This window comes from Streptomyces sp. NPDC006879 (assembly GCF_042869595.1).
In the GTDB taxonomy this organism is placed as follows: Bacteria; Actinomycetota; Actinomycetes; order Streptomycetales; family Streptomycetaceae; genus Streptomyces.
Map to the genome: position 1 here is coordinate 113,921 of NZ_JBIAGC010000006.1, position 55,389 is coordinate 169,309.

Here is a 55,389-nt window from a genome sequence, read left to right on the forward strand (position 1 = left end):
AGTATCCGCACCCATGCGCACGACCGTGACCGGGGCCACACTCCCGTGGCATGGAGAACCCACTACCCCCAGCCGAGGAACTTCGGTTGATCGACCGGGAGCTGGCACAACTCGACGCCCGTCGGGTCCAGTTGCTCAACCGGCGGGCCTGGCTGCTGAGCGTCCTGGCTCCGCGCCGACCCCTGACCGGCCCCCCTGCGCGCCACCCCGCAGCCCCGTCCGGTCCCGGCGGCCGACCCGGGCCGAGCGCCCAGAGCGTCCTGCTCGCCCTCGGCGCGGTGCTCCTCGGGGTCGCCGCGCTGGCGTTCACCCTGCTCAGCTGGGGTTCCATGGGGATCGGGGGCCGGGCGTCGGTACTGGCCACGGTCACAGTGGGAGCCCTCACGGCGCCGGCTGTACTGCTGCGCCACGGGCTGCGCTCGACCGCGGAATCGGTGGTGGCCCTCGGGCTCGCGCTGACCATCCTGGACGCCTATGCGCTGCACGAGGTGGCGTTGCCCGACCTCTCCGGCCTGGGGTACGCGGCCGGCTGTGCGGCCGTGCTGTGCGTGCTGTGGGCTGGCTACGGCCTGCGGTTGCCGCAGTTGCGGCTGCCGGCGCCCTGTGCACTCCTCGCCGCTCAGTTGCCGCTCCCGCTCGCTGCTCTGACGACGAACACCCGGTTGCAGTCCGTGGTGTGGGCAGCGCTGCTCACGGCGGCGGCGGACGCCGGGTGGGCGCTGCGCCCCGGAGGTAGGCGAATTCTGCGGGACCTCGCAGGGATCGCCGCCTGGGTGCTGGGGGCGATGGGGTTGGCCGCGGCGCTCGCCCTGATGCTGTCCGCGCGCTCACTCGGCTCGGCGCTGCTGGCTGCCGCACCGTTGGCGGCGGGAGCCTGGCTGGGGCTGTGGGCAGCCCTGCGAGTGGCCGCGCGCGCGGCCGGTGCACGCACGCCCGTGTGGGCCGCGGCCCTGGCGGCGGCAGCCGGGCTGAGCCTGATCAGCGCGACCAGCGGGGTGCTGAGACTGGGGGCGTCGGGCCAGTGGTCCACGCTGATCACCGTGTTGGCGGCGGGAGTGCTCGCCGGCGCAGTGGCCTCGACCGGTTCTCGGATGCCGCCCCAGCTGCGGCAGGGCCTGTGGGTGGCTTCAGGGCTGGTCTGCGCGGGTGCCACCGTCGCTGCGCTGCCGCTGGTCGCGCTGGCGCTGCTCGGACCGCTCGGCGGGCTGGGGAGCATCTGGTCGGGGCCGCCACCTGCGTACGCGGACTTGCTGCCGGGAACGCTCCCGGCAGCGCTGGTCCTGTTGGTGTCGGCGGGGACGCTGGCGGCAGCGCACCGCAGGGCTGTGCATCCCGCAGCAGGTGCAGGTGCCCTGCTGTTGGCCTGGTCGGGCTTGTTCTCGCTGCCGATGGCCGCCGGATGGCCGTACCCCGTCGCCTTGGCGGCGCAGCTGTCCTTGACCGGTGCGACCGCGCTGGCCGCGGTGGCGGCTACGGGGCGCGCGGCGCGGCCGGCACCGGGAGCGGCCACGCAGAGTCCGACCGCCTCGGGGACAGCGCGGCTGGCCACGGTGGCCGCGCTCTGTGCGGGGCTAGGCGCCGCGAGCAGCTCGATGCTCGCGTTGACCAGTCAGGCGGCCACCTTCGCCGCCTTCGGGTTCCTGGGCGCCGCGTGCGTGGCTGTGGCGGTGCGGGGCGCCGGCGGTGGCCACGGGCTCGCGGCGCGGCTGCTGAGCGGGAGCGGGGCCGCCGGTGCGGTCGGGTACACGGCCGGGCTGGTGCTTGCCGCCGCCTGGTCCCTGGGGGTACCCGCCCAGTGGCTCGGCGTGGTGCTGCTGTCGGTGCCCGCCGGCTCCGTGGCGGTGGCCGCCGGGTCGGGTCCGGTCCGGCGCGTGCCCTCGCCGCTGCGGGTGCCGCTGGAAGTCGCCGGGGCGCTCGTCGGCCTGGTGGCCCTGGGACTCGGCCTGGTGCAAGGCGATGCGCCGTTGCTCGCCCTGACGCTGGGACTGGCTGCAGTCATCTGTGCGGCTTCGGCCCTGCGCGTCGACCGCCGTGCGGTCGGCTACGCGGCGGTCGCACTGTTCGTACTGGCCTCATGGGTGCGCTTGGCGGCCTACGGGGTCGAGGTTCCCGAGGCGTACGCCCTGCCGGTCTCGCTTCCGGCGCTGGCTGTGGGCCTGGCGCGTCGGCGCCGGGACCCGGAGTCCTCCTCCTGGTCCGCGTACGGGCCGGGGCTGGCCGCCACCTTGCTGCCCGGGCTCGTCGCGGCCTGGGTGGACCCGCACTGGCTGCGCCCGCTGCTGCTGGGGCTGACCGCCCTCGGGGTGACGCTGGTGGGGGCCCGCTACCGGCTCCAGGCCCCGTTGCTGCTGGGCGGTCTCACACTGGCCGGCGTCGCACTCCATGAGCTGGCGCCCTACGTGGTTCAGGTGGTGGATGCGCTGCCGCGCTGGCTGCCACCTGCGCTGGCCGGCCTGCTCCTGCTGACCGTGGGGGCGACCTACGAGCGCCGCCTGGGCGACGCCCGACGCCTGCGGAACTCCCTCGGCCGGCTGCGCTGAAGCGGGTGTTCTGTCGTTGGGGCGGCCGTACGGATGGGCCTGCCACCCCACCAGTGGACGCCGAAGGCCGCGGACTCCTGCGAGTCCGCGGCCTTCGATCCGGGGTGGGCGATACTGGGTTCGAACCAGTGACCTCTTCGGTGTGAACGAAGCGCTCTCCCACTGAGCTAATCGCCCGGGCGCACCGCAAACATTACCCCATGTCAGCGGGTCCCCAGGACCATCGGGAGGTCAGTTGCGAATGCTCCAGGGCATCTGAAGCCCGTACTTCCAGAGGTAGAAGCCGAGCAGCGCGCCGGTGATCGCCAGACCCACGGTCGTGAGGATGACGTTGCGGCGACGGACCTCGGGGTCGAGTGCCCGCTGGGCCGCGGCGGAGACCTTCCTCTTGGCCCATCGAAGCACCAACTGCGCCCAGACGAACTCGGTCGCCCAAATCGCCATCCCGGCGAAGATCACCACCCAGCCCGGGCCAGGCAGCACGAGCATGCTGACCCCCGCCGCGACCACGGCCAGACCAACGACGAAGACACCGGCCTGCCAGCTCAGGTGGAGGGTCCGGCGGGCTTTGATGAAGTCGGGTGCGCGGGATCCGAGCGGCGCCGGCTCCCGCTCCTCCTGGGGCGGGTCGTCCCTCGAATCACCGCTGGCCAGCGGGGCTCCGGGGGATTGCCCGTCGACCCCGGTGGGTCGACTCCCGCTCACGCCGCCATCACCCTGTGCCGTCATGGCCGCGGCGTCACCCCGGCCGTCACTCCCCGTGTTCATACCGCCCAACTTACCTGAGACGCACAGCACAGCGCAGAACCCAGATCACTCCGCCGTACGAGGTACCTGAAGGCCCACAAAACGGTCAGAGGGGTTTACAACGGCACCGTAGGTGGCATGTCGACTTCGCCGACGTGCGAATCCCCGAGCGCACACTGAGCGAAAGGCCCTGGCGCTTATGAACACCACGGTCAGCTGCGAGCTGCACCTGCGCCTCGTTGTGTCGAGCGAGTCCTCACTGCCTGTACCTGCGGGCCTGCGGTACGACACGGCCGACCCCTACGCCGTGCACGCCACCTTCCACACCGGAGCCGAGGAGACCGTCGAGTGGGTTTTCGCCCGTGATCTCCTCGCCGAAGGGCTCCACCGGCCCACCGGCACCGGAGACGTCCGGGTCTGGCCCTCCCGTAGCCACGGGCAGGGCGTCGTATGCATCGCCCTGAGCTCACCCGAGGGCGAAGCCCTACTAGAAGCCCCCGCGAGGGCCCTGGAGTCGTTCCTGAAGCGAACCGACGCCGCGGTGCCACCCGGCACCGAGCATCGGCACTTCGATCTCGACACCGAGCTCTCCCACATCCTGGCCGAGAGCTGAGCCAGGGGGAGAGCCCTCGACACCGTCCGACTCGGGGAGACGGTGCGAGGCGGACCACGCCTTACGGCTGCCACCGGCGCCGGCCCCGCGGGATCCACCCGCGCGGCCGGCGCCGGTGCGCGTTCGCGCTGAGCCGCTAGAGTCGGCCAGCACAGCGGCGGGCACCGGCCCGCAGCAGCCCAGGGAGTGTTGACCGTGCTGATCCCCCACGACACCCGCGGCGCCCTTGAGGTCGTCGTCGATCTGGTGAACACCGCACCGGAGCTCGACCAGCCCGACGGGCTCGCGGACCTCGGGGCACTACGCACGTTCGTACGAACCCACAACATCAGCGACGTCGGCGAGCTCAGCGCGCGTGACCTGTCGGGCGTGCGGGCCGTGCGGGACCGGTTCGCGCAGATCTTCGCGGCGAAGGACTCCCGGGCAGCCGCCCAACAGATCAACGAGCTGGTGGCGGCGGCGGGCACCACTCCCCAGCTCACCGACCACGACGACTACGACTGGCATGTCCACTACTTCGCACCGGGCGCCTCGGTGGGTGACCACCTCGCCGCCGACTGCGGCATGGCCCTCGCCTTCATCGTCGTCTCCGGAGAGCAGGAGCGACTGCGCCGGTGCGAGGCGCCGGACTGCCGCCGAGCCTTCGTGGACCTGTCCCGCAACCGTTCGCGGCGCTACTGCGACAGTCGGACCTGCGGGAACCGGCTCCATGTCGCCGCCTATCGAGCACGCCGGAAAGAGGCCTCCGAATAGGCCTCGGCTACCCCACTCCAGAAGGCCTGCCAACATTCGCCAGGCAAAAGCGAACTAGCCTATTGCGCCCGCGTGTTGGCCGAGCCGACAAGGTCCGTCCTGCGATCATCACGGCACGATGCTCGACACTTCGCCGGATGATGCTCCCCGCACCACTCCCACCGCCGGACCTGCCGGGGAAACTCGCGGTTGCTTGTTCGCCCTCTCCCAACCACCGCTGATGATCTTCCTGTCAGTGGTCGGCATCCTCTTGATGCTGGGCGCGCTCCACGACCTCTTCCTCCTCTGAACGCGCCCTGCCGCGGCGACTCAGATCCCGTGCTTCTTCAAAATGGCCTCGATGTCGGAGAAGTCCTCGGCCGGTTGCGCCGCCGCGCCGCGCGCCGGCTTCACCGCGGGCGTCTGACCCGCGGGGGCGGAAGCTGCCGGAGCGATCGCCTCCGGCGATCGTCCGCGGCGCCCCGCACTCCGGCGCTCCACGGCTCGACTGGTCATGAACAGCGCCCAGGACAGGCCCAGCACCCCGAACCCTGCCCAGACGGTCGGGTTGAACACGATCCCCGAGAGCCACTCCACGACCCCGGTGAGCACCAGGCCGAGTGGGACCAGTGCGTACGCGGCGATCCGGGTGGCCGCCAGGAAACGTTTGCGGTACGCAGTGAGCGCGGCGATGCCCAGGCCCGCCGCGGACACCGCGGAACAGATGGTCTCGGCAAGCATGCGGGCCTCCTGCACAGAGCGGTCGAGGAACGTTGGGTCCCCCTCCATCCTGCACCGCCGCCCGCCGCCGGGCCATGGTGCTAGCCCCACCTCAGGGAGATCTCCGGGACGCACAGGAGATCCCTCCTCCCCGGGTGCGAGACTGTGCGCATGAGCGAAACCGTCGTCCTCGATCTGTGGTGCGAGCTCCAGTGCACCGACTGCCGTACCGCCCTGTCAGATCTGCGTGTGCTCCGCGCGCGCTACGGGGACCGGCTGGAGGTGCGGCTGCGGCACTTCCCCCTCGACAAACACCGGCACGCCTTCGCCGCCGCACAGGCGGCGGAGGAAGCCGTGGAGCAGGGCCAGGGCTGGGCCTACGTCGAGTACGTCCTGCAGCACGTCGAGCGGCTCGACTCCGAGGGCGAGAAGTTCCTGATCGACGCGGCCCGCACGCTCGGCCTGGACGCGCAGGAGTTCGACACCGCGCTCATCGACGGCCGGCACATCCTGATGGTGGACGCCGACCAGGCCGAGGGCAAGGCGCTCGGAGTCACCGGAACCCCGAGCTACGTGATCGACGGCGAACGCTTGGACGGTGGAAAGAGCCAGGACGGCCTGCGGGCGCGGATCGAGGAGATCGCGGACCGCTTGCTGGTGGGGAGCTGAGCACAGCGAGCCGGGAAGGAGGGAGCGGTCGGCCCTCGGGAGAGTTTCCGGCAACCGTGACGCAGCTCCCGCGGGCGCGAGCCGGTCGGACGGAGGCTGCCGCCGCATTGGCCAAACCGCGAGGGGCGCCTCAGAGGATGTCCTTGATCAGGTTGACGGCGGTGAGCCGGTAGCCGAGGGACTCGTACAGGCGCAGGGCGGGCAGGTTGTCGCAGTACACGTGCAGGCCCAACTCGGTGGACCCGGCGCCCAGGGCGGCTCGTTCGGCCAGCAACATCAACGACCTGCCGTGCCCCTGGCCACGGTGCTGCTCATCCACCGCCACGTCGAACACGTAGGACCCTCGCACGCCCGGGCGCAGTTCGCTCTCGGCCACCCAGACGGTACCCACGGGTAGGCCCTCGTGCTCCAGGACCGTGAAGGAGGCCCCGGGGGTGTCCAGACCTTCGGGTAGTTGGGTGGCGTGGTCGTTGCGGGACTTGCGGGCGGCCTCCTCGGGCGCCATCCCGCGTTCCTGCCAGCCCCGGGCGTACTCGACCTGTGCCCGGGCCAGCCAGACGTCGAACTCCCGGGCAGTCATGGGGCGCGCGCTGACAGCCGGGGCGGCCAGCGCCGGCGGTACGGCCGGTAGCACCTTGGCCATGTTCCGACTCTGCTCGCGGTATCCGAGGGCGACGGCCAACGCCAGCCCGGCGCTCGCATCCGCCGGAACGTGCACCCGGATCCGGGTGCACCGCCAGGAGCGCAGCACCTCCTCGGCCGCCAGCGCGGCGACGGTGGCACGGCCTCGACGTCTATCGGGTTCTTCGACCCACATCGATCGGATGACACCCACGCTGGGACCGAAGGGGGTGTCGGTGGCGAGCTCAAGCCCGCCCACGGGACGGCTGTTGACGCAGATCTGGTACGCGCGGCGGCGGACTGCCCCATCGCTCAGGTGAAGCGGCCCGGTCGGCCGCAGGGTGGTGGTCACCACTGGTGTTCTACCTGGCGCGCGGCCGTCCGTCACCTGAGTTCGCGGTGCCGTTACGGGAACCGACTCAGGGGTCGAGGTCGGCGCCCGCCCGTTCGTCGAAGATCCGCATCGCCTTTGCGGTGACGGGACCGGGAGCTCCCGGCACGTCCCGGCCGTCGATCCGGTGCACGGCCTGGACATCTCGGATGGAGGAAGTCACGAAGACCTCCTCGGCCGCGTCCAGGGCCTCCAACGGAAGATCGGTCTCGTGAGCGCCCGCCCACTCCACGACCAGCGCCCGAGTGATGCCGGCCAGGCAGCCCGAGGCGAGAGGGGGGGTGTGCAGCTGCCCGTCGAGGACGACGAAGACGTTTGAGCCCGTGCCCTCGCAGAGCCGGCCACGGGTGTTACCGAAGAGGGCCTCGGAGGCACCGCCACGGTGGGCGCGGGCGAGCGCGACCACGTTCTCCGCGTACGAGGTGGTCTTCAGTCCCGCCAAGGCGCTGCGCTCGTTGCGTACCCATGGGACGGTGATCACGGCGGTGGTGTCGGGCCGGCGGGTGGCCTCCACCAGAGCGACCACCAACGTGGGGCCGTGTTCGCCGCGTTCGGAGCCCAACGGGGAGATGCCGCCGGTGTAGGTGAGCCGCAGACGCCCCAGAGGCATCGGCTGAGCGGCGAGGACGGCTTGACAGCCTCGACGCACTTCGTCGAGGTCGGGCGCGGGAAGTCCCAGTCCCGCGGCGGACCTGGCCAACCGCTCCAGGTGTCGGGTGAGGGCGAACGGTCTGCCGCCGACCGCCTTGATGGTTTCGAACACGCCGTCTCCGACCGTCAGGCCGTGGTCGAACACCGAGACCTGGGCGTCGTCCGCGTCCTGCAGTCTTCCATCGAGCCAGATCTTCACCGCAGGGTCCCTTCCGTTGCCACGTACGTTCCCGACGCTACCGCCAGCAGCCGCGCCGCCTTGAGTTCGGTCTCCTCCCATTCGCGTTCGGGATCAGAGCCCCAGGTGATGCCGGCCCCGGTGCCGAAACGGACGACCGCTGCGCCGCTCCGCGTTTCGCGTTCGATCCAGAAGGTGCGGATGCCCACCGCGAGCTCCCCGGTGCCGCGGTCGGCGTCGACCCAGCCGATGCCACCGCAGTAGGGGCCGCGGGGGGCCGTCTCAAGGGCCCCGATGATCTTCAGAGCGGAGGACTTGGGGGCTCCGGTGACCGACCCGGGCGGAAAGGTGGCCGCGAGCAGTTCGGGCCAACCCTTGCCCGGCGCGAGCTCGCCACGGACCGTGGACACCAGGTGCACCAGCCCGGGATGTGCCTCGACGGCGCACAACTCGGGGACGGTCACGGTGCCTGCGGCGCAGACGCGACCGAGGTCGTTGCGGACCAGGTCGACGATCATCACGTTCTCCGCATGGTCCTTGGGTAGCAGGTCCTCGGGGGTGCGTCCGGTGCCCTTGATCGGGCCGGAGAGCACGGTGCGGTCGGTGCGGCGCAGGAACAGTTCAGGGGACGCGGTTGCGATCTCCACGCCGTGCACCGGCAGGCGAATCGTTCCGGCATAGGGTGCTGGATTCCCGCGGGCGAGGAGCGCGGTCAGGGCGTCCACATCGGCGGCCCTCGGATCGGGCAGGGTCGCGGACAGCACCCGGCACAGATTGGCCTGGTACACCTCACCGCGCGCGATCTGCTCACGGATGCGGCGTACGCCCTCGGTGTAAGCGAGACGGTCCAGTGAGGAGGTCCACATGTCCGGCGCGGGGGCGCTCCAGGCCCCGAGCTCCGGGGAGGGCACTGGATCGGGCCGCACGTTCCCGAAGCGCGCGCACACCAGCCGCCCCTCGAAGTCAGCGGACACCGCCCAGAAGCCGGAGGAGTCCAGCGCGGACGGATCGCAGGTCACATCGCGTAGATCGGTGGCGAGGAGGCCACCGAAGCGAGCCATGGGGGGGAGGTCAGAGGGGTGGTGCTGCACGGTTGTGAGTCTATGGCGGGTGACCGGAAGGTGCCGATGCGGTGCCGGACCGGTAACCGGCTGCGAACGGACCGCAGCACGCTGCGCAAACGCGTTTTTGAGCTGGACCGGGAATCCGCTAGAGTTCAACACGTCGCCGGGGAACACACAGCCCCGAGGACGAAAGGTGACTGCCGGACCTGGTCCGGAAGGCATCGTGCGGACGTGGCTCAGTTGGTAGAGCATCACCTTGCCAAGGTGAGGGTCGCGAGTTCGAATCTCGTCGTCCGCTCGAAGTCGGGGATCTTCCCGAGAACCCCTGCAACTCCTGGTGGAGTGGCCGAGAGGCGAGGCAACGGCCTGCAAAGCCGTCTACACGGGTTCAAATCCCGTCTCCACCTCCAAGGACGATTAGCTCAGCGGGAGAGCGCTTCCCTGACACGGAAGAGGTCACTGGTTCAATCCCAGTATCGTCCACTGGACAGGCCGGCTCGATCCGGTACGTCCCCCGCGCGATTAGCTCAGCGGGAGAGCGCTTCCCTGACACGGAAGAGGTCACTGGTTCAATCCCAGTATCGCGCACGCAGTAGTCACACTGCGGCCCCTCGGCTGCGGTACCCGCGCGATTAGCTCAGCGGGAGAGCGCTTCCCTGACACGGAAGAGGTCACTGGTTCAATCCCAGTATCGCGCACCACAGGAAAGCCCCGACCGTCTCTCGGTCGGGGCTTTCGCGTGTGCGTCGCCGCTGGGCGGGAGCCCCGCGGGGGCGGAGCTCACCGCAACTTCGGTCAAGAGGAGAAGAGCATCCGGCCGAAGCCGCGGTGCCCACGCTTGTGGCCATGGTGGCCATGGTGCGGCGCGCCCCACGCCGGAGCCGGGACGCCTTGCGCCGGGTACGCCTGCGGCGCGGGCGGCGCAGCCTGCCACTGGGCCTCCAGGCGGGTCAGGGCCTCCAGCTCGCCGTAGTCCAGGAATATGCCGCGGCATCCGCTGCACTGCTCGATCTGGATGCCGTTGCGGTTGTAGGTGTGCATGATCGCGTGGCACTTCGGACACTGCATACTCGGCTCAACTCCTCGCCGTCGTCGGGCATCACCGGGATGCATGCCCAGTGACTCGGGCATCACCCTATGCCGGTGAAGGCTCTTCCCCGCCGGTCCGAAGTGTCGCAACTCGGGTACAGGAATCCACCATCAGCTGCTCCACCTCGTCGAGCAGCCGCTCCTCGGCCACCGACTTGGCGACCGCCAGCGCCGCGGCCTGCACCGTCAGGGCACGAGCGGCGACGTCCAGCCGGGGCCAGGGGTCTCCCGCGGCTCCGGCTGCCGGGCCTCCGGCGGCACGGTAGGCGTCCAGGAACCGGGTCCAGACGTCCGCACCCAATAGCCCCGCGGCGAACCAGGCGGCGGGTCGGGCGAGGTCCCACGCCGGATCGCCGGCACCGAGGTCGTCCACGTCGATCAGCAGCCAGGGGCCGTCGGGGGCCGGGTGGCGCACCAACTGGCCCAGATGCAGGTCACCGTGGCACAGGGCCCGGTGGCGCGACGGCTGCGGCGCGCCGCCCTTGGCCCACGCGGGGAGGGTCGCGGCAGCAGCCCGGATCACCGCCGCGGCGACAGCAGGCATCGAGGCGCCGGGCCCCCGGGTGGGCGGGCAGGCGCGATCGAGGCGGCGTAGGGCACGGTCCACCTTGACGGGCCCGCGCATCGGCGGGAGCGAGGCGGGGAGGACATCAGGCGCGGTGGTGTGCAGTCGCGCCAGCAGCCGCGCGACTTCCTCCCACGGTGCGGCTTCGGGGTCTTCCGGGTCGACCGGACTGCCCTGCGGCCAGAGCGACACGGCCCGCCCACCAGCCCTGGCGCGGGCCGCCTGGTCCGTCGTGAGGAGCAGCGGAGGCAGCAGCACCCCGGTGAGCAGGGGTGAGGACGCCACCCTCAGGCGGACCGCGAGTGCGGGGAGATCGGTGTCGGGAGCATGCGCCTTGGCCACCACTCCCCCGACTGCGACCACGGTGCCGTCGGCGCGGTCAGCGAGCACCGCGGCCGGAGCGGACGCCGCCGCTCTGTGCGGGTGGGGCAGTGCGGACGCCGCGAGGGCGGCCAGTTGGTCGGCGAGTGCGGCGGTCACGGTCCTCGTCCCCTTGCTGCGGTTCCCCGTATCCTCGCACGCTGGCCCGGCAGGCACCGGGCCGACAAGGGTGTGGGGGGTGCGGCTCCCCAGCCGCACCCCCCACACCTTGTGAAGCCGTCCGCCGCACCCCCGTCCCCACGGGGCTGAAAACGGCCGGATGCACCGGCCCGGGCCGCTCTCCCGGGCCGGGACGCGCTCAGCGCCCGAGCATCACACCCACGGACGACGCCTGTGTCACCACCGCTTCCCAGCCGCCGAAGAGGACGACCAGGAGGGTGGCCAGGGGAAGCACCATGGCCGCGGCCACCAAGGGGTGGCGCGTACCGGACTGACGGCCGCCGAACGCGGCGAACGCCTTGCGCCCCTGCGTGCGGATCATCGCCCGCCCTGCCGTGTCCGCCATGGTCGCTCTCCCTGTCGTCTTGGCAGCGGCGGGCTGGTGACCTCGGGGGACGAGTGCTTCACCCGCCGCTTGACTTCAACGGTAGGGGCGCCGAGGGGCCTGGTCCTCATGCCCTCGTACCCATTGGCGGGCCTACAGGAGGATGACGCGGGCGCCCACGGCGTACTCCCCTGGGTGTACACGGCCCCGCGGTCCCCCAGGGGACACCCCTGAGGGCCGTGCGGTCACTCGGTCTCCAGCGGCGCCGGGACCGGCGCTTCCACCAGGGCGAGCACCCGGTTGGCCATGAAGCGCGCCGTGCGCACCACCGCTCCCGTCCGGGTGACTTCGCTCACTTCCACCACTCCCCTGCGCACCGCCGTCTCCACCCTGCGCCCGGCCCGGCTGGCCACCACCTCGTACGTGCGTGTCGTGTCACCCGCGTCCACGACGATCTCGACCCGGTCACCCTTCATCGCCAAACCCCCTTCTCTGAAGGACTCTTGGGAATGCACATGGCCGGAAGACGGCTGTGGGGCCATTTCCTGACCACCCTTCAATTGTCCCACTCCGCACTGACAATCGAATATCCAGACGAGGGCGCGGCCTCTGAGCACACTCCCCAGATCGTCCGTAAGCTGTGGCTCGTCAACAGGACGACCGGGCAGCGGGGTGGACATGGCGATGATGCGGCTCCGGCGCGAGGACCCGCGTGTCGTCGGCACGTTCAGGCTGCACCGCCGCCTCGGGGCCGGCGGCATGGGGGTGGTCTACCTCGGCTCCGACCGGCGGGGTCAGCGAGTGGCCCTGAAGGTCATCCGCCCGGATCTCGCCGAGGACCAGGAGTTCCGCTCGCGTTTCGCGCGCGAGGTCTCGGCCGCGCGTCGCATCAGAGGCGGCTGCACCGCCCGTCTGGTGGCGGCCGACCTGGAAGCCGAACGCCCCTGGTTCGCCACCCAGTACGTACCCGGCCCCTCGCTGCACGACAAGGTGGCCGAGGAGGGCCCGCTGAGCGCCGCGCAGATCGCCGCGGTGGGCGCGGCGCTCTCGGAGGGCCTGGTCGCGGTGCACGAGGCGGGTGTGGTCCACCGGGACCTCAAACCCTCCAACATCCTGCTCTCCCCGAAGGGGCCGCGGATCATCGACTTCGGCATCGCCTGGGCCACCGGAGCCAGCACGCTGACCCACGTGGGTACCGCGGTCGGTTCACCGGGGTTCCTCGCTCCGGAGCAGGTGCGCGGGGCGACCGTCACCCCCTCCACCGACGTCTTCGCGCTGGGGGCCACCCTTGCGTACGCGGCAACGGCCGATTCGCCCTTCGGGCACGGAAGTTCCGAGGTCATGCTCTACCGGGTGGTACACGAGGAGCCGCAGCTGTACGGGGTGCCGGACTCGCTGGCTCCGCTGATCCGAGCGTGCCTGGCCAAGGACCCGGAGGAACGCCCCACCACGCTCCAGTTGTCGATGCGCCTGAAGGAGATCGCGGCACGTGAGGCACAAGGACTGTCCGACTCCCGGCCGCCCGCCCAGCGCGGCGAAGCGGCCCGGCCGACCGGCCGGTTGGCCGACCAGTACGCCCGCCAACACACCGAGTTGCGGCCCGGTGAGGAGTCGGTCGTGGCTCCCACTCAGCGCGCCGGCCGACCCGGGATCCGACCGGGCCGCAATCCCGCCTCGGGATCGGCGCCGCTGCGAGGTACCGCTTCACGGCCGTCATCGCCGCGCCATCCCGCAGGCCGCGACGGCGGACCGGGTACCAACGGAAGGCCGTCGCGACCGACTTCCGCAGGTCGGCGCCCAGGCGGGCCCGACCGCAGGCTGCTGCGCCAGCGCCTGATCGTCTTCGTGGTGGTCACGCTGATCGTGGCCCTGGGCATCGCCGCCGCGCAGAAGCTGTGATCGGACCGCCCCGCGCGCACCTGGTGCCCGATCGCGCGCAGGGCGGGCGTCTTGCTCAGGAGACCGGCCGCCCGGTGGCCACCGCGTAGAAGGCGACGGCCGCGGCAGCACCGACGTTCAACGAGTCCACCCCGTGCGCCATCGGGATGCGCACCCACTCATCGGCAGCCACCAGTGCACGGGTGGAGAGCCCGTCGCCTTCGGCGCCCAACATCAGCGCCACACGCTCCAGGCGGTGCGGCGCAGCGGCGTCGATCGGGGAGGCCTTCGCGTGGGGGGTGAGCGCCAGCAGCTTGAAGCCCGCTTCGCGCACCCCGTCCAAGCCCTTGGGCCAGTCGTCGAGCCGGGCGTAGGGGACGGAGAAGACGGCCCCCATGGAGACCTTGACCGAGCGCCGGTAGAGCGGGTCGGCGCAGTCCGGGGACAGCAGCACCGCGTCCATTCCCAGGGCCGCGGCGCTACGGAAGATCGCTCCGATGTTGGTGTGGTCGTTGACCGACTCCATGATCACTACTCGTCGGGCGGTACCGAGCAGTTCCGCCGCCACCGGCAGGGGCTTGCGTTGCATGGAGGCGAGCGCTCCGCGGTGGACGTGGTACCCCGTCACCCGCTCTGCCAGTTCGGGGCTGACGGCATAGACCGGGGCGGGGACCTCGTCGATGACGTCACGCATGACGTCGACCCACTTCGCGGAGAGCAGCATGGAGCGCATGGCATAGCCCGCGTGTCGGGCCCGTCTGATGACCTTCTCGCCCTCGGCGATGAACAGCCCTTCGGCCGGTTCACGCCGTCGGCGCAGCTCGACGTCGGTCAGGCCCGTGTAGTCGCCCAGGCGGGGGTCTTCGGGGTCTTCGATGGTGATGAGATCAGCCACAGGGTGATACTGCCTTGTCCGGGGTGTGCTGCCAACGGCCCGGGCCAGCCGGGTTACTCAAGGTTACGCGGGGTCAGTGGGTATCCTGCGGGCCCACCGTGACGACTTCTCCGATGATGATGACCGCCGGCGGGCGGACCTCGCGGTCCCGCACGGTCTCAGCCACGGTCGCCAAGGTGGCGTCCACCCGCCGCTGGGCCGCGGTGGTGCCCTCCTGAACGACCGCCACCGGGGTCTGCGCGCCACGGCCGTGCTCGACGAGGGTGGCTGCGATCGCGCCGATCTTGTCCACGCCCATCAGGATCACCAGGGTGCCCCGTAGCTTCGCGAGCGCCGCCCAGTCGATCAACGAACGGGGGTCGTCCGGCGCCACGTGCCCGCTCACCACCGTAAACTCGTGTGCCACGCCACGGTGCGTGACCGGGATGCCGGCAGCACCGGGCACCGAGATCGAACTGGAGATTCCGGGCACGACCGTGTAGGGAATGCCGGCTTCGGCCAGAGCCTGCGCTTCTTCCATACCGCGCCCGAACACGTAGGGATCTCCGCCCTTGAGACGGACCACGGCCTTCCCCGCCCTGGCGTGCTCGATCAGGGCGTTGTTGATGGCCTCCTGCGGCATGAACCGTCCGTAGGGGATCTTCGCGGCGTCGATCACCTCCACATGCGGCGGAAGTTCGTCCAGAAGGTCCCGCGGGCCGAGCCGGTCGGCGATGACCACGTCCGCCTCGGCGAGCAGGCGCCGGCCCCGCACGGTGATGAGGTCCGGATCGCCCGGCCCGCCCCCGACGAGGGCGACGCCCGTGGTGTGACCACGGTGCCGGTGCGCCGAGATGGCGCCCTCGCGCAGGCCTTCGACGATCGCGTCCCGCACAGCGGCCGAGCGCCGCGGGTCCCGCTCCTGCGCCTCGGCGGTCAGCACGGCCACGGTGACCCCGGCGCTGCGACCGGTGGCCGGGGTCCATGCGGTTGCGGCCTCGGCGTCGTCGCTGCGCACGCACCAGACCCGGCGGGCCTCCGCCTCGGCCGACACCAGATCGTTGGCGACCCGGTCACGGGTGGCGACGAGCACGTACCAGGCACCGTCCAGATCACCGTCCTGGTAGCGGCGCCGCTCCCAACGGATCTCTCCGGTGTCCGCCATCGCCTCGACGGACGGTGTCGCGGAGGGGGAGACCAACAGCACCTCGGCGCCGGCAGCTATCAGCGCGGGCAGACGGCGCTGGGCCACCTGTCCGCCCCCGATGACGACGACCCGCCGACCGGACAAGCGCAGTCCGACGGGGTAGGCGGAGTGTTCGGCCATGACGGGTGTCTCCTCGTACGTACGTGGCTGCGCGTGCGGCGGCGTGGGCGGGAATGCGGCGCATGCGCCGGGGCCAACGTTACGGGGCCCGGCTTGCCGGGGCGGCCCCGGGGACGGTGAGCTGGCGCACGACGGGCGAGGCGACGGCCCGCCCGGGCGACCGGGGCGACCGGACGCGTCGAGGTGGCCTGCCCCACCCACGGGGCGTACCGCAGGGGGATGGGGCCCCACGTCGTCGGGGGGCGGGCGGCACACGCGTCGGTGCGCGTGCCCAAGGGCCTCGGTGCCCCCGCTCCGACAAGAGCGGGGGCACGGTCGGAACTACTTCTCGGTGACGCCCGCGGAATCGAACGTCGCCACCTCGTGCATGGCGCGGGCAGCGCTCTGCACCAGCGGGAGGGCGAGCAGCGCGCCCGTCCCCTCGCCGAGCCTCAGGTCGAGGTCGACCAGCGGGCGCAGCCCCAGCTTGGTCAGCGCCGCCACATGTCCGGGCTCCGCACTGCGGTGCCCTGCGATGCAGGCGGCCAGGGCCTCGGGGGCGATGGCACGGGCCACCAGCGCGGCTGCTCCCGCGCTGACCCCGTCCAAGATCACCGGGGTCCGCAGGGAGGCTCCGCCGAGGATGAGGCCCACCAGCGCGGCGTGCTCCAGCCCGCCGACGGCGGCGAGGACACCGATCGGGTCGGCGGGGTCGGGTCGGTGCAGCTCCAGCGCCCTGCGCACCACGTCCACCTTGTGGTCGTGCATCTCGTCGTTGATGCCAGTACCCCGACCCGTGACCTCGGTGGGGTCCGCACCGGTGAACACCGAGATGAGGGCCGCGGAGACAGTGGTGTTCGCAATGCCCATTTCTCCGGTGAGCAGCGCCTTGTTGCCGGCTGCGACTAGATCGCGTGCGGTCTCGATGCCCACCTCGATGGCGGCCACTGCTTCCTCACGGCTCATCGCGGGGCCGGCGGTGAGGTCGGACGTGCCGGGACGAACCTTGCGGGGCAGCAGGCCGGGGGTGGCGGGCAGGTCTCCGGCGACGCCCACGTCGACCACGCAGACCTCGGCGCCGACCTGGTTGGCGAAGGCGTTGCAGACCGCGCCCCCACCCAGGAAGTTGGCGACCATCTGCGAAGTCACCTCCTGCGGCCAGGCAGTGACTCCCTGGGCGTGCACCCCGTGGTCACCGGCGAAGATCGCGACGGCCGCGGGCTCCGGGACGGGCGGCGGACAGACCCGCGAGAGGCCGGACAACTGGGCGGAGATGATCTCCAGCATTCCGAGCGCGCCGGCCGGCTTGGTCATCCGCTTCTGCCGCTCCCAGGCCTCACCAAGCGCCTTGGCGTCCAGGGGCCGGATGTTCGCGACGGTCTCGGAGAGCAGGCTGTGCGGCTCCTCGCCGGGCAACGCGCGCCGGCCGTACGTCTCCTCGTGGACGACCCAGGACAGCGGTCGCCGCTTGGACCAGCCGGCCTGCATCAGCTCTGGTTCCTCGGGGAACTCGTCGACGTAACCGACGCACAGGTAGGCCACGACCTCCAGGTGCTCGGGCAGGCCGAGCGCCCGGACCATCTCTCGCTCGTCGAAGAAGCTGACCCAGCCGACCCCGAGTCCCTCGGCGCGGGCGGCGAGCCACAGGTTCTCGACGGCGAGCGCCGAGGAGTAGGGAGCCATCTGCGGCTGGGTGTGCCGACCCAGGGTGTGCCTGCCACCGCGGGTGGGATCAGCGGTGACGACGATGTTCACCGGGGTGTCGAGGATGGCCTCGATCTTCATTTCCTTGAACTGCTTCGCACGGCCCTTCGGCAAGGACTTGGCGTACGCCTCCCGTTGACGGGTGGCCAGCTCGTGCATGGCACGACGGGTCTCGCCGGAACGGATGACCACGAAGTCCCACGGCTGCGAGTGACCGACGCTCGGCGCGGTGTGAGCCGCTTCGAGGACGCGCAGGAGCACTTCGTGCGGGATCGGGTCGGCGCGGAAGCCGTTGCGGATGTCACGGCGCTCCCGCATGACCCGCAGCACGGCGTCACGCTCCGCCTCGTCGTAGCCGGGGGCGGCGGCGCGGCGCTCGACCTCCTGGGGTGCGAGTGGCTCGGCGGGGGCGCCCTCAGGGGCATCGAGGGCGTCCTCCGTCGTGGCGGTCGCCTCGACGGGGGCTGGCGCCGCCGGCTCTTCGGCGGACGCGACCCGGGGCTGCTCCTGCGGGGCCGGGACCGGTTCCGGCTCGATCGGCGCCGCCTCGACCACGGGAACCTGATCGGCCTTCGGTAGCGCACCGGACACCAGGAGGTCCGCCAGCGGTACCCCGGCCGGCGGGGTGGGCGTCCCCGAGGCGGCCGGATCGGCTGGCTGCGTCGGCGGCTCCTCCACCACCACGGAGGGCTGCTGCGGCTGTCGGGTTTCGGGGGCGGCGACCGTCGGCTGCGCCGGGGCTGGCGCCTCCGCTTCCAGCGCCGTCTCGATGACTTCCGGCTGCTGTCTCTGCTCGGTAGGAGGCGCCACGGGGGTCTGCCCCTCAGGGGCCTCGGCCGGTGCGGACGCGACGGGTTCCGGGGCGGTGGGGACGGCTTCGGAAGGGTCGGGCTCCGCCCCGGAAACCTCGGTGTCGACCGGGGCGGCCTCTTCCAAAGGTTCCGCTACCGCTTCCACGACCCTCGCCGCGGCCGGGGCCTCATCAGCGGCGGCTGCCGGCGGCGCGATCACCACGGGCGGGTCGGCCGGCGAGAAGGGGATCGACTCCCCCGGTGGGGACTCGGGGTCGACCGGTGCCGCAGTCGTTTCCGGGGCCGGCTCGGCCGCGGGCTCCGCAGCGGCTTCGGGCAGCGGGGCGGGGGCCGGCTCTCCCAGCACGGGCGCCGCCTGACCAGCAGAGGGCAAGGACGCCTCGATCGGAACGAACGCACCGACCGGCATCTGCGGCACACCGGGCTGTCCCTGCGCGGCGCCCGCCTGCGGGGCACTGACCGGCTGGGCCTGCGCGACCAGCAGGGACGGCTCCGCTACCGGGGCTTGGGAGACTTGCGGAAGGGCAGTTTGAAGCTGCGGCTCGGAGTCCCAAGGGACGCCCGGCTGCGGGGGGACCTCGCCCGTGTGAGGGCCGCCCTGCGCCGGTACGGTCTCCCGCTGCTGCTCGGTGGCCTCGGGTCCGGACTGCGCGCCCGCGACGCTCATCGGCGCACTCGGCGTCGGCGGTGCGGCCGGCCCCCGGTCAGCGAGGGAACGCACGACGCCACCACCGGCCTCGGGCATCGGGGGCCCCATGTGCAGGGGGCGCCGCAACGGGGTCGCGGGAACCGGCGCCTCGGGGGCGGTGCGCACGGCGCCGAGGTCGAGCGCACCCGCATCGCGCCCGCCGGTCTCGTGGGCCTCGGCTGGGGGCGCCGGCTGCGAGGCGAACTCCTGTGGCGCATGGGCCTCGGCGGCGGGTGGGGGGACGACGGGGACGACCTGCGGATCGCTCCAGGAGCCCTGCCCGCTGGGCATCAGGAGCAGCTCCTCCTCTTCCGCGTCGGTGTCGAGGTAGACGAAGCCGGAGGTCGGCCCGGGGATGCCCGGCTGATCCACCATGCCCGTGCTGTCCGGGAGACCCTCGCCCGGGACCTGGCCGGTGTCAGTCATGCGTACCCCTCGCCCATCGGTTGTGCTTCCTCGATCAGCTCGCCGGGACGTCCGAACGCGGCACACCCGGGCCCGTCATGAAGAACGAGCGGATGCGTCACGCGGCACGAGCACCCGCCGACAACACAGCATTGTCGCGGGCGATCGCGGCGGTGGCAGCCATAAACGCCACAGCCTGCTGTGGACTACGCCACGTCGCGTGTCCCCCGGATTCTGCCGTACCACACCGACACCCGGGCGGTAGACCGAATGCGGACATCGGCAAACCGGCCACGGTGAAGCCCCAGGGCGGTACGGCGATCGGCCAGCCTACCCCGGCGGGCGCCGCCGGCGGATCACTGGGCCCGGCCCTCGCGGGTGCCGGAGACAAGGAAGACGACGGAGCGATCCCGCTCCTGCCAGCTGCGCGGGTCGAGTCCCACGGACTGCAGGAGCGCGCATTCGACGGTGTATCCGCTCTCGCTGAGAGCCCGGCCGATGGCCTCCGCCTCGTCCCGGGTGGACGCATGGCTCACGATGCGCTCGGGCCGACGGTCCGCGCAGGCGGTGACCACTTCCACCCCGCCACCGCCGATCCGCACGACGTCGGGCTCGGGCAGCGACTCCAACACGTGGGGGGCCCTTCCGTGCACCACTTGGAGTTGCACCCCGCTCCGCCGCGCCCAGGCCTTCAGATCCGCGCAGGCCTGGGCGTCATCGTCGACGGCGATCACGGCCGCGCCGAAGGAGGCGGCGTCGATGGCCAGCGCCCCCCGCCCGGTGCCGATGTCCCACACCAGGTCACCGGTGGCGGGGCCGAGCCGGGCCAGCTGGGCGGCTCGCAGCAGCGGCGAGGCACCTTCGGAGGGCTGCTCGGGCGGGCCGTCCGGCCCGGGTGGAGGCATCGGCACGGGTAGGGCCCATCCGCGGCTGCGCGGGCGGGGCCCGCCGGCCAGCCAGGAGTCCTGCTCGGTGGGGAGGACGGACCCGCCGATGACGATCACGACGTTGGGATCGCGCCAGCTGTGGTCGGCTGCCCTGTCCGAGGTGAGGACGGTGACCTGCTCCTGCGCGGTTCCGAGGGCCTCACAGATGACGAAGGTGCGGTGGACGCCTTCGAGGAGGAGGGCGAGTTCGGCCGGTCCGGCGCCGGGCGAGGTGAGCACGGCCACCTTGGGGTAGGCGCGGCAGACGTTGACGGCACGCCGCAGTGTGCGCCGGTGCGCGACGACGATCCGGGCGTCGTCCCAGGGCATACCGGCACGGGCGAAGGCGGCGGCCACCGAGGAAACGGCGGGCACGACTTCGACTTCGAGGCCGCGGTCCGGAGCGCGCAGCGCGCGTACGACGCCGAAGAAGCCGGGGTCCCCGTCGGCAAGGACCACGGCGCTGCCCCGGTGGGCTGCGATCTTGCGGGCGGCGAGTTCCAGGCTGCCCAGACGGATGCGTTCCGCGGTGGCCGGGACTTCGGGGAGTTCCAGGTGGTGGGCCGCGCCGGCCACCAAGGTGGCGGCCGAGAGCGCGGAAGTCGCCGCCGCCGTCAGGGGGGAGCCGTCCCAGCCGATCACCGTAACCCGGTCGGCCATCTCTTCTGTCTCCTGGGGTCGGCTCAGGTTGGGGCTCCGCGGGGCGGGCGGAGGTCGGGTTGCGCGCATCGTGAGCGTACCTGCTCAGGGCAGGCTGGGACCTGTTCGCCGGAGGCGGTCGCAGTCGGAGCGGCTCCCGCTGGTCCTTCGGAGGGTGAGGGTCCCCGCCACGAGCGGCCGAGCGTCTCAGCGGAGGGGCTGTCAAACCCCGTAGCGGGGGTACCCGCCGGCGTCGGCGAACTGCCCGCCGGCGTGTCGGAGGTCCCCGTCGAGGTCTTCCGGCAGGAGGCTCCAGACGATGAGGTCGGTGCGCAGTTGGGCCCAGCCCCCGTCAGCGGTCGGGGTGCGTACTATCCAGGCGTTGCGCAGTACGCCTTCACTGATACAGCCGATCTTCTGGGCCACCTGTTGGGACGCGGTGTTGTCGGCGGCGGTACGCAGTTCCAGCCGTTCGAACTGCTGGTCGTCGAAGAGCCACTGGGCCACGGCGAGCAGGGACTCGCCCGCGTACCCCTCGCCCCGGGCCCAGGGGGCGGTGACATAGCCGACCTCGGTGTTGCGGCAGCGCCAGTCCGTGTTGCGCAGGTGCACGATGCCGACGAGGCGCTGGGTGAGGAACTCGGTCACGGCGAAGACGATCCCGCGCCCCTGCGATCGCTCGGCGGGCGCCTGGTGGGTGACCCAGCGGCGGGCGTCCTCACGGGTGAAGGGGTGCGGTACCGCCGTCCATGTGGTGATCAGCTCGTCGTTCATCATCTCGGTGAGCGCCATGACGTCGGACTCCTCGAAGGGCCGCAGCACCAGCCGGTCGGTGCTGATGGAGATCTCCGGGAAGATGGTGGTCATGCTCTGCTCCATGCCTAGATGGCCGAAGGCCGCGGACGGCCGACGGTAGCGGCCCCAAGGGGCCCAGCATGCAGCATCGACCAGGGGATGTGCATGGCCGGGTCACCCGCAGTCGTACGGCTGAACGACCCCGCGCCACCACGAAGGTGACGCGGGGCCAGTTCCCACGGGGCCCTGGGGTCAGGCCTGCGGGGTGCCGAAGGCGGGGATCACGGACCCCTTGTAGGTGTCCTCGATGTACTTCTGCACCTCGGGGGAGTTGAGCAGCTTGGCGAGCTTCTGGATCCGTGCGTCCTTCTCGTTGCCGCGCTTGACGGCCAGGAAGTTCGCGTACGGGTTCCCCTCACCCTTCTCCAGCGCCAGGGCGTCCTTGCTGGGTTCCAGGTCGGCCTCGATGGCGTAGTTGCCGTTGATGACCGCGGCGTCCACGTCGTTCAGGGCGCGGGGCAGCGTGGCGGCTTCCAGTTCCTTGAACTCAAGCCCCTTGGCGTCGCTGATGTCGGAGAGCTTGGCGTCCGTACCGACTCCCTCCTTGAGGGTGATCAGCCCGTTGTCGGCCAGCAGGTGCAGCGCACGCCCCTCGTTGGTGGTGTCGTTGGGAACCGCGACGGTCTGGCCGGCCTTGAGGTCGGAGAGGGCCTGGTGCTTCTTGGAGTACAGGCCGAGCGGCTCCAGGTGGACGTTGACCACGGGGACGATGTCGGTCTTGTTCTTCTGGTTGAAGTCGTCCAGGTAGGGCTTGTGCTGGAAGAAGTTGCCGTCGATCTGGCCCTGCTGAGTGGCGGTGTTCGGCAGGACGTAGTCGGTGAACTCCTTCACCTCCAGCTTCAGCCCTTCCTTGGCGGCCAGCTCCGTCTTGACGAAGTTCAGGATGTCGGCGTGCGGGGTCGGCGAGGCTCCGATGACCAGCGGCTTGGAGGCGGTGGCCTCGTCGCCCTGACCAGAGGAGGCCGGGTCGGAGGAACTTCCACACGCGGTCAGCCCGAGGGCGAGGGCTGCGGTGGCGGCGGCAACGGCGGTGAGCTTGGTGTTCTGGCGCACGAAGAGTGCCTCTTTCTTGGTGGTGCGGTGAAAGCCCGAGCACGACAAGTGCGGGCTGTACTGGGGGGGGTGGATCGGGGGGCGGTGTACGCCGCTTTCAGGTGGCTCGGCCGCGGCGGGCCAGCAGCCGGACGGCGCCGTCGCCGATCAGCTGCACCACGGTGACCAGGGCGACCAGGACGAGGACCGTGGCGAGCATGAACCCGGTCTCGAAACGCTGGAACCCGTAGGTGATGGCTTTGGAGCCCAGGCCTTCGCCACCGACCGCACCGGCCATGGCCGAGTACCCGACCAGGGTGATCACGGTCGTGGTCACGGCGGCGACCAGAGACGGCAGGGACTGCGGCAGCAGGACCTTCCAGACCAGGGTGGGAACGCCGCCCCCCATCGACTGGACGGCTTCGACCAGCCCGTGGTCCACCTCTCGGACGGCGGTCTCGACCAGCCGGGCGAAGAAGGGGATGGCACCGATGGCCAACGGGACGATCATGGCGGTCGGACCGATGAACGTGCCGACCACTGCCGTGGTCACCGGGATCAGGAAGATCAGCAGGATGATGAACGGCAGTGAGCGGCCGATGTTCACCACCGCGCCGACCGCCTTGTTGACCGGGCGGTTCTGGAGCAGTCCGCCCCGGTCGGTGAGGACCAGCAGGATGCCCAGCGGGAGTCCGCCGAGGACTGTCACCAGGGTGGACCACAGCACCATGTAGAGGGTGTCGTAGGTGCCCTGCGTCAACAGCGGCTGCATTTCGGTCCAGGTCACTTGGCACCTTCCTCGACCAGCTGGGGCTGCGCCCGCGGGGTGCGGCTGCCACCGGCGCCCACGAGGGTGTCGATGGGGGTGTCGACGTACTCGACAACGTCCACCTGTAGGCCCTGCTCGCGCAGGAAGCCGACGGGCACCACGTTGTCCTCGTAGCGGCCGGGCAGTTCCATCCGCATCCGACCGACCTGGCGCCCACCGACGGTGTCGAGCGCGGCGCCAAGGACGCTGATGTCGATGTTGTAGGTGCGCGCCAGCTGGGAGATGACCGGCTGGGTCGCCGTCTCTCCGTGGAAGGTGACGTCGATGACGGTGCGTTCGGGGCCCGTGGCTGCGCCGCTGAGCGGGAAGAGCTCCTGGGCGAGCTCGGAGCCCGGGGTGGCGAGCAGTTCGGTGACGGTGCCGGATTCCACGATCCTTCCCCCCTTCATCAGCGCGGCTGAGTCGCACACGCTCTTGACCACGTCCATCTCGTGCGTGATGAGCAGCACGGTGAGGCCGAGTTGCTGGTTGAGGTCCCGCAGCAGTTGCAGGATCGATCGGGTGGTCTCGGGGTCCAGAGCACTGGTCGCTTCGTCGGAGAGCAGCACCTTGGGGTCGCCGGCCAGGGCGCGTGCGATGCCGACGCGTTGTTTCTGTCCTCCGGACAGCTGCGCCGGGTAGGCCTTGGCCTTGTCCTGGAGGCCGACCAGTGCGAGGAGTTCCAGTGCCTTGCGGGAGCGGTCGCGGCCGGGGACGCCCAGGATCTCCAGGGGGAGCTCGACATTGGCCTGGACCGTGCGTGAGGAGAGCAGGTTGAAGTGCTGGAAGACCATGCCGATGCGGCTGCGCGCTTGTCGGAGCTCGCGACCGGCCCGGCGGCCCCGCCCGGCCAGGGCGGTCAGTTCGGCCCCGTCCACGGTGACCGTGCCGGTGGTGGGGCGTTCGAGCAGGTTCACGCAGCGGATCAGGGAGGACTTGCCGGCGCCGCTCTGGCCGATGACTCCGTAGACCTCGCCCTTGCGTACGTGGAGGTCGACGCCGTCGAGGGCGGTCACCTCACGGCCGCGTGAGTGGTAGACCTTGGTCAGGCCCGATGTGGTGATCACTGGGTTTCCGTCGCTGTCGAGTGCTCGGCAGGGATGAGCCGGCACGGGGCGTGCATCTGGGACGCGTGACGGGCTGAACCGGTGGGGTTCCGGTGGGATCAGCGCGTGCGCGGGGCGGGAGCGATCCGTGGTGAGCGGAGGCTCGGCCGGGTCTCGCTTCGGGGCGCGAGGCTCAGTCGGGGGCCCTCAGAAGGCGCACATTCGACACATACAACGAGCACCGGGCGCGTTCATCGCCTCGGTCGCAAGGGTGCGGCTGCTCGTCGTGGTCATACCGACAGTTAACCAGACAGATTCACCGACTGATCAAAACCGTCCGAATATCGGACAGGACATGACCACAGTATGGACGGAAAGGGTCACCGAGAGATCCCCGAAGTCCCCCCACATGACCGTCGTGACCTGCGTCGCAGCCTGGTCGAGTGAGACCGACCCCGCGGCGCACACCCCGCTCCCGGCTCCCGTACATGTGGTCAAGACCACCAGCGCCGCGCCGCCGGGTGCCAAGCCCGTCTCACAGCACCCGCACGGCGAGGCACCCGAACAGCCAGGAGGACGGTCGAGCCCCACGGGGGCGCGCGCACCGACCCCACCCACCCGTAATACGCTCACCCCCATGTTCGTCACCCTCACCGTCACGCTCGCAGTGGCGGCCCTCCTGCTGGCCGCGTGGTGCGGCTTCGCCGCGTCCCGGAACGAACCCACCAAGGACTGGCACTTCATCGGCATGGCCGTGGTGAGCGTCCTCGCGCTGGCCCAGCTGGCCGTCGGACTGGTGCGCCTCGGCCGCGGTGAGGACCCTGCCGAGGGTGGGGTGATCTTCGTTTCCTACCTGGTGGGCGCTTTCTTGGCGATTCCGGCCGCGGGCTTCCTCTCGCTGACCGAACGCACCCGCTGGGGATCGGCGACGGTGGCCGCCGGCGCCGTCGTACTCGCGGTGCTCCAAGTGCGCCTGTGGGACATCTGGGGAGGCAACGGTGCCTGAGACCACCGCCAACGGGGTCGAACCGACCCCGGGGAACCGCCGCCTGGCGAGCGGCCCGGGACTACTGCTGGTCTGGGTCTACGGCGTGATCACGGTGGGCGCGCTCTCGCGCTCGCTCTACCAGATCCTCACCGAGTTCGACCGCGCGCCACTGGCCTACACCTTGTCCGGCCTGGCGGCGCTCGTGTACACCTTCATCACCTACTCGCTGGTGCGGGGCGGGGAAAGAGCGCGCCGAGCGGCCCTGGTGTGCTGCGTCGCCGAACTCGCCGGTGTACTGACGGTGGGAACGTGGACCCTGGCGGAGCCCTCCGCCTTCCCCGACGCCACCGTGTGGTCGGACTTCGGGATGGGATACCTGTTCATCCCGGTGATCCTCCCGGTGACCGGCATCTGGTGGCTTCGCCGGTCCCGGACCGCATAGCGGGGAAGGCGGTGGTTCAGGCGCTGACCACGTAGTCCGTGTCCCGCCCGGCGGCCTCCTTCTCCAAAACGATCATGCGTACGCCGTCCTCACCGGTGCTGTCCCCGACCGCGGCGTAACCGGCCCGCTTGTAGAGGCGCAGGCCACCCTCACTACGGTGACCGCTGTGCAGCTGGAAACGCGCGGTCTCCCCGCGGGCGACCAACTCCCCCTCCATCGCACGCAACAGCCGCGTGCCGAGCCCGTGGCCCTGCATACGGGGGTGCACGCCGAGCTTCGCGATCCGGCCCACGCCGCCCTCGTCGGTGTGCCCCCGGACCATGCCCACCACTTCGTCGCCGAGTCGGGCCACCAAAACGCAGTCCCTGGAGAGTTCGGCACGGATGGAGTCGAGGGTCTGGACGAGGGGATCGATGTGGTAGTTCCCGTACAGCTCGGCCTCACGCTGGAAGCACAAGTACTGCAGTCTGAAGATCTGCTCGGCATCCTGCGAGTTCGCCGCAGAGATGGTCACACTCATGCCCATATGTGCATGCCTCCAGCTCAACTGGTAGCCCGTCGGTTCTCACGCTCCTTTCCCAAAAGGTCAGGAGACACAACCTCCGCTGCCAGCATTCTGCGCAGACATCCCAGGCAACGGGAACGTGCCGGCCCCAGACTCCCCTGTGAGATACCCAACTCCCCTGCGATTTCGCGGTACGTCAGGTCCTGCGGCGACAGAAGTGCAGAAATCAATTCCGGACAGCGTCCGGGTAGTCGAGCCGCCGCGGCCCGCAGCGTCCGCCGTTCCTCGCCCTCCAGAGCCAGGAGTTCCGGTGAGGAGGGCTGCCCCGCCTCGCGGTAGGGGACTTCCCTTCGGGCCCTGCGGCGCGCCGTGCGGGCTTCGGCGCGTACGGCACGCCGCACCCAGCCAGCCGGTTCGCCGGCGAGCATCACTCCCGGACCGCCCTCCAGCAGCCTCACCCACACGGCCTGTTCCAGGTCCTCGGGATCGGCGCCGGTACCGTGCGCTTCGGCCGCTGCCTCGGCGGAGAGCAGCGGGCCGAGTTCTTCGAGGGGCAGGTCCATGCCGCGCTCGACGCACGCCCTACGGCTTCTGGTTGCCCCTAGAGCCACTCCTCACCCCAACGGGTGACTCCCGTGCGTACCCAGGGTCAGCGGCGACGGAAGTCCTCGAAGGCCAACAGCCCGGTGTCCGGCATATCGGTGAAGATGCCGTCGATCCCCTGCTCGAAGTACGTCCGGAACGCGCCGAACGCGTCCCCGTATGCCGCGGGGTCGCTCCCGCGCCGGAAGTCGGCCGGCAGGAAGGCGTTCTCGTTGCGCATCGTGTAGGGGTGCAGGACCAGTCCACTGCGGTGGGCGTCGCGCACCAAGGTGGTGGGAGTACCCAACGCGCCGTCCGCGTCCCTGGGGATGATCAGGTCAGCGGTCGGGCCGATGCCCTGCGCGAAGCCGGCCATCCAGCGCAGGCCCTTCGGCTTGACCAGGTCGGCCACAGTGCGCGGATCGCCCGCGACCTCGAAGTCCCAGGGGCGGGTGTGCGCCGCCGAGAGGAGCACCACCAGCGGGGAGTCGACCAGCTTCCCGAGGCGCTGGATACTGGAGGGCTCGAAGGACTGGAGGAAGACGGCCGAATCGTGACGGTGGCGACCGTAGCGGCGCAGCAGCTTGGCGAGTCGCTCCTCCAAGCCCAAACCCAACCCCCGGAAGTACGTGGGGTGCTTGGTCTCCACGTGCAGCCAGACCTCCGCACCGCGACGGCGCCCCTCCTGATCCGCCCACCGCAGCACCTCCTCGAAGGTGGGCACGCTCCAGCGCCCGTCATAGAGGGTGTTCTCCTGACGGATGGTCGCAATCCGCTCCTTCGCCCGTAGTGTCTTCAGCTCGGCGAGCGTGAAGTCCTCGGTGAACCAACCCGTGGTCGACACCCCGTCCACCGTCTTGGTGGCCCGGCGCGAAGCGAACTCCGGGTGGTCGGCCACGTCCGTGGTGCCGGTGATGTCGTTCTCGTGACGGCACACCAGGTGCCCGTCCTTGGTCGGGACGAGGTCCTGTTCGATCACGTGTGCACCCATGTCCAGAGCCAGCTGGTACGAGCCCAGGGTGTGCTCGGGGCGGTACCCGCTGGCTCCGCGGTGCGCGATGATCGCCGGGACCGGCAGGCGGCGGTGCGCGGGCCGATGCCCGCGGGAGGCCGTGGTGACGGTGGCTCCGCCGCCCTGGGCGGCGTGCGCCGTGGTGGCCGACAGGCCGAGCGCGGCGCCTCCGGCGCCGAACACGGCTGCTCCCAGCAGGCTGCGTCGGGCCGGGCTGGTACCCGCCGCGGCGCCGTCCTTGGTTCCCCCATGGGTCATGAGTGACTCCCCGATACAGGTCCGTTCACCGCGGTCGCGGCGGCCTGATCGTAGGCTGGCGGTCCTTGCTGGCGGGCGCACGTGGCCGGAACTCAGCGCAAACTGAAGTCAACACTACGTATCTGATGTGTGAACCCGATGTGCAACCGGCAGGCAGCCGAGAGTATCGTCCTCACCTGCACAGACCTCGTGCCGTGCCCACTCCTCACGACGCCGGAGGGCCCCGTTGTCCCGTTTCAAGCTCATCAAGACATCGTTGCGACCGGTACTGCGGCTGATGTTCCGCCCCCGGGTCGAAGGCGCGGAGAACATCCCGGGCACTGGTCCGGTGATCCTCGCGGGCAACCACCTCACCTTCATCGACTCCATGATCTTGCCCCTGGTGTGTGAGCGTCAGGTCGTCTTCATCGGCAAGGACGAGTACGTCACGGGCAAGGGTGTCAAGGGCCGGCTGATGGCCTGGTTCTTCACCGGTGTCGGCATGGTGCCGGTGGATCGCGACGGGGCGAACGGAGGGGTCGCCGCCCTGATGACGGGCCGGCGGATCCTGGAGGAGGGCCGGATGTTCGGCATCTACCCGGAGGGCACCCGCTCCCCCGACGGCCGGCTGTACCGCGGGCGGACCGGCATCGCCCGGCTGACCCTGATGACCGGCGCACCCGTGGTCCCGTTCGCCGTGATCGGCACCGACAAGCTACAGCCGGGCGGCGCGGGTCTCCCGCGTCCGGGCCGGGTCACGGTCCGCTTCGGCCAGCCGATGGAGTTCTCCCGGTACGAGGGCATGGACCGGGACCGCTATGTGCTGCGCGCCGTCACGGACTCGGTGATGACGGAGGTCATGCGACTTTCGGGTCAGGAGTACGTCGACATGTACGCCACCAAGGCCAAGGCCGCCTGAGCACTCCTCCGGCGCGGAGGCTACCGGCGGCGCAGCGCGCGGCTGATCCCCGCCGCGGTGGTGGTGGCCAGCAACCACCCGGCGACGATCAGCAGATAGGACAGCCACTGGTAGCCGCCGCGCGGGGCGAAGGCCGACTCCTGCCCGAAGCCGATGATCGGCAGCATCAGGTCGAGGGTGTAGAAGACGGGGTTGAAGCCGGGCGCCTCGTCCGCTTTCAAGGGCGGCGGCGGATTCAGTGCGAAGGCCACCGCCCCGATCAGGAGCAGGGCCGTGAGCCACACCGCGGCGCGCAACGGCCGGAATCCGTACCCGACGGTCGCATCCTGCAGCACCCCCCACAGCCGGGTGTGAGGGGGCAGCGTGCGGCGGAGGCGGCGCAGCTTGGCGAGTTGTACGGTGCGTGCCCCGTCCTCGTCTCCCACCGTCCGGTAGGAGGCGGCGAGTTGTTCGTAGGCGTAGGGCAGGTAGCCCGACTCCTCTCTCTCCAGCAGGGGCAGCCGCTGGACGGCCGGCATCGAGGGGGCGAGGCTGCGGTAGGTCAGCCCGTCGATGTGCACGCTTTCCGGCCAGACTTCCTGGGGGACGTGCAGCAGGTCCACCTGGGTACGGCGCAGGTTGACGGCTCCTTGGATGGGTGAGGCCTCCCGTAGCCACAGCTCACCGATGACACAACTACTGGCCCGCAGCGCTTGGCCGCCGGGGTACGACAGCCGTGCGTAAGCCAGGTTCAACTGGCCCGGGATCCTGGCTCCGCTGAGGTTGACGCGTCCGTGGGCGCGCAGCCGCATGGCTCGCAGATCGGTTCCCACCGACAGGGTTTCGGCATGCAGGGCGGTGCCCCGTGGGGTGTGCAGTTCCGCGTCGTCGAGGTTGACCTGCCCCGCTACCACCGCCCCGTTGATGCGGACCTGTCCGTGCGCGACCAACCCGGCGGCCCACAGGTCGGTGGCAATCTCGGCGTGGTTGAGCTGGAGCGCGGGCTCGGTGGTGTGGGCAGCCTGCGCGGCCTCCGGATCGACCTCCGGATCCTCGACCGGCGCGGGAACGCCGAGTTCGGCGTCGTTGAGGAAGAATCCGGACAGGCGTGCGCCGGCCAACCGGACGGGACCGGCTATCCGACAACAGCTGAGCCGCAGCACCACGTCGACCCGGATGGTCCCCGCGGTGAGCCCCGGCAGCACCGAGCCCGTGAGCACCAGCGCCCGCAGTTGGGAGCCGTACAGGTCCGGGGGGCGTTCGAAGTGACAGGACCGCATCCGCACGGGGTGCTCGACCGTGGCGTACTTGAGGTCCAGGGTGCCGGTGACGCGGGCCCCTTTGAGTTTGAGGCCCGCGACCTCACCCGGGCGCGCGACGGAGCCCAACAACAGGGAGCGCAGCACCTTGGCGCGGACGGTGCGTTCCGGCCCCCAGGAGGCCCCTTCGCCGGGATCCTCGTCGGAGCTCTCGCGGAAGTCGACCCCCTCGCCGCGCGGGAACGCCTCCCAGATCCGGCGTTCGGCAGGGGTCAGGTCGTTGAACTCCATCGGCGGGATGGTGTCGTATGCACCTTCTCCATGTCAACGACCAACTTCCTTTGTTCATTGCCTACTTGATTAAGAACAGGCGGCCGGTCGGCGGCCCTTCCGGAGGCAGGGTCCGTTTCCGCCGCGGACAGCCGTCCCGTCCGGCTCGATCACAAGAGGCGGTGCCAGGGCCGTGGCGTCAGTGCGAGACGCCGTCCGCGAGCTTCTGACCCCGCAGCAGGAACCAGGCGGCAACCGCGGTGGCGAGCAGCACGGCCGCGCCGACCCCGGAGGCGAGCCGGAGCCCCTCGACGAAGGCGTCCTGGGCCGCTCCCAGGAGTTCGGCGCCCCCCTCGGACGGCAGGGCCCGCGAGGCCTCCACGGCTCCACCGAGCGACTCGTGGGCCGCGCCCGCTATGTCCGCGGGCGTTCCCGCTGGCACCCGGAATCCCGCATAGACCCCGGTGACGATCGAGCCCAGCAGGGCGATGCCGAGAGCGGCACCGAGTTCGTAGGCCGTCTCGGACACCGCCGACGCCGAACCCGCCTGTTCCTTGGGCACGCTGGAGAGGATGACATCGGCCGTGACCGTGAAGGAGAAGCCCGCACCGAGACCGACCGCCAGCAGGGCAGCCCCCATCAACGGGTATCCGGTGTGCTGCCCGAGCATGGTCAGGGTCCCGAGCGCCAGGGCGATGGCCGCCAGGCCCCCGGACACCACGGATCGCACCGAGTAGCGCCGGGCCACGACGCCGGCGATCAGGCCGGTCACCACGGCTCCGACCGCGGCGGGCAGTTCGGCCAGGCCCGCCTCCAGCGGAGAGCGTCCCTGCACCAGCTGGAGGAACTGCGACAGGAAGAAGACCAGCCCCGACAGCCCGAAGACGGTGAGCAGGTCGGCGAGCACGGCGCCGGAGAAGCCGCGGTGCCGGAACAACCGCATGTCGAGGAGCGGTGAGGGCAGGGTCAGTTGGCGCCTGATGAAGGCGTAGAGGGTGCCCGCGCCCAAGGTCGCGGCCACCGCCACCTCCCAGCTGAGACCAGAGGTCGCGACTTCCTTGACCGCATAGACCACGCTGACCACTCCGACCAGGGACAGGGCCACGCTGAGCAGGTCCCAGGGACCCGCCACCGGGTTCTTGGACTCCGGCAGGAGCCTTACTCCCACGAGGACCAGGACGGCCATCACCGGAAGGTTGATCAGGAAGACCGACCCCCACCAGAAGTGCTCCAGCAGGAAGCCGCCGACCACCGGGCCGACCGCGGCGCCGGCCGAGGCGGTGGCTCCCCAGATCCCGATCGCGAGGCTGCGTTCGCGGGGGTCGTGGAAGATGTTGCGGATCAGGGCGAGCGTGGAGGGCATCAAGGTGGCGCCGGCGACACCGAGCAGCGCCCGGGCGAGGATCATCATCTCGGGGCTGGTCGCGTAGGCGTTCAGGACCGAGACCGCGCCGAACGCGGTGGCACCGAGCAGCAGCAGCTTCTTGCGACCGATGCGGTCACCGAGGCTACCCATCGAGACCAGCAAGCCGGCGATGACGAAGGAGTAGACGTCGCCGATCCACAGCAGTTGGGTTCCGGAGGGCTTGAGGTCCTCACTGAGGAACGGGGTGGCAAGACCGAGCACGGTCGCATCGACGGCGACGAGAAGCACGGCGAGCACCAGCACGGAGAGCGCGATCCAGCGGCCGGGGCTCTTGGCCGCCGTCCGCTCGGCTGCTCGCAGTGATGTGGTCCCGGTCATTTCTCGCTCCGTCGTGCGCCACCGAGCAGCAGCTCAGTGATCATGTATTGAAAGTCCTTGGTGGCGACCCGGCCGTCCATGACGGCCCAGGCGCAGGTACCGATCAGGCCGTAGAGGGCTTCGGTCAGCCAGGCGGGACTGAGGTCGATCCGCAGTTCGCCCGCTTCCTGGCCGCGCCTGAAGAGCGCGGCGACCCGCGCGTCGAGACGGGCCCAGCCCTCGTTGACCTCGTCGCCCTCGAACAGCTGGTTCTCGGTGACGAGGAAGGCCAGCAGTTGGGCATTGGGCTCGATCTCGGCGACCAGCCGCCGCAGTGCGTCGACGACCGGACCCGCGTCGAGTCGAGCGCGGTCGATGGCCTGGTCGAACTGGCGGATGCCGAGGTCCTCAAGGGCCCGGACCAGCGCGTCTCGTCCGGCGAAGTGGCGGTGCAAGGTGGCCCGCCCGATTCCCGCGGCCTTGGCCACCTCGTCCATGGTGGCGGTCGATTTGCGGGAGAGCAGGGCGGCAGCGTCGCGCAGCACCTGGTCACGATCCATAGCCATGAGACAACCCTACAGCGAATGAGACTCTCATGTCTCATTTAATAATCTGCCGTCTCATCTGCTCGCCGACGCCCTGCCCCTGTCACCGACCGGCCCAGACGGGGACGCCCCGGACCGCACAAAGACCCGTACCCCCGACCGCGATGGCGATCGGGGGTACGGGCCGGCCTTCGCCGTGATGAGGCCCAGGCACCCCTGGGGTCAGGACCCGTTCGGCCCCTTGGCCGTGGCCCAGGCGCGCTGGATCACCAGATCGGTCTTGACCTCCGCGAGCTGGACCGCCACCGCGGAGGGCGCGGTACCACCTCGGCCGTTGCGTGAGGCGAGCGCGCCGGGCACGTCCAGCACACCGCGCACCTCAGGGGTCAGGTGCTCAGAGATCTTCGCGAACTGTTCGTCCGTGAGCTCATCCAGCTCGATGCCCTGCGCCTCGCACTCCTTGACGCACTCTCCGGCGACCTCGTGTGCGACACGGAACGGGACGCCCTGCCGGACCAGCCATTCGGCGACGTCGGTGGCGAGGGAGAAACCGGCCGGCGCGAGCTCCTCCATCCGCTCCCGGTTCACCGTGAGCGTGGCCATCATCCCGGTGAAGGCGGGCAGCAACGCCTCAAGCTGGTCACAGGAGTCGAAGACGGGCTCCTTGTCCTCCTGGAGGTCCCGGTTGTAGGCCAACGGCAGTGCCTTGAGCGTGGCGAGCAGGCCGGTGAGGTTGCCGATCAGACGTCCGGACTTGCCACGAGCGAGCTCGGCGATGTCCGGGTTCTTCTTCTGCGGCATGATCGAGGAGCCGGTGGAGAAGGCGTCGTGCAGGGTCACGAAGGAGAACTCCTTCGTGTTCCAGATGATGACCTCCTCGGCGATCCGGGAGAGGTTCACCCCGATCATCGCGGTGATGAAGGCGAATTCGGCGACGAAGTCCCTGGAGGCCGTGCCGTCGATGGAGTTGCCGGCCGAGCCACGCTCGAACCCGAGGTCGGCGGCGACCGCCTCCGGGTCCAGGCCGAGGGAGGAACCGGCCAGAGCGCCGGACCCGTAGGGGGAGACCGCGGTACGGGTGTCCCATTGGCGCAGCCGTTCGGCATCCCGCGACAAGGACTGGACGTGGGCCAGCACATGATGGGCGAACAGCACCGGCTGGGCGTGCTGGAGGTGGGTGCGGCCGGGCATGGCAACCGTCGGGTGGGCCTCGGCCAGGGCGACGAGCGCGTCCTGGAGGTCCGCGATCAGCGCGCCGATGATCCGGGCGTGGTCGCGCAGGTACATCCGGAAGAGAGTGGCGACCTGGTCGTTGCGGGAACGCCCGGCCCTGAGCTTGCCGCCGAGGTCGACCCCGAGCCGCTCCAACAGACCCCGTTCCAGCGCGGTGTGGACGTCCTCGTCGGCGATGGTGCCGACGAACGCCCCGGAAGCGACGTCCGCCTCAAGCTGATCGAGGCCGGCGAGCATGCGGTCGAGCTCTTCGGGGGTGAGCAGCTCCGCCTTGCGCAGCACACGGGCGTGGGCGCGGGACCCGGCGATGTCGTAGGGCGCCAGACGCCAGTCGAAGTGGACCGAGGCGGACAGCTTCGCGAGGGCCTCGGCCGGACCGTCGGCGAATCGGCCGCCCCAGAGCCTGAGGTCACCGTTGTTGCTGCTCACAGCTACTGCTCCTCTAAGGGGGGATGTGCGACCGCCTCCCCGCCGCGGAGGAAGCGGGGAGGCGGTCAGGTACGTGCCGGGGCGGGCTTATGCAAGGTCGCGCTTGGCGGCGATCTTCGAGGAGAGGCCGAAGAGCTCGATGAACCCCTGGGCCTTGGACTGGTCGAAGGTGTCTCCGGAGTCGTACGTCGCCAGGTTGAAGTCGTAGAGGGACTCCTCGGACTTCCGGCCGGTGACGACGGCACGCCCGGCGTGCAGGGTCATCCGGATGTCTCCCGTGACGTGCTGGTTGGCCTCGTCGATGAACCCGTCGAGGGCCCGCTTGAGCGGGGAGAACCACAGGCCGTCGTAGACCAGCTCGCCCCAGCGCTGCTCGACCTGCCGCTTGTACCGGGCGAGCTCGCGCTCGACGGTGACGTTCTCCAGCTCCTGGTGGGCGGTGATCAGGGCGATGGCGCCGGGCGCCTCGTACACCTCGCGGGACTTGATGCCCACCAGGCGGTCCTCGACCATGTCGATCCGTCCGATGCCCTGGGCACCGGCGCGCTCGTTGAGCTGCTGGATGGCCTGCAGGACGGTGACGGGGCGGCCGTCGATGGCGACCGGGACACCCTCCTTGAAGGAGATGACCACCTCGTCGGCCTCGCGGGCTAGGGCCGGGTTCGAGGTGTACTCGTAGATGTCCTCGATGGGGGCGTTCCAGATGTCTTCGAGGAAGCCGGTCTCGACAGCCCGCCCGAAGACGTTCTGGTCGATGGAGTACGGGGACTTCTTGGTGGTCGCGATGGGGAGCTGCTTGTCCTCGCAGAAGGCGATGGCCTTGTCGCGGGTCATGGCGTAGTCCCGGACCGGGGCGATGCACTTCAGGTCGGGGCCGAGGGCGGCGATGCCGGCCTCGAAGCGGACCTGGTCGTTGCCCTTGCCGGTGCAGCCGTGGGCTACGACGCCCGCGTTGTGCTTCTTGGCCGCGGCCACCAGGTGCTTGACGATCGTCGGCCGGGAAAGGGCCGAGACGAGTGGGTAGCGGTCCATGTAGAGGGCGTTGGCCTTGATCGCCGGGAGGCAGTACTCGTCGGCGAACTCGTTCCTGGCGTCCGCGACCTCGGCTTCGACGGCACCGCATGCGAGCGCGCGCTTGCGGATGACGTCCAGGTCCTCGCCGCCCTGGCCGACGTCCACGGCAACGGCGATGACCTCGGCGCCCGTCTCCTCGGCGATCCAGCCGATGGCGACGGAGGTGTCCAGGCCGCCCGAGTAGGCGAGTACGACGCGCTCGGTCACGGGTTTCTCCTTAGGGTGCAATCACTGACAGGCATAACTATGCACTACTCCGTATGTTTCGTCAAAGGGGAGCGGAAGCACCTGGTCAGAACGGGCGCACCTTCCCTAGGGTGCGGGATATGTGGACGCTGATCCCCTTGTCACCCACGCGCTACCTCACCCCGGAGGAACGGCTCCTGCTCGGTAAGCCACTCGCCCGGGCGATCGACACCACCGACCCCGAGGCCTGGGTACACCTGGAAGGCCGCATAAGGCTCTCCACCTGGTGGAACGGCCGGGACGAGACCGTGGACTGGGCCAACGCCCCCCGCTGGGACGAAGAGGCCGCAGACGTCGCCTGGTCGCAGCTGCCTCCGTCCGAACCCGAACTCGCCCTAGCCCTGTGCCACGACCGCGGCCGGGTCCGGGAGACCGCACTGACTTTCGCGGCCGACCGGCCGGAGGTGATACCGCTGGTCCTCATCCGGTGCGCGGACGGCCAACCCCGGGTACGCGAACCAGCACGGGCCCTCCTGCGCACCGCCCTCACGCATGGGACACTCCAGGCCACCGACCTGGTGTCCCTCGCCGTGCGCCTGGCCCTGCGCCGCCACGGGAGCTGGGCCCTGGAACAGGTACTCGCCGTGGCGGGACCGCTGCCGGACACCCTGCTCCACCACCTGTGCGGTAGTCCACTGCCGCACGCCCGACTACTCGGCGTACGGCACTCCCTGGAACGCGGGCTGCTCACCCCTCGCCGACTGACCGAGCTCGCGACCACCGGAAAGGATCCGGCGGTGCGCCACCTGTGCACCGAAGCCCTCCTGGCCGCCGTCACCCCCGGCGATCCCGACGGACTCCTGGACCCGCTGCTGGCCGCTTCCTCCGCCGTGGCCCGGTCCTCCGCCGTCACCGCCCTGCACAGAGCCGGCCGGGGCGCGAAGGCTCAGGTCCACCTCAGCGACCCCTCGGCCCGGGTCCGCTCGGCGGCCCGTCTGGTCATGCGCCTGGAAGGCGAGGACCCGCTCCCGCACTACCGGTCGATGTGCGCCGATCCCGCCAGCCCCGGATTGCCGCCGGGGGCCGTCCTCGGCCTCGCCGAGTCCGCGGGCCCGAAGGCCCTGGAACTGCTGCGACCACTGACCGGCCATCCCGAAGGGCGGGTCCGGGCTGCCGCCCTGGCCGCCCTGCGCATGACGGACGCCGCCCCTCCGGACGAGCTGATGGCCGCCATGACCGACCCGCACCCCGCCGTCGTACGGGCCGCCCGCAAAGCGCTCGTCCCCTACGTCCTGTTGGTACCCGAGGCCTGGCTCGCGGGGCTCGTCGCAAGGAGTCAACCCCGACACGTCAGGCGGGCCGGGCTGCGCCTGCTGTGCGCGCACGGCCTCGGACTGCGTAGGCGGGTCCTGGCCGCGCTGGAGGACGACGAGGACCCCGAGGTCGCCTACGAGGCACAGCGCGCCCGATACGAACAACCGCCACCCGGCGGCCCCACCGGATGACCGGGGCGCCGCACGGCTGAGGTCTCGGCCCGGCCTCCGGTCGCAGCGGTGGGCATCACACCGGACCGCCGCGAGAAACTCCGGCGCCAACGCTCCCGCCGGCTTCGCACGCCCTCTGGTAGACCGTCCGTAACGGGGCCCGACCGCGGCCCGAGCTCCTTCGACCGCAGGGGAAGCGCACATGCCCGGCCGGTTCCACACCGCCCTCGTACTCGCCGCCCTCATCGGCGCCCTCGGCGCGGCGCCCCAGAGCACGGCCGACACGGCCTTCCCGTTGCCGCACCTGATGGCCGATACGGGCGGCGGGGATCAACTGATCACCGCGGTCGCCCTCGGACCGTCCCACACCGCGGGAACGCTGACCTGGTGGGAACGCCGCCGCTCCGGGCGTTGGGCGCGGGTGGGCAGCGCACCCGCCCGCTTCGGTACGAACGGCCTGGTCGAGGGCGACTCCCGCACCCAGGGCACCAGCACCACCCCCAGCGGACTGTACGACCTGCCCTACGCCTTCGGCATCGAGCCGGCCCCAGCCGGGACCAGCTACCCGTACCGGCCCGTGGGGGCGGACTCCTGGTGGTGCCAGGACAACTCCTCGGTCCATTACAACCGTTGGGTGGAGCCCCGACCTGCGGACTGCGCACCGCACGAGGCCGAACACCTGATCACCTATCCGCAGCAGTACGCCCGTGCGCTGGTCATCGGCTTCAACTACGCGCAGCCGGTGCAGGGCCGCGGAGCAGGCATCTTCCTGCACGTGGACGGCGAGGGGACCACGGCGGGGTGCGTCTCAGTACCCGCGGAGGCAATGGAGCGCATCCTGCTCTGGGCCGACCAGGAGGAAGACCCGCACATCGCGATCGGCAGCGCCACCGGTCCACTGGCTGTGACACGCTACTGACCGCCCGGTCCTGCCGCCGCACGCGGCAGGACCGGGCGGTCAGCCCTCCTTCTGAGCCAACCTCAGGAGGTGGTCCGCCAGCGCCTGACCGCCGTTGGGATCCCGGCTGATGAGCATCAGGGTGTCGTCTCCGGCGATGGTGCCCAGGATCGCCCGCAGTTCGGCCTGGTCGATGGCGGATGCCAGGAACTGGGCGGCGCCGGGCGGGGTGCGCAGGACGACGAGGTTCGCGGACGCCTCCGCGGAGATGAGCAGTTCACCGGAGAGGCGGCGCATCCGCTCCTCCTTCACCGACTCACCGAGTGGCGCCTGGGGAGTACGGAATCCGCCCTCGCTGGGTACCGCGTAGATCAACTCGCCGCCGGTGTTGCGGATCTTCACCGCACCCAGCTCGTCGAGGTCTCGGGAGAGCGTGGCCTGAGTGACGCTCAGTCCGTCGTCTGCGAGCAACTTTGCGAGTTGGCTCTGGGACCGCACCGGCTGCCGGTTGAGGATGTCCACGATCCGGCGGTGGCGGGCCGTGCGGGTCTGCGGTACGGCAGGACCGCCGTGCTCGTTGTGCGCCTGACTCATCGTCGTCTCATTTCTCAGCGGTGTCCGTCCCCGTGCGCGACATCGAGGATGCCGGGCAGTGCCCGGAGGAACGCGTCCACCTCCGCCTCGGCGATGACCAGTGGCGGCATGAGCCGGATCACGTCGGGGGCGGGCGCGTTGACCAGGAAGCCGGCGTCCTGAGCCGCCTTCTGCACCTGCGGTGCAAGTGGCTCGGTCAGCACGATACCCAGGAGGAGCCCCGCACCGCGGACATGGGAGACCAGGGGGTGGCTCGGGGCGCCGCCAGGGCTCTCGATGGCGCAACGCAGCCGCTCACCGGTCGCCTTGGCCCGGTCGAGGAGTCCCTCTGCCTCGATGGTCTCCAGTACGGCGAGTCCAGCGGCGCAGGCCACGGGGTTGCCGCCGAAGGTGGTGCCGTGCTGTCCGGGCTGCAAGAGGTCCGCTGCCGGCCCGAAGGCCACGGTCGCCCCCATGGGCAGTCCTCCGCCCAGCCCCTTCGCGAGCGTGACCACATCGGGTTCGACGCCCTCATGGGCGAGGTGCTCGAACCAGTGGCCGGTGCGTCCGATCCCGGTCTGCACCTCGTCCAGCACCAGGAGGGTGCCGGTGGCCCTGGTGATCTCGCGGGCAGCCTTGAGGTAGCCGGGCGGCGGGACGACCACACCGTTCTCGCCCTGGATCGGTTCGATGATGACGAGGGCGGTCTCCCGGGTGACCGCGGCCCGTAGCGCTTCCACATCGCCGTACGGCACATGTGACACCTCGCCGGGCAGGGGCAGGAAGGGCGTCTGTTTTGCAGGCTGCCCGGTCAGGGCCAACGCTCCCATGGTCCGGCCGTGGAAGCCCCCAGACGTGGCCACCATGTGCCCGCGCCCCGTCAACCGCCCCAGCTTGAAGGCTCCTTCGACCGCCTCCGCCCCCGAGTTGCAGAAGAAGACCCGTCCAGGACGCCCGAAGCACCGGAGCAACCGCTCCGCAAGCATGATCGGCGGTTCGGTGGCATAGAGGTTGGAGACGTGGCCGAGCGTGGCGATCTGCCCGGACACGGCCTGGACCACCACGGGGTGGGCGTGCCCGAGCGCGTTCACCGCGATGCCCCCGACGAAGTCGGTGTACGAACGCCCGTCGGCGTCCCACACCCGGGCGCCCGCCCCTCGCACCAGGGTCAGCTGTGGCGTCCCGTAGTTGTTCGCCATCGAGGCGCGCCACCGCTGGGCGAGGCTCTGGTTGCCCTGGCTGTTGGCCGTGCCGCTCATGCCGCTCCGCCCTCCTTCTCGTCACTGTGACCCGACTGGCCCTGCTCCGCCGCACCCGTGTGCCGGGCCTCGGCCGCGTCGGGTACGACCATCGTGCCGATGCCCTCGTCGGTGAAGATCTCCAACAGGATCGAGTGCTGCACCCGCCCGTCGATGACACGTGCGGTGTGTACGCCGTTACGGACGGCGTGCAGGCATCCCTCCATCTTGGGCACCATGCCGCTGGAGAGCTCGGGGAGCAGCTTCTCCAGTTCGCTGGCTGTCAGCTGACTGATGACCTCATCGCTGGCCGGCCAGTCCGCGTAGAGGCCCTCGACGTCGGTGAGGACCATCAGGGTCTCGGCGTTCAACGCCGCTGCGAGCGCCGCCGCTGCGGTATCGGCGTTCACGTTGTACACATGACCGTCCTCGGCGCTGCGCGCGATGGAGGAGATCACCGGGATCCGGCCGTCCTCCAGCAGCGCTTCGATCGCGCCGGTCTCGATGGAAGTGATCTCACCGACCCGACCGATGTCCACCAGCTCCCCGTCGATCTCCGGCCGGTGCTGGACCGCCGTGATGGTGTGCGCGTCCTCGCCCGTCATACCCACGGCGAGCGGTCCGTGCTGGTTGAGCAGACCGACCAACTCCCGCTGGACCTGACCGGCGAGCACCATCCGCACCACGTCCATCGCCTCGGGCGTGGTGACCCGCAAGCCCGCCTTGAACTCGCTGACCAGTCCGTGACGGTCCAACTGCGCGTTGATCTGGGGGCCACCACCGTGGACGACCACCGGTTTGAGTCCGGCGTGCCGCAGGAAGACCACGTCCTGGGCGAAGGCCGCCTTCAATGCCTCGTCGACCATCGCGTTCCCGCCGAACTTGATGACCACGGTCTTGCCGTGATGGCGGGTCAACCAGGGCAGGGCCTCGATGAGGATCTCGGCCTTGGGAAGAGCGGTGTGTTTGCGCGCGGCGCTCATGAGCTGTAGGCGCTGTTCTCGTGTACGTACTCGGCGGTCAGGTCGTTGGTCCAGATCACGGCGGACTCGGAACCGGCCGCGAGATCCGCCGTGATCGTCACCTCACGGCCGGACATGGAGACGAGCTCGCGGTCCTCGCCCACGCCGCCGTTCTTGCAGACCCACACCCCGTTGATGGCCACGTTCAGCCGGTCCGGGTCGAAGATCGCCTTGGTGGTGCCGATCGCGGAGAGCACCCGCCCCCAGTTGGGGTCCTCGCCGTGCACGGCGCACTTGAGCAGGTTGTTGCGGGCGATGGTCCGGCCCACCTCCACTGCGTCCTCCTCGGTCCAGGCGCCCGTCACCTCGACCTGGATGTCCTTGCTCGCCCCCTCGGCATCGCCGATGAGCTGCCGGGCCAGATCAGCGCAGACCCTCCGTACGGCCTCGGCGAAGTCCTCCTGGGCGGGTAGCACGCCCGAGGCACCGGAGGCCATCAGCAACACGGTGTCGTTGGTGGACATGCAGCCGTCGGAGTCCACCCGGTCGAAGGTGGTGCAGGTGGCGGCGCGCAGCGCCGTGTCGAGGGCGCCGCTGTCCACGTCGGCGTCCGTGGTGAGCACGACAAGCATGGTGGCCAGGCCCGGGGCGAGCATCCCCGCGCCCTTGGCCATCCCGCCGACGGTCCAACCGTCCTGCGTGACCACGGCCGTCTTGTGCACGGTGTCGGTGGTCTTGATGGCGATGGCCGCGGCCTCACCGCCACTGCCCGAGAGCGCCTCGGCGGCCGACTCCACACCGGGCAGCAGCTTGTCCATGGGCAACTGCACACCGATGAGTCCGGTGGAAGCCACCGCGATCTCGCCGGCGCTGTGCTCGCCGTGCCCACCGATGTCAGTCAGCACCTGCGCGACCTTCTCGGCGGTGGCATGGGTGTCCTGGAAGCCCTTGGGCCCCGTACAGGCATTGGCTCCACCGGAGTTCAACACGACGGCGCTGACCGCCCCACCGCGCAGTACCTGCTCGGACCACAGCACCGGGGCCGCCTTGACACGGTTGGAGGTGAACACTCCTGCGGCGGACCGGCGGGGGCCCTCGTTGACCACCAGGGCCAGGTCCGGATTTCCGTTCTGTTTGATCCCGGCGGCGATTCCCGCAGCCGTGAATCCCTGTGCGGCCGTGACGCTCACGGGGCGACTCCCATCGTGGAAAGACCCAGGCCCTCGTCGAGGCCGAGGGCGATATTCATGCTCTGCACCGCTCCGCCGGCGGTGCCCTTGGTCAGGTTGTCGATGGCGCAGATCGCGATCACGCGATCGGCAGCCTCGTCGTACGCGACCTGAAGCTGTACGGCGTTGCAGCCGTGCACGGAGGCGGTCGCGGGCCACCGCCCCTCGGGGAGGAGGTGTACGAAGGGCTCAGTGGCGAAGGCCTTCTCGTAGGCGGCCCGCAAGGACTCGGATGTGACCCCCGGCTTCGCCTTGGCACTGCACGTCGCGAGGATCCCCCTGGACATCGGCGCCAGCGTGGGCGTGAAGGAAACGGAAACCCGTTGACCCGCGACCGCGCTGAGGTTCTGGATCATCTCCGGGGTGTGCCGGTGGCCACCACCCACCCCGTAGGGGCTCATGGATCCCATGACCTCGGAGCCCAACAGGTGCGGCTTGAGCGCCTTGCCCGCGCCGGAGGTACCCGTGGCGGCGACGATCACCGCCTCCGCCTCGACCAGCCGATCCTGATAGGCGGGGAAGAGCGCCAGGGAGACGGCCGTCGGATAGCAGCCGGGCACGGCCACGCGTTTGCTCCCCTCCAGCACGGCCCGACCCCCGGGCAGCTCGGGCAGACCGTAGGGCCAGGTTCCGGCGTGTGGGGAGCCGTAGAAGCCCGCCCAGTCCTCGGCGCTGGTCAACCGGAAGTCGGCCCCCATGTCGACGACCAGCGTCTGCTCGCCCAGCTGGGCGGCGATGGCGGCGGACTGCCCGTGCGGCAGCGCCAGGAAGACGACCTCGTGTCCGGCGAGGACCTCGGCCGTGGTCGGCTCCAGGACTCGCTCGGCCAGCGGCAGCAGGTGCGGCTGGAGCTGGCCGAGGCGCTGCCCGGCGTTGGTGTTCCCGGTCAGCGCGCCGATCTCGACGCCTGGATGCCCGAGCAACAGGCGCAACAACTCACCGCCCGCGTACCCGCTCGCCCCGGCAACCGCTACTCGTACCGCCATCGAACCCTCCTCGTCGATGGCATGACTATACGTTTCAATGCACGTTTATGCAATGCTGCCGCTGGCGCCCCGCCGAAGGGGTGTGACTGAGCGCTCCGGTTGGCGGGTGAGTGCTCCACCTGGCGGGCCGAGCGCTCCGTGCGGAGAGGTACGGGTCTCGTGCCCACACATGGGTGAACGGCGCGAGTGAGTAATTCATCGCAGGGAGCGGCGTCGCAACACGCCTGCGAGGACTGCTGCGAGGAGGGCGAGTATGGACACCGCCAGACCGATGAAGATCACGGGATTCACCCAAGCCGACGCCAGCTCCGTTCCCACGCCGCCCGACGTCACGCACTGCGAACTGACCGGCAGCGTCCACCGCGTCACGATGCGATCGCCCTCCACACCCTGCGCCGCGCGCACCTGGTCCGGGTCCAGGATGTAGAAGCCCGACGTCACGCCCCACGAGTAGGCGCCGAACGAAACCGCCGCAGCCATGACGGCAACCAGAGCGCAGGTGGCGACACTCGACAGATGTCCGATACTTGGCCGCTGCTTGCGGACCCGGACGATCAGGACGGCAGCGCCGACGACGACGCAGGGTGCCAGGACCGGAGCATAGATCACAGCCAGGAACAGGAAGATCTCCATTCCGGTTCAGACATCGGCCGGACAAGATCGGTTCCACCTCTCCTCCTGCACCAGCTCGGCGGCGCGGCGAAGGCGCAACGCCACACGGCCTCCGCCGATCCGGGTGAACGTACGGCTTCATGGCCGTGCGCCCTTCTTGGCGAGTCCCGCCGACTGGAGCGCTCAGTCACAGGGGTGTTGACCACGACCGATGGTTCGCGGTTCCGATCGCTAGTTGGCGAGGTGGGGAAACGCCGCGACTGGCCGGCGCGCCCGACCTCCTCGGTTGGAATTTGACCCATGAATCAGCAGGTCGATTGCACTGTTCATCCGGGCAATCTGGCACCCAGAATGGTGATCACAAAGGCGGACACTGAAGCACTCAGCCACAGGGGGTGCGACCGCGCGTTTCTCCCGCACCGGCCAGCACTGCGGCGAGGCCCCACGCCGCCTGGCCGCGACTACGATCAACATGGGCCTGCCCGGGTTCGCCGGGGGCTCATGAAGATCCGTTCCCACCTCGCTCGACCGGCCCGTGTGCCCAGACCCCGAGGCGCCGGCCCGGACGCCCACCCGGCGCCAAGAACAATCACCGGGCACCCGGCCACGATGTCGGCAGGACCGTCAAACGCCCCGGGGGACCCTCTGGCCATCGGCCAGCCCGAAAGGTCTCGCGTGGGCTAGGAGCAAGCTCAGGTACCCAAGAGCTCGATGACTTCGCTCACCCGGCGGACCGGGAGGGGGGTCCACCGCGGCGTTGGCGCCAGCCGGGAGACCACCGCGCTGAGCCACTCCGGGTCTCCGAGGCGGTGCAGCAGCTTCGCCTCGGACGTCTTCTCGACCAGGCCGATCACCAGTGCCATGTGCATGGATGTGTAAGTGCGTTCGTGATGGGTGTAGTTCACCGACCAGGGCTTGGATCGATCGCGAATGCCGAACAGGGAGCAGCCAGTTGGGCCACCGTCCATGTAGCCGCCGGCCGCGACGATGACACCCCCGGTGCGGGTGGCCATCCACGGCTTCATGGCGACCCTCAACCCAAGGCTGTGGAGGCTGCTCCACGGAACGAGGTCCCGGGGCTCCGCTTCTCCCCGCATGTGGTGCTCGATGCCTTCGGTGGTGAACACCAGGCATGACCCATCGTTGCGCTTCGGGTCCCCGATGACCCATCGGTCCCCGACCAGTTCCAGCGGCCCCAGGTGCTGCATCAGATTCCCCCATAGATCTTGCGTTCCCCTGCCCAGAATCTATCCTCAGCAGGCCCGTCCAGAAATCGGGCCGCCGAGGAACTCCTCCGTCACGTCGACCAGGTCTCTCCCGGTTCTTCTCTGACGGAGCCAGTTGTCGCATGGTCAGCTTCCCGGCCTCCGAGCTGCCGGAACCAACCTGGCGCCTCCACGACACGTCGCCGGACGCTCGGCCCATCGGCAGGGGGCTTCGCCACCGCGGGTCCGGCTGCACTGAAGCCAGGGCGTGGGAGAAACGGCCCACGCGGCATCAGAGGGCGAGTAGGTCCCTGCCCAGGCCGTTGAGCGGGCCACCGCTGTCGAACAGGGGCCCGCCCTCGGCCAGGCTTCCCGTATCGACGGCTTGGAACCCGGCGCTGTCGGCCAGGTCGGCCACCTTGCGCTTGGCGTCGGCGTTGTCGCCGGCGAGGAGGACGATGCGGCGCCCGCCGTTTACGGCGGGATCCTCGGCGAGGACCTGGGCCAGGTAGGTGTTGAACCCCTTGACCACGAGGGCACCTGGCACGAGCGAGGCGATGACCTCGGTGGGCGGGCGGCCCCCGGTGTCCGCGATCTCCAGACCGGTTGCCGTCTCCCGCAACGGGTTCACTGGAACGAGGACGGTACGCCCCCGCCAGGAGGAAACCGAGGCCACCGCGTTCTTTGCCTGGTCCCACTGGACAGCCAGGACGACGACGTCACCGAAGTCGGCGGCCTCCTGAGACGTCCCGGCCGACGCGTTCGGGCCGAGCTCACCGACGAGGGCCGCGAGCTTCTCCGGCCCCCGGGAGCCCGCCACTTTGACCTGGTGCCCGGCTCGGGTGAGCAGCCGGGCCAGAGCGGTGCCGATACGACCCGCACCAATGATCCCTACGTTCATGACCCCACCGTCACACACCCCCGGCCCTCTCGCCTCCGGCGAGCACTGGGCAGCCCCGGCTCCAGGCGCGGAAACCCCGCTCAGGTCCCCGGAGTCGCTCCGCCCGAGCGGTGGCGCCCCAGGAGCGGGAGGAGCGCGACGGCGGTTGAGCCACCATCCGGGCATGTGCCCTCCCGCCGTGCACCGCCCGGGGCGCTTCCCACGCCGCACCGCTCCCCCACCGCCGGGCACATCAGCGGTGCCCAGTCCCCTGCCGCCGACCAGGACCCCTGCCCGGCGGTCGGGCGGTAGCCTCGGCCGTATGGATGAGATCGACGGGGTGGAGGTCATCGCCTTCCCGGACGCCGAGGCGTTCGAGAGGTGGCTGGCGGAGCACCACGCGCGCCACGAAGGCGTGTGGGTCAAAGTAGCCAAGAAGCGGTCCGGCATCGCATCGGTCACCGATGGCGAACTGGTCGACAGCGGCCTCTGCTACGGCTGGATCTCCGGCCAACGCAGGTCCTACGGCGAGCTGTACTACCTCCAGAAGTACGTCCCCCGTCGCCCCAGGAGCCTGTGGTCCCAGGTCAACGTGGACAAGGTGGCCGAGCTGACCGCTAGCGGCAGGATGTGCGAACCGGGGCTGGCGGAGGTGCGTCGAGCCCAGCAGGACGGCCGCTGGGATGCGGCGTACGAATCACAGAAGAGCGCGAAGGTGCCCTCCGACCTCGCGGCTACCCTCGATGCGAACCCCGAGGCCAAGCAGGCGTTCGAAGCCCTCGACAGGACCGAGCGCTATCTGCTGGTCCTCCCCCTCCTCCAGTCACGCACCTCAAAGACCAGGAGGGCCCGACTGGAGCGGGCGCTCCGACTGCTGGTGGACGGGGACGGCGCGAACTGAGCCGGGTACCTCATGGGGCGTGCCCCTCGGCCGGCGACCAGAGCCCCGCGTCAGGGGAGTGCGGCGGTGGACCACCAGCGGGCCCGCGGCGCAGTACGCGACGAGCCAGGTGGAGGTGGAGTTCGATGTGGACCGGAGGGCCGACGCGCAGGCGAGGGCCGGGGGCAGGCTGTGGACCGTGGGCGCGGAGAGCGAGGCGGGGCTCTCAGGTGCCCGTACGCACCGGGTGTCCTTGATGTCGACCGCGAGGATCTCAGCCGGTGGCGACCTCCTGGTCAACGGATCACCGGACCGGCCGTCAGGGCCGGGGGACGTTTCGGTTCGGATCGCGGACTGACCCTCAGGAGGCGGCGACGGTGCGCGGCATGAGTCGGGCGGCGAGCAGTCCGAGGAGAGCGGCCACGACCGCGCTGCCGATTCCGATCCAGAGCAGGATGCCCTCGATGGCGCGCTCGATGCCTTCTCCGTGCGTGCGGACCTCGATCAAGGTGGCCGCGCCGGCCACTGCGATTCCGGCGACACCGATGACGATGGCCAAGGTGACACCGGAGGCCTGACCGGCCCGCTCCGGCGGGACCACCGTCTGGGTCCCGATGCTGCCCATCGCCCAGCCTGTTCCGTACCCGAAGCCGATCAGCAGCAGCCCGGCGAGGTAGGTGCCGAGTCCGGGACCGAGGGAGACCAGGTAGAGCCCGACCGCTCCGAGCACGGTGGCGACGGCGATGGTGCGGGGAATGTCGAAGCGCTCGCCGAGCCGGCCGGACAGGGGGGCAGCGACGCCCGCCGCGACCGAGGCAGCGAGGAAGATCGCGCCGGCCACGAGCGGTGAGCGGCCCTGGCCCTCTTGGAGGTAGATGGTGATCCCGTACATGGAGACCACGAGTGCGGTGTTGGCGACCATGGCCATGAGGGTGACGATCACGTAGGGAACGTTGTGGAAGAGGTCCAGGGCCATCAGTGGCCAGCGGGCCACCCGCTCTCGGAGGACGAACCCCACGAGGAGCAGCACACCGGCCACCACCATGGCGACCGTACCGGCAAGGGGCCAGGCCTGCACGCGGTCGACGGCATAGGTGACGGCGGCGATGCCCAGTACCACCAGGACCAGACCGGGAAGGTCGATGGAGCGGGGCACGGTGCTGTCGCGGGACTCGCGAACGCCGACCCATACGACGGCGATGGCCACCAAAACGGTGGGCACGTTGACGAGGAGCACCCAACGCCAGCTGACCAGTTCGGTGACCCCACCACCGAACAGCGGTCCCAGGGCCAGGGCGAGGGCGCCGACTCCGTAGGCGTCGCCGATCGCCCGCATCGTGCGCTCCGGCGGGTAGGCGTCGGTGATGACGGCGATGGCGAGCGGGAAGAGCACTCCTGCGCCGATGCCTTGGGCGATGCGCAGGACGACGACGACCTCCACGGTGGAGCTGAGGCCGGCACCGAGCGAGCAGAGGCCGAAGAGGGCGAGTCCGAAGACCAGCACCCTTCGGCGGCCGAGGATGTCTCCGAGGCGGCCTCCGGGAATCAGGCATGCGGCGAGCGCCAGCATGTATCCGCTGATCACCCACTGGAGGTCGGTCGTGGTGGTGTGGAGCTCTTCGGCCATCCGGGGGAGGGCCAGGTTCAGCGCGAGGAAGTCGAGTTGGACGACGAAGATGCACAGGGCGGCTGCGACGAGCGTCAGGCCGAGCCTCGGCTGCCCCGGAGCGTGCGAACCGAAGCGCATGGGTGGGCTCCTGTCGTGTGGCGAGAAACCGGGCGGGCGCCGGGTTCGGGGCCCGCTGCGGCCCGCCGGAGGGGTCGAGGGCCGCTTGGGAGCCGCGGCACGTGACGGATGGGTGGTTGGTCTGGATTGAGACGTTTCGACGGCGGCACCATTCTGGGATACCCCATACCGGTTTGCCGTTATTTCCCGCCGACCCTGGCGAGATGCCACCGAAGTGGCGGCCGGGGGCGGACGGGAGGACGGCCCCCCAGAGATCACGTGTCGTCCAGGGCGCCGTGACAGCACGACCTACCGTGCGACGATGCATAAGACAAAGACCCCATCAAGTCCTAAACCTCCCTGGACGAGGACCCAGGTGGTGACCGTGCTCGCCACCGGGCTCGGCCTCTTCGCCGTCTTCCTCGACGCGCTGATCGCCAACGTGGCCCTGCCCGACATCCAACGGGCCTTCGGGGTCGGAGAAGCCGGCCTCCAGTGGGTGGTCACCGCCTACTCCATCGGCATGGCCGTGTTCATCATGGCCGGCGCGACCGCCGCTGACCGGTACGGGCGCAAGCGGCTCTACGTCATCAGCGTTTCGGTGTTCACCCTCGCCTCCGTTGCCGCCGGACTCGCCCCCGGGCTCGAAGTCCTGGCCTTCGCCCGGGCAGTACAGGGAGTCGCGGCGGCTGCGATGACGGTCGCCTCCCTCGCCCTCGTGAGCGCGGCCTTCCCGGACACCGGCGAACGGGCGAAGGCGATCGGGCTGTGGACGGGTGTGGCGAGCATCGCGACCGCACTGGGGCCCACGGTCGGCGGAGTCCTGACGGAAGTCATCAGCTGGCGAGCCGTCTTCATGATCAACGTGCCGGTCGGCGTCCTGGTGCTGGTGCTCACTCTCGCGCGGGTGGTGGAGTCGAAGGAGGAGGGCCGACGCGGTTTCGACTGGGGCGGGCAGATCCTGTTCATGGTGGGCGTCGGCTCATTGGCCTACGCCCTGATCCAGGGTCAGAACGCCGGCTGGACCTCGCCGGAGATCCTGGTCTTCCTGGCTGCGGGTGCGGGCGCCATGGCGTTCTTCGTCAGCTACGAGTCCCGCCATCCGGCCCCGATGATGGACGTCGGCCTGTTCGCCGACCGTACGTACGCGGTCTGCATCGCCGCCATGTTCACGGCCTTCTTCAGCGTGTACGGAATGCTCCTGGTCATCACCCAGTACTTCCAGAACGTCGAGGGGTACTCGCCGGAGCGTGCCGGACTGCTGATCCTGCCGTTCGCCCTCAACGTGATGCTGCTCTCGCCCCTGTCCGGCCGCCTGGTTGCGCGGTTCGGGCCGCTGCCTGTCGCCCGGATCGGTCAGCCGCTCCTGGTCGCCGGTCTCGCTGTCGTCGCGTGGGGGATGACGGTGGGCGTGCTCTGCGTAGCCTTCGGATTGTTCCTGACCGGCGCCGGAGCGGCCCTGCTCGCTACACCGGTCACGGCTCTGGCGATGAGTTCGGTGCCCGTGGAGCGGTCGGGAATGGCCTCGGGGATCATGAGTGCCCAACGGGCGATCGGGTCTACTTTCGGGTTCGCCGTGCTGGGCACGATCTTGGCCGTCTGGCTGGCAAACACCCTCGACACTGATCTTGAGCGAGCCATTCCGGACGCCTCCACACGCCAGTCGATCACCGATCAGATCATCGACGAGGCCAATCCCTACGCGTACCTGGCCGAAGTCGGACCCGGCCGCCCCTTGCCCGCCCCGACCGCCGCCCAACTGGGCTCGATCGCGGATGCCGCGAGGAGCGACTTCATCGCTGGCTCCCAGCTGGCCGTGGCCATCGGAACCGCATTCTGTGCGATTGCGATGGTGTTGCTCTGGACCACCGCGGGCGGCCCGGCATCACCCCGCAAGGAAAGGAAGCGGACGCCCGTCTAGCTCGTGCTGTGACCGGGGTGCGGCACGGACGAAGCCCGGCGCAGCAGCCTGCAGACTTCACCGGTGGCGCGGCAGGTGCCCCGATGCGGACCGTCGGGTCGTTGGCCATGAGGTCTCAGGTGGGAGTCCCCAGGCACAGGTGCCAGCGCCCCGGGAATCCGATGAGGGTGAGCGGGGCCAGCGGACGCACATCGACCATCCAGTAGGTCTCGGGGGGCACCCGCAACGCGTAGACCAGTGCGGCTCGGACGACGGAGGGCTCCGCGACGGCGACGACCGCGTCGCCGTCGACGGCCGGGCGAGTGTCGAGCCAGCCGCCAATCCGCGTGATGAAGGCGAGGAGCGACTCGCCACCGTGCGGGGCGCCGGCGGGGTTGGTGAGCCAGTCGTCCATGGCATCGGGTTCACGGGAGGCCACCTCGGTAAGGGTGCGCCCCCGCCATCGCCCCATGTCCCAGTCGCTGAGTGCGGGCTGGACGAGGGGCGCGAACCCGAGCGCGTTCCCGGTGGCGCGGCTGCGCGGAGTAGGCGAGCAGTAGCGCAGTTCGGCTGCGCCGAGGGGGATCAGAGCGGGGGCGGCCAGCTCCACCGCCCGCCAGCCCGCACCGTCCAGCGGACGGTCCTCGTCGAAGCGCTCGCCGAGCACCGAGGCACTGCGAGCGGCTGCGATCAGGGTGAACCGAACGTGCATAGCGGCGATGGTGGGCCCGACCATGCCTGATGGTCAATATCGCGCACGTCAGGACCGGTTTTCACAAAGCCTGACGGAGCCGGCGGACCGCTTCTGTCAGCTCCGCCGATCCCGCGACGCCGGCGTAGCTGATACGGACGTGGCCGGCCGGGGGTTCGGCGCTGAAGAACGGACGGCCGGGCGTGATCGCCACCCCGGCACGCAGCGCGGCGGCTACCAGAGCACTCTCGTCGAGGTGTTCGGCCAGGCGCAGCCACAGCTGGAATCCCCCTTGGGGGACGTGCGGGAGATCGAGTTCGGGGAGTCGGTCGAGGACTGCGACGGTCAGGGCTTCGCGGCGGTGGCGCAGTTCCACGGAGACCGCGCGCAGGTGGCGGCTCCAGGCCGGGGATCCGACGAGTTCGAGGGCAGCTTCCTGGAGGGGGCGCGAGACGAAGAAGCTGTCGACCACCTGGATCGCGCGGAGCCGTTCCAGGACCGGGCCGCGGGCACTGAGCGCTCCCACCCGAAGGCTCGGGGAGGTGGCCTTGGTGAGGGAACGCACGTGCACCACCACCCCGTCGTGGTCCTCGGCGGCCAGCGGTGCCGGCAAGGGGCCAGCATCCTCGTGGGCGAGGTGGCGGGCGAAGTCGTCCTCTATGACGAAGGCGCCGTTCGCCCGCGCGATGCGCAGGACCTCGTCCCGTCGGCCCCGGGCCAGTACCACACCGGTGGGGTTGTGGAAGAGGGGCTGACAGACGAACAACTTCGCCCCGCTGCTCTCGAACGCGGCGGCGAGCAGTTCCGTGCGTACCCCTTGGGCATCGACGGGTACCGGCACCGGGCGCAGCCCGCAGGACCTGGCGACCGCCAACATGCCCGGGTAGGTGGGCGATTCGACCAGGACCGGCGCTCCGGGAGGCGCCAGGGCCCTCAGCGCGGTGGTGAGCGCGCTCTGGCCGCCCGCGGTGACGAGCACCTCGGCGGCGGAGGCGGTTCCGCCGATGTCTCGGGCGAACCAGTCGCGCAGTTCCGCAAGACCGTCGATGGGTGGGCGCGCCCAGGCACCCGGTCGCCTGCCCGCACGAGCCAGCGCCGCCGCCATCGCGCGCTCGGGCTGGAGAGAGGGGTGCAGGTAGCCGCCACCGAACTCGATGACGCCACTGGGTGGAAGCGCGAGGCTGACCAGGACACCGGAGGCGTCCACGCTCCGCGGTACGGCGTGACCGGCCACATCGGCGCTGAGGGTGACCTCCTGCCACGAGGTGTCCCCCACGGTCATCACGCCCTCGCCGCGAGGCTGGGCCCGGAAGGCCCCGGCGCCCGGGCGCGTGACCACCAGCCCTTCCGCGACAAGCTGGGCGATGGCCCGGGAGACCGTCACCGGACTTACTCGGAACCGCTCCACCATTGCCCTACTCGACGGCAGCTTTCCACCAAGTGGATAGCGGTCCAATTCACTCCTGAGGGAAGTGGCCAGTTCACCCACACTGCTACGCTCATGCATGAGAGCACAGGATAGCGCTACCCTGCCTGACCCGATAGCAGTCCGCAGGGCCACCCCCACGGGTCACGGCCGACGCGGCACTCTGCTCGCCACCCTCGGCGTCACCACCTTCTCCCTGACCTTCCCGGCCACCTCCTGGGGCCTGGAGAGCTTCGGACCGTGGACCCTGGTGGCCCTGCGCAGCCTCCTCGCCGCCGTGCTGGCCGCCGGATTCCTGCTGGTGCTGCGAGTTCCCGCACCGGAGCGCGCCCACTGGCCCGGTCTCGCCGTGGTCGCCGGCGGGGTGGTGATCGGCTTCCCGCTCCTGACCACCCTGGCTCTGCGGACCTCTTCGACCTCGCACGCCGCAGTGATCATCGGACTGTTGCCGCTCAGTACCGCCGCCCTGTCCGCGGTGCGCACCGGAGAACGCCCCTCAGCCACCTTCTGGGCCGCTGCGGTGGCCGGCGCGACCATGGTCGCCGGCTTCGCACTGAGCCAGAGCGGAGGCGGGCTGAACGCCGGCGACGGGTACCTCCTGGGAGCACTACTGGTCTGCGCGGCCGGCTACACCGAAGGGGGACGGCTGGCCCGGTCGATGCCGGGCTGGCAGGTCGTCGGCTGGGCCTTGGTGCTCTGCCTGCCCCTCAGCCTGGCCGCCGCCGCGCTCGGCCTGGTCCACGAGCCCACCCGAATGGGCGTACCAGGCCTGGCCGGGCTGGCTTGGCTCGCCTGCTCCAGCTTCTTCGGCCTGTATGTCTGGTACCGGGGGATGGCCGAGATCGGAGCCGCTCGCGCCAGCCAGTTGCAGCTCGCCCAGCCGCTCCTGACCCTGGTATGGGCGGTAGCCCTACTGGGCGAACGGCTGACCCCGGCCGCCCCCGCCACCGCGGTCGGCGTGCTGGTTTGCATCGCACTCACACAGCGCCGCCCCAGAACGACCCGGGCCGTCCACCACCCGATGCAACCGTGATGCAGATCACGGCTCGCGGCCTAGACTCGTGCTGACGGCCGAACTACCTGAGGAGGACGTCCCCATGCAAGCTGAGAAGGGCGACAAGCTGGTCAGGCACGGCCGGGTGACCGGTCAGGGGGACCAGGTCGTCGAGGTGGTGGAGGTGCTCGGGAGCGACGGCAACCCGCCCTACCGGGTACGCGCCAAGGACGGCCACGAGTCGATCATGTCGCCTGGCCCCGACTGCGTGGTCGACCACCGCAAGGACTCCATGATGGGCAGGTGAGGTGCCCGCGGGCGGCGCGCGGCGTTCGAGCACCGCCCGCGACCGTACCTACCGCGGCGGGACGGTGGTCGGATAGTGGTCCGCGACCACTCGGGCCATGGCCTTGATGCGGTCCTCGACCACTTGATCGGCGGAGAAGAAGATGTGCCCCCGCACCTCGGGCAGCTCCCGGGTCAGCCTGAGATGGCGGGAGAGCTCCGCCGGATCACTCCAGGCCGCGGCCTGGCCGGCCGCGCCGGCGCGATAGAGGGCTTCACCGATGTAGAGGTCCACGCCCTGGCCCCGTACGGTCTGGGCCCACCACGCGGCCAGCGTGGCGTAGTCGGCGCTGGGATGCCCGATGTGCCAGTACAGCTGGGGGGCGATGTAGTCCAACCAGCCCTCTCGCACCCAACGACGGCTGTCCGCGTAAAGGTCGTCGTACGTCTGCAGGGTGGCTCCCACCGCGGCACCTTCCGCGTCGTGCGCGCGATTGCGCCAGACGCCGAAGGGGCTGATGCCGAAACGGGTGCCCGGGCGCACCGCGGCGATGCGCGCGGACATCTCCTGGACGAGGGTGTCGATGTTGTGGCGACGCCAGGCGGCCACGGTGGAGAAGCCGCTTCCGTAGCGGGCGAAGGTCGCACCGTCCGGGAAGGACGCTCCGCTGATCGGGTACGGGTAGAAGTAGTCGTCCCAGTGCACCGCGTCCACGGGGTAGCGGACCACGGCGTCGACCATGGCATCCTGAACGAACTGGCGGACCTCGGGCAGTCCGGGGTTGTAGTAGAGCTTGCCGCCGTAGGCGACCGTCCACTCCGGGTGAACTCGGGCCGGATGTGTGGCCGTGAGCCGGCCGGGGTCGGCATGCATGGCCACCCGGTACGGGTTGAACCAGGCATGGAGTTCCAGGCCGCGCGCATGGGCCGCGGCCACGGCCTCGCCCAGCGGGTCCCATCCCGGATCGCGCCCCTGCACGCCGCTGAGACACTCCGCCCACGGCTCGAACGGCGAGGGCCACAACGCGTCGGCGGTGGGTCGCACCTGGAGGACCACCGCGTTGAGGCGACGGGCGACGGCCGTGTCGAGGAGGGAGTGGAGTTCGGCGCGCTGGCGCGCCACGCTCAGCCCGGCGCGTGAGGGCCAGTCGATGTTCAACACCGAGGCGATCCACATACCGCGCAGTTGCGGAATCTGGCCTACCGGCCGAGGTCTCTCAGCCCGGACGGCCTCCTCCGACCCCGTCGGGCCGCCCTGCCCTGGGGGTGCGTGCTGGGCGTACGCCTTCGTCTCTCCCGCCACCACGGTGGCGGCTACCGCGGCAGCCGCCCCGGCGAAGAGACCTCGGCGACCGAAGCCCGCGTGGTCTTCGGCGGGGACGGACATGGCGGCGCCTTCCGGGGCGGGCACAGAGGTCCAATCGTTATGCGACACGTGACACTCCGATTTCACAGTGTGACATCGATCTGCTAATCGACAGCATGCCTGCCCCGGCCCGCCCGACCGCGCAAGGACGGGGGTAACGTCGTGGGGCGTGGCGGGCGCCGGAATCACACGGGGGACCTGCCGGCGGATGATCACGAAAGGCACGATGTGACGACGGACCTCCCTGCTGACA

General features: G+C 70.4%; 53 protein-coding genes, 6 tRNA genes and 1 pseudogene (1 of these 60 running past the window's edge). 22 read left to right on the forward strand and 38 right to left on the reverse strand.

Going from position 1 to position 55,389, the window contains the following annotated elements; all coding sequences use genetic code 11:
* Positions 1–50 precede the first annotated feature (50 nt).
* Entirely contained in the window at positions 51–2,540 is a 2,490-nt protein-coding gene (locus tag ACFYMC_RS07200; protein ID WP_388520100.1) for an SCO7613 C-terminal domain-containing membrane protein, read from the forward strand.
* Positions 2,541–2,645: 105 nt separating this feature from the next.
* Here ACFYMC_RS07200 and ACFYMC_RS07205 read toward each other — a convergent pair.
* Both ACFYMC_RS07205 and ACFYMC_RS07210 read right to left on the reverse strand, forming a co-directional pair.
* Positions 2,646–2,717: transfer RNA gene (locus tag ACFYMC_RS07205), tRNA-Val, on the reverse strand.
* Between the two features lie 54 nt (positions 2,718–2,771).
* Complete coding sequence (locus tag ACFYMC_RS07210; protein ID WP_388520102.1) at positions 2,772–3,308, reverse strand: TIGR02611 family protein; 537 nt, start codon at positions 3,306–3,308, stop codon at positions 2,772–2,774.
* Between the two features lie 178 nt (positions 3,309–3,486).
* Here ACFYMC_RS07210 and ACFYMC_RS07215 point away from each other — a divergent pair, with 178 nt between their 5' ends.
* The gene (locus ACFYMC_RS07215) at positions 3,487–3,900 is read left to right on the forward strand and encodes an SsgA family sporulation/cell division regulator (RefSeq protein ID WP_003959770.1); all 414 of its coding nucleotides are present in this window, start codon (positions 3,487–3,489) and stop codon (positions 3,898–3,900) included.
* Positions 3,901–4,095: 195 nt separating this feature from the next.
* A complete protein-coding gene (locus ACFYMC_RS07220) occupies positions 4,096–4,653 on the forward strand; it encodes a CGNR zinc finger domain-containing protein (RefSeq protein ID WP_388520105.1) in 558 nt (185 codons plus the stop codon).
* Positions 4,654–4,962: 309 nt separating this feature from the next.
* On the opposite strand, the gene ACFYMC_RS07225 is transcribed toward ACFYMC_RS07220, so the two are convergent.
* A complete protein-coding gene (locus tag ACFYMC_RS07225; protein ID WP_388520107.1) occupies positions 4,963–5,373 on the reverse strand; it encodes a hypothetical protein in 411 nt (136 codons plus the stop codon).
* 150 nt (positions 5,374–5,523) lie between these two features.
* Here ACFYMC_RS07225 and ACFYMC_RS07230 point away from each other — a divergent pair, with 150 nt between their 5' ends.
* A complete protein-coding gene (locus tag ACFYMC_RS07230) occupies positions 5,524–6,021 on the forward strand; it encodes a DsbA family protein (protein ID WP_388520110.1) in 498 nt (165 codons plus the stop codon).
* Between the two features lie 130 nt (positions 6,022–6,151).
* On the opposite strand, the gene ACFYMC_RS07235 is transcribed toward ACFYMC_RS07230, so the two are convergent.
* The 3 genes from ACFYMC_RS07235 to ACFYMC_RS07245 form a co-directional block, all read right to left on the reverse strand.
* Positions 6,152–6,994, reverse strand: a complete 843-nt coding sequence (locus ACFYMC_RS07235; protein WP_388520113.1) for a GNAT family N-acetyltransferase — start codon at positions 6,992–6,994, stop codon at positions 6,152–6,154.
* Between the two features lie 67 nt (positions 6,995–7,061).
* Positions 7,062–7,883 (reverse strand): aminotransferase class IV, encoded by an 822-nt coding sequence (locus tag ACFYMC_RS07240; RefSeq protein WP_388520116.1) that lies wholly within the window; start codon positions 7,881–7,883, stop codon positions 7,062–7,064.
* Positions 7,880–8,953: a chorismate-binding protein gene (locus ACFYMC_RS07245; RefSeq protein WP_388520119.1), complete on the reverse strand. Its 1,074-nt coding sequence runs from the start codon at positions 8,951–8,953 to the stop codon at positions 7,880–7,882. The genes ACFYMC_RS07240 and ACFYMC_RS07245 overlap by 4 nt, the downstream gene beginning before the upstream one ends.
* A gap of 198 nt (positions 8,954–9,151) precedes the next feature.
* Between ACFYMC_RS07245 and ACFYMC_RS07250 the strand changes: the two genes are divergently transcribed.
* The 5 genes from ACFYMC_RS07250 to ACFYMC_RS07270 all read left to right on the forward strand — a co-directional run bounded on the left by ACFYMC_RS07250 (position 9,152) and on the right by ACFYMC_RS07270 (position 9,627).
* Positions 9,152–9,224 (forward strand) — tRNA-Gly (locus tag ACFYMC_RS07250).
* A gap of 38 nt (positions 9,225–9,262) precedes the next feature.
* Positions 9,263–9,336, forward strand: a tRNA-Cys gene (locus ACFYMC_RS07255).
* Between the two features lies 1 nt (position 9,337).
* Positions 9,338–9,409 (forward strand) — tRNA-Val (locus tag ACFYMC_RS07260).
* Positions 9,410–9,442: 33 nt separating this feature from the next.
* Positions 9,443–9,514: transfer RNA gene (locus tag ACFYMC_RS07265), tRNA-Val, on the forward strand.
* 38 nt (positions 9,515–9,552) lie between these two features.
* Positions 9,553–9,627: transfer RNA gene (locus ACFYMC_RS07270), tRNA-Val, on the forward strand.
* Positions 9,628–9,721: 94 nt separating this feature from the next.
* Here ACFYMC_RS07270 and ACFYMC_RS07275 read toward each other — a convergent pair.
* The 4 genes from ACFYMC_RS07275 to ACFYMC_RS07290 all read right to left on the reverse strand — a co-directional run bounded on the left by ACFYMC_RS07275 (position 9,722) and on the right by ACFYMC_RS07290 (position 11,921).
* Positions 9,722–9,994 (reverse strand): zf-TFIIB domain-containing protein, encoded by a 273-nt coding sequence (locus ACFYMC_RS07275; RefSeq protein ID WP_388520122.1) that lies wholly within the window; start codon positions 9,992–9,994, stop codon positions 9,722–9,724.
* Between the two features lie 67 nt (positions 9,995–10,061).
* A complete protein-coding gene (locus ACFYMC_RS07280) occupies positions 10,062–11,060 on the reverse strand; it encodes a phosphotransferase family protein (RefSeq protein WP_388520124.1) in 999 nt (332 codons plus the stop codon).
* Positions 11,061–11,259: 199 nt separating this feature from the next.
* Entirely contained in the window at positions 11,260–11,466 is a 207-nt protein-coding gene (locus tag ACFYMC_RS07285) for a hypothetical protein (protein ID WP_388520127.1), read from the reverse strand.
* Positions 11,467–11,690: 224 nt separating this feature from the next.
* On the reverse strand, positions 11,691–11,921 hold the full coding sequence (locus tag ACFYMC_RS07290; protein ID WP_388520131.1) for a hypothetical protein: 231 nt from the start codon (positions 11,919–11,921) through the stop codon (positions 11,691–11,693).
* Between the two features lie 202 nt (positions 11,922–12,123).
* Between ACFYMC_RS07290 and ACFYMC_RS07295 the strand changes: the two genes are divergently transcribed.
* Positions 12,124–13,344, forward strand: coding sequence for a serine/threonine-protein kinase (locus tag ACFYMC_RS07295; protein ID WP_388520134.1), 1,221 nt, complete (start codon positions 12,124–12,126; stop codon positions 13,342–13,344).
* Positions 13,345–13,399: 55 nt separating this feature from the next.
* Here ACFYMC_RS07295 and ACFYMC_RS07300 read toward each other — a convergent pair whose 3' ends face one another.
* The 8 genes from ACFYMC_RS07300 to ACFYMC_RS07335 form a co-directional block, all read right to left on the reverse strand.
* Entirely contained in the window at positions 13,400–14,218 is an 819-nt protein-coding gene (locus tag ACFYMC_RS07300; protein WP_388520137.1) for a TrmH family RNA methyltransferase, read from the reverse strand.
* Positions 14,219–14,291: 73 nt separating this feature from the next.
* The gene (gene cobA, locus ACFYMC_RS07305; protein ID WP_388520140.1) at positions 14,292–15,524 is read right to left on the reverse strand and encodes a uroporphyrinogen-III C-methyltransferase; all 1,233 of its coding nucleotides are present in this window, start codon (positions 15,522–15,524) and stop codon (positions 14,292–14,294) included.
* 321 nt (positions 15,525–15,845) lie between these two features.
* Positions 15,846–19,133, reverse strand: a complete 3,288-nt coding sequence (cobT, locus tag ACFYMC_RS07310) for a nicotinate-nucleotide--dimethylbenzimidazole phosphoribosyltransferase (RefSeq protein WP_388520143.1) — start codon at positions 19,131–19,133, stop codon at positions 15,846–15,848.
* Positions 19,134–19,468: 335 nt separating this feature from the next.
* Positions 19,469–20,698, reverse strand: coding sequence for a precorrin-6y C5,15-methyltransferase (decarboxylating) subunit CbiE (cbiE, locus tag ACFYMC_RS07315; RefSeq protein WP_388520145.1), 1,230 nt, complete (start codon positions 20,696–20,698; stop codon positions 19,469–19,471).
* A gap of 201 nt (positions 20,699–20,899) precedes the next feature.
* A complete protein-coding gene (locus tag ACFYMC_RS07320) occupies positions 20,900–21,544 on the reverse strand; it encodes a GNAT family N-acetyltransferase (RefSeq protein ID WP_388520148.1) in 645 nt (214 codons plus the stop codon).
* A 180-nt stretch (positions 21,545–21,724) separates the two neighbouring features.
* Entirely contained in the window at positions 21,725–22,585 is an 861-nt protein-coding gene (locus tag ACFYMC_RS07325) for a MetQ/NlpA family ABC transporter substrate-binding protein (RefSeq protein ID WP_388520151.1), read from the reverse strand.
* A gap of 97 nt (positions 22,586–22,682) precedes the next feature.
* Positions 22,683–23,351 carry a methionine ABC transporter permease gene (locus ACFYMC_RS07330; RefSeq protein WP_388520153.1) on the reverse strand — a complete coding sequence of 223 codons (669 nt, stop codon included), beginning with the start codon at positions 23,349–23,351 and terminating at the stop codon, positions 22,683–22,685.
* Complete coding sequence (locus ACFYMC_RS07335) at positions 23,348–24,439, reverse strand: methionine ABC transporter ATP-binding protein (RefSeq protein ID WP_388520156.1); 1,092 nt, start codon at positions 24,437–24,439, stop codon at positions 23,348–23,350. Before ACFYMC_RS07335 ends, ACFYMC_RS07330 begins: the two co-directional genes overlap by 4 nt.
* A 616-nt stretch (positions 24,440–25,055) precedes the next feature.
* Between ACFYMC_RS07335 and ACFYMC_RS07340 the strand changes: the two genes are divergently transcribed.
* Both ACFYMC_RS07340 and ACFYMC_RS07345 read left to right on the forward strand, forming a co-directional pair.
* Positions 25,056–25,424 carry a hypothetical protein gene (locus ACFYMC_RS07340; RefSeq protein ID WP_388520158.1) on the forward strand — a complete coding sequence of 123 codons (369 nt, stop codon included), beginning with the start codon at positions 25,056–25,058 and terminating at the stop codon, positions 25,422–25,424.
* A complete protein-coding gene (locus ACFYMC_RS07345; RefSeq protein WP_388520161.1) occupies positions 25,417–25,848 on the forward strand; it encodes a hypothetical protein in 432 nt (143 codons plus the stop codon). The genes ACFYMC_RS07340 and ACFYMC_RS07345 overlap by 8 nt, the downstream gene beginning before the upstream one ends.
* A 16-nt stretch (positions 25,849–25,864) precedes the next feature.
* On the opposite strand, the gene ACFYMC_RS07350 is transcribed toward ACFYMC_RS07345, so the two are convergent.
* From ACFYMC_RS07350 to ACFYMC_RS07360, 3 genes are all read right to left on the reverse strand, one after another.
* The gene (locus ACFYMC_RS07350; protein WP_388520164.1) at positions 25,865–26,374 is read right to left on the reverse strand and encodes a GNAT family N-acetyltransferase; all 510 of its coding nucleotides are present in this window, start codon (positions 26,372–26,374) and stop codon (positions 25,865–25,867) included.
* A gap of 17 nt (positions 26,375–26,391) precedes the next feature.
* A complete protein-coding gene (locus ACFYMC_RS07355) occupies positions 26,392–26,916 on the reverse strand; it encodes a sigma-70 family RNA polymerase sigma factor (protein ID WP_388520167.1) in 525 nt (174 codons plus the stop codon).
* Between the two features lie 86 nt (positions 26,917–27,002).
* Positions 27,003–28,205: a glycerophosphodiester phosphodiesterase gene (locus ACFYMC_RS07360; protein WP_388520170.1), complete on the reverse strand. Its 1,203-nt coding sequence runs from the start codon at positions 28,203–28,205 to the stop codon at positions 27,003–27,005.
* A gap of 226 nt (positions 28,206–28,431) precedes the next feature.
* On the opposite strand from ACFYMC_RS07360, the gene ACFYMC_RS07365 reads away from it, so the two are divergent.
* A complete protein-coding gene (locus ACFYMC_RS07365) occupies positions 28,432–29,103 on the forward strand; it encodes a lysophospholipid acyltransferase family protein (protein WP_388520173.1) in 672 nt (223 codons plus the stop codon).
* A 20-nt stretch (positions 29,104–29,123) separates the two neighbouring features.
* Here the strand turns inward: ACFYMC_RS07365 and ACFYMC_RS07370 are convergent, their stop codons facing one another.
* The 5 genes from ACFYMC_RS07370 to ACFYMC_RS07390 form a co-directional block, all read right to left on the reverse strand.
* Complete coding sequence (locus ACFYMC_RS07370) at positions 29,124–30,632, reverse strand: membrane-associated oxidoreductase (RefSeq protein WP_388520176.1); 1,509 nt, start codon at positions 30,630–30,632, stop codon at positions 29,124–29,126.
* A gap of 178 nt (positions 30,633–30,810) precedes the next feature.
* Positions 30,811–32,355, reverse strand: coding sequence for an MFS transporter (locus ACFYMC_RS07375; protein WP_388520179.1), 1,545 nt, complete (start codon positions 32,353–32,355; stop codon positions 30,811–30,813).
* Positions 32,352–32,900: a TetR/AcrR family transcriptional regulator gene (locus tag ACFYMC_RS07380; RefSeq protein WP_388520182.1), complete on the reverse strand. Its 549-nt coding sequence runs from the start codon at positions 32,898–32,900 to the stop codon at positions 32,352–32,354. Before ACFYMC_RS07380 ends, ACFYMC_RS07375 begins: the two co-directional genes overlap by 4 nt.
* Before the next feature lie 201 nt (positions 32,901–33,101).
* Positions 33,102–34,541 carry an argininosuccinate lyase gene (gene argH / locus ACFYMC_RS07385; RefSeq protein ID WP_388520184.1) on the reverse strand — a complete coding sequence of 480 codons (1,440 nt, stop codon included), beginning with the start codon at positions 34,539–34,541 and terminating at the stop codon, positions 33,102–33,104.
* Positions 34,542–34,628: 87 nt separating this feature from the next.
* Positions 34,629–35,822, reverse strand: a complete 1,194-nt coding sequence (locus tag ACFYMC_RS07390) for an argininosuccinate synthase (protein WP_388520187.1) — start codon at positions 35,820–35,822, stop codon at positions 34,629–34,631.
* A gap of 119 nt (positions 35,823–35,941) precedes the next feature.
* Here ACFYMC_RS07390 and ACFYMC_RS07395 point away from each other — a divergent pair, with 119 nt between their 5' ends.
* The gene (locus ACFYMC_RS07395) at positions 35,942–37,306 is read left to right on the forward strand and encodes a HEAT repeat domain-containing protein (RefSeq protein ID WP_388520189.1); all 1,365 of its coding nucleotides are present in this window, start codon (positions 35,942–35,944) and stop codon (positions 37,304–37,306) included.
* A gap of 181 nt (positions 37,307–37,487) precedes the next feature.
* Positions 37,488–38,204 carry a L,D-transpeptidase gene (locus ACFYMC_RS07400; RefSeq protein WP_388520192.1) on the forward strand — a complete coding sequence of 239 codons (717 nt, stop codon included), beginning with the start codon at positions 37,488–37,490 and terminating at the stop codon, positions 38,202–38,204.
* 39 nt (positions 38,205–38,243) lie between these two features.
* On the opposite strand, the gene ACFYMC_RS07405 is transcribed toward ACFYMC_RS07400, so the two are convergent.
* The 6 genes from ACFYMC_RS07405 to ACFYMC_RS07430 form a co-directional block, all read right to left on the reverse strand.
* Entirely contained in the window at positions 38,244–38,777 is a 534-nt protein-coding gene (locus ACFYMC_RS07405; RefSeq protein ID WP_388520195.1) for an arginine repressor, read from the reverse strand.
* Positions 38,778–38,791: 14 nt separating this feature from the next.
* Complete coding sequence (locus ACFYMC_RS07410) at positions 38,792–40,015, reverse strand: acetylornithine transaminase (RefSeq protein WP_388520198.1); 1,224 nt, start codon at positions 40,013–40,015, stop codon at positions 38,792–38,794.
* Positions 40,012–40,977 (reverse strand): acetylglutamate kinase, encoded by a 966-nt coding sequence (gene argB, locus ACFYMC_RS07415; RefSeq protein WP_388520201.1) that lies wholly within the window; start codon positions 40,975–40,977, stop codon positions 40,012–40,014. Before argB ends, ACFYMC_RS07410 begins: the two co-directional genes overlap by 4 nt.
* The gene (gene argJ / locus ACFYMC_RS07420; RefSeq protein WP_388520203.1) at positions 40,974–42,146 is read right to left on the reverse strand and encodes a bifunctional glutamate N-acetyltransferase/amino-acid acetyltransferase ArgJ; all 1,173 of its coding nucleotides are present in this window, start codon (positions 42,144–42,146) and stop codon (positions 40,974–40,976) included. The genes argB and argJ overlap by 4 nt, the downstream gene beginning before the upstream one ends.
* Positions 42,143–43,171 carry an N-acetyl-gamma-glutamyl-phosphate reductase gene (argC, locus tag ACFYMC_RS07425; RefSeq protein ID WP_388520206.1) on the reverse strand — a complete coding sequence of 343 codons (1,029 nt, stop codon included), beginning with the start codon at positions 43,169–43,171 and terminating at the stop codon, positions 42,143–42,145. The genes argJ and argC overlap by 4 nt, the downstream gene beginning before the upstream one ends.
* Before the next feature lie 195 nt (positions 43,172–43,366).
* On the reverse strand, positions 43,367–43,804 hold the full coding sequence (locus ACFYMC_RS07430) for a hypothetical protein (protein ID WP_388520208.1): 438 nt from the start codon (positions 43,802–43,804) through the stop codon (positions 43,367–43,369).
* 453 nt (positions 43,805–44,257) lie between these two features.
* Between ACFYMC_RS07430 and ACFYMC_RS07435 the strand changes: the two are divergent.
* Positions 44,258–44,418 (forward strand): annotated as a pseudogene (locus ACFYMC_RS07435) (transposase); the annotation flags it as partial.
* A 57-nt stretch (positions 44,419–44,475) separates the two neighbouring features.
* Here the strand turns inward: ACFYMC_RS07435 and ACFYMC_RS07440 are convergent.
* Together ACFYMC_RS07440 and ACFYMC_RS07445 are read right to left on the reverse strand one after the other, a co-directional pair.
* Positions 44,476–44,991, reverse strand: coding sequence for a hypothetical protein (locus ACFYMC_RS07440; RefSeq protein WP_388520211.1), 516 nt, complete (start codon positions 44,989–44,991; stop codon positions 44,476–44,478).
* A 289-nt stretch (positions 44,992–45,280) separates the two neighbouring features.
* Positions 45,281–45,889, reverse strand: coding sequence for an NADPH-dependent F420 reductase (locus tag ACFYMC_RS07445; protein ID WP_388520214.1), 609 nt, complete (start codon positions 45,887–45,889; stop codon positions 45,281–45,283).
* A gap of 301 nt (positions 45,890–46,190) precedes the next feature.
* On the opposite strand from ACFYMC_RS07445, the gene ACFYMC_RS07450 reads away from it, so the two are divergent.
* Complete coding sequence (locus ACFYMC_RS07450; RefSeq protein ID WP_388520217.1) at positions 46,191–46,769, forward strand: YdeI family protein; 579 nt, start codon at positions 46,191–46,193, stop codon at positions 46,767–46,769.
* A gap of 58 nt (positions 46,770–46,827) precedes the next feature.
* Positions 46,828–47,106: a trypco2 family protein gene (locus tag ACFYMC_RS07455; protein ID WP_388520220.1), complete on the forward strand. Its 279-nt coding sequence runs from the start codon at positions 46,828–46,830 to the stop codon at positions 47,104–47,106.
* A gap of 3 nt (positions 47,107–47,109) precedes the next feature.
* Here the strand turns inward: ACFYMC_RS07455 and ACFYMC_RS07460 are convergent, their stop codons facing one another.
* Positions 47,110–48,495, reverse strand: coding sequence for an MFS transporter (locus ACFYMC_RS07460; RefSeq protein ID WP_388520222.1), 1,386 nt, complete (start codon positions 48,493–48,495; stop codon positions 47,110–47,112).
* Positions 48,496–48,853: 358 nt separating this feature from the next.
* On the opposite strand from ACFYMC_RS07460, the gene ACFYMC_RS07465 reads away from it, so the two are divergent.
* On the forward strand, positions 48,854–50,395 hold the full coding sequence (locus ACFYMC_RS07465; RefSeq protein WP_388520225.1) for an MFS transporter: 1,542 nt from the start codon (positions 48,854–48,856) through the stop codon (positions 50,393–50,395).
* A 115-nt stretch (positions 50,396–50,510) separates the two neighbouring features.
* Here ACFYMC_RS07465 and ACFYMC_RS07470 read toward each other — a convergent pair whose 3' ends face one another.
* The gene (locus ACFYMC_RS07470; RefSeq protein WP_388520227.1) at positions 50,511–51,086 is read right to left on the reverse strand and encodes a histidine phosphatase family protein; all 576 of its coding nucleotides are present in this window, start codon (positions 51,084–51,086) and stop codon (positions 50,511–50,513) included.
* Positions 51,087–51,147: 61 nt separating this feature from the next.
* Positions 51,148–52,572: a PLP-dependent aminotransferase family protein gene (locus tag ACFYMC_RS07475; RefSeq protein ID WP_388520230.1), complete on the reverse strand. Its 1,425-nt coding sequence runs from the start codon at positions 52,570–52,572 to the stop codon at positions 51,148–51,150.
* Between ACFYMC_RS07475 and ACFYMC_RS07480 the strand changes: the two genes are divergently transcribed.
* Entirely contained in the window at positions 52,571–53,524 is a 954-nt protein-coding gene (locus tag ACFYMC_RS07480; protein ID WP_388520233.1) for a DMT family transporter, read from the forward strand. The genes ACFYMC_RS07475 and ACFYMC_RS07480 overlap by 2 nt on opposite strands.
* Before the next feature lie 64 nt (positions 53,525–53,588).
* Positions 53,589–53,792 carry a DUF1918 domain-containing protein gene (locus ACFYMC_RS07485; RefSeq protein ID WP_388520236.1) on the forward strand — a complete coding sequence of 68 codons (204 nt, stop codon included), beginning with the start codon at positions 53,589–53,591 and terminating at the stop codon, positions 53,790–53,792.
* A gap of 48 nt (positions 53,793–53,840) precedes the next feature.
* Here ACFYMC_RS07485 and ACFYMC_RS07490 read toward each other — a convergent pair whose 3' ends face one another.
* The gene (locus ACFYMC_RS07490) at positions 53,841–55,157 is read right to left on the reverse strand and encodes a glycoside hydrolase family 10 protein (protein WP_388520239.1); all 1,317 of its coding nucleotides are present in this window, start codon (positions 55,155–55,157) and stop codon (positions 53,841–53,843) included.
* A gap of 207 nt (positions 55,158–55,364) precedes the next feature.
* Between ACFYMC_RS07490 and ACFYMC_RS07495 the strand changes: the two genes are divergently transcribed.
* A protein-coding gene (locus ACFYMC_RS07495; protein ID WP_388520242.1) for a 3-hydroxybutyryl-CoA dehydrogenase crosses the window boundary here: on the forward strand, positions 55,365–55,389 show its 5' end (the start). The gene runs 851 nt beyond the window's last position; the window shows 25 of its 876 coding nt (coding positions 1–25); it begins with the start codon at positions 55,365–55,367; its stop codon lies off the right edge, out of view.

Coding starts and splice junctions, on each gene's coding strand:
- argC (WP_388520206.1), bottom strand. CDS start 43,171: ATGGCGGTACGAGTAGCGGTTGCCGGGGCGAGCGGGTACGCGGGCGGT.
- ACFYMC_RS07375 (WP_388520179.1), bottom strand. CDS start 32,355: ATGACCGGGACCACATCACTGCGAGCAGCCGAGCGGACGGCGGCCAAG.
- ACFYMC_RS07485 (WP_388520236.1), top strand. CDS start 53,589: ATGCAAGCTGAGAAGGGCGACAAGCTGGTCAGGCACGGCCGGGTGACC.
- ACFYMC_RS07490 (WP_388520239.1), bottom strand. CDS start 55,157: ATGTCCGTCCCCGCCGAAGACCACGCGGGCTTCGGTCGCCGAGGTCTC.
- ACFYMC_RS07410 (WP_388520198.1), bottom strand. CDS start 40,015: ATGAGCGGCACGGCCAACAGCCAGGGCAACCAGAGCCTCGCCCAGCGG.
- ACFYMC_RS07290 (WP_388520131.1), bottom strand. CDS start 11,921: ATGAAGGGTGACCGGGTCGAGATCGTCGTGGACGCGGGTGACACGACA.
- ACFYMC_RS07200 (WP_388520100.1), top strand. CDS start 51: ATGGAGAACCCACTACCCCCAGCCGAGGAACTTCGGTTGATCGACCGG.
- ACFYMC_RS07225 (WP_388520107.1), bottom strand. CDS start 5,373: ATGCTTGCCGAGACCATCTGTTCCGCGGTGTCCGCGGCGGGCCTGGGC.
- ACFYMC_RS07285 (WP_388520127.1), bottom strand. CDS start 11,466: ATGGCGGACACGGCAGGGCGGGCGATGATCCGCACGCAGGGGCGCAAG.
- ACFYMC_RS07395 (WP_388520189.1), top strand. CDS start 35,942: ATGTGGACGCTGATCCCCTTGTCACCCACGCGCTACCTCACCCCGGAG.
- argB (WP_388520201.1), bottom strand. CDS start 40,977: ATGAGCGCCGCGCGCAAACACACCGCTCTTCCCAAGGCCGAGATCCTC.
- ACFYMC_RS07400 (WP_388520192.1), top strand. CDS start 37,488: ATGCCCGGCCGGTTCCACACCGCCCTCGTACTCGCCGCCCTCATCGGC.
- ACFYMC_RS07360 (WP_388520170.1), bottom strand. CDS start 28,205: ATGACCCATGGGGGAACCAAGGACGGCGCCGCGGCGGGTACCAGCCCG.
- ACFYMC_RS07230 (WP_388520110.1), top strand. CDS start 5,524: ATGAGCGAAACCGTCGTCCTCGATCTGTGGTGCGAGCTCCAGTGCACC.
- ACFYMC_RS07210 (WP_388520102.1), bottom strand. CDS start 3,308: ATGAACACGGGGAGTGACGGCCGGGGTGACGCCGCGGCCATGACGGCA.
- ACFYMC_RS07350 (WP_388520164.1), bottom strand. CDS start 26,374: ATGGGCATGAGTGTGACCATCTCTGCGGCGAACTCGCAGGATGCCGAG.
- ACFYMC_RS07440 (WP_388520211.1), bottom strand. CDS start 44,991: ATGCAGCACCTGGGGCCGCTGGAACTGGTCGGGGACCGATGGGTCATC.
- ACFYMC_RS07320 (WP_388520148.1), bottom strand. CDS start 21,544: ATGACCACCATCTTCCCGGAGATCTCCATCAGCACCGACCGGCTGGTG.
- ACFYMC_RS07380 (WP_388520182.1), bottom strand. CDS start 32,900: ATGGCTATGGATCGTGACCAGGTGCTGCGCGACGCTGCCGCCCTGCTC.
- ACFYMC_RS07295 (WP_388520134.1), top strand. CDS start 12,124: ATGGCGATGATGCGGCTCCGGCGCGAGGACCCGCGTGTCGTCGGCACG.
- ACFYMC_RS07215 (WP_003959770.1), top strand. CDS start 3,487: ATGAACACCACGGTCAGCTGCGAGCTGCACCTGCGCCTCGTTGTGTCG.
- ACFYMC_RS07450 (WP_388520217.1), top strand. CDS start 46,191: ATGGATGAGATCGACGGGGTGGAGGTCATCGCCTTCCCGGACGCCGAG.
- cbiE (WP_388520145.1), bottom strand. CDS start 20,698: ATGGCCGACCGGGTTACGGTGATCGGCTGGGACGGCTCCCCCCTGACG.
- ACFYMC_RS07460 (WP_388520222.1), bottom strand. CDS start 48,495: ATGCGCTTCGGTTCGCACGCTCCGGGGCAGCCGAGGCTCGGCCTGACG.
- ACFYMC_RS07480 (WP_388520233.1), top strand. CDS start 52,571: ATGAGAGCACAGGATAGCGCTACCCTGCCTGACCCGATAGCAGTCCGC.
- ACFYMC_RS07370 (WP_388520176.1), bottom strand. CDS start 30,632: ATGGAGTTCAACGACCTGACCCCTGCCGAACGCCGGATCTGGGAGGCG.
- ACFYMC_RS07275 (WP_388520122.1), bottom strand. CDS start 9,994: ATGCAGTGTCCGAAGTGCCACGCGATCATGCACACCTACAACCGCAAC.
- cobT (WP_388520143.1), bottom strand. CDS start 19,133: ATGACTGACACCGGCCAGGTCCCGGGCGAGGGTCTCCCGGACAGCACG.
- ACFYMC_RS07470 (WP_388520227.1), bottom strand. CDS start 51,086: ATGCACGTTCGGTTCACCCTGATCGCAGCCGCTCGCAGTGCCTCGGTG.
- ACFYMC_RS07355 (WP_388520167.1), bottom strand. CDS start 26,916: ATGGACCTGCCCCTCGAAGAACTCGGCCCGCTGCTCTCCGCCGAGGCA.
- cobA (WP_388520140.1), bottom strand. CDS start 15,524: ATGGCCGAACACTCCGCCTACCCCGTCGGACTGCGCTTGTCCGGTCGG.
- ACFYMC_RS07340 (WP_388520158.1), top strand. CDS start 25,056: ATGTTCGTCACCCTCACCGTCACGCTCGCAGTGGCGGCCCTCCTGCTG.
- ACFYMC_RS07475 (WP_388520230.1), bottom strand. CDS start 52,572: ATGCATGAGCGTAGCAGTGTGGGTGAACTGGCCACTTCCCTCAGGAGT.
- ACFYMC_RS07430 (WP_388520208.1), bottom strand. CDS start 43,804: ATGGAGATCTTCCTGTTCCTGGCTGTGATCTATGCTCCGGTCCTGGCA.
- ACFYMC_RS07445 (WP_388520214.1), bottom strand. CDS start 45,889: ATGAACGTAGGGATCATTGGTGCGGGTCGTATCGGCACCGCTCTGGCC.
- ACFYMC_RS07405 (WP_388520195.1), bottom strand. CDS start 38,777: ATGAGTCAGGCGCACAACGAGCACGGCGGTCCTGCCGTACCGCAGACC.